The sequence below is a fragment of the Bacillus methanolicus PB1 genome, from assembly GCF_000262755.1.
GTDB classification, from domain to species: domain Bacteria; phylum Bacillota; class Bacilli; order Bacillales; family Cytobacillaceae; genus Bacillus_Z; species Bacillus_Z methanolicus.
Genome location: NZ_AFEU01000002.1, coordinates 634,387 through 692,057 on the forward strand (window position 1 = coordinate 634,387; position 57,671 = coordinate 692,057).

The 57,671-nt window shown below is 39.2% G+C and carries 51 protein-coding genes, 1 pseudogene and 2 riboswitches (2 of these 54 only partly in view); of the genes and pseudogenes, 40 read left to right on the forward strand and 12 right to left on the reverse strand.

The features are described from left to right. Positions 1–419, forward strand: the 3' portion of a protein-coding gene (locus PB1_RS08190; protein WP_155816398.1) for a chitobiase/beta-hexosaminidase C-terminal domain-containing protein. Its footprint begins 3,151 nt before the window's first position; only the last 419 of its 3,570 coding nucleotides appear in the window; its start codon lies off the left edge, out of view; it ends in the stop codon at positions 417–419. Between the two features lie 120 nt (positions 420–539). Here PB1_RS08190 and PB1_RS08195 read toward each other — a convergent pair whose 3' ends face one another. Then, positions 540–1,757, reverse strand: a complete 1,218-nt coding sequence (locus PB1_RS08195; protein ID WP_003351838.1) for a hypothetical protein — start codon at positions 1,755–1,757, stop codon at positions 540–542. A gap of 31 nt (positions 1,758–1,788) precedes the next feature. Further along, complete coding sequence (locus tag PB1_RS08200; RefSeq protein WP_003351839.1) at positions 1,789–2,862, reverse strand: hypothetical protein; 1,074 nt, start codon at positions 2,860–2,862, stop codon at positions 1,789–1,791. A 274-nt stretch (positions 2,863–3,136) separates the two neighbouring features. Continuing rightward, positions 3,137–3,228: riboswitch (cyclic di-GMP riboswitch) on the forward strand. A gap of 161 nt (positions 3,229–3,389) precedes the next feature. On the opposite strand from PB1_RS08200, the gene PB1_RS08205 reads away from it, so the two are divergent. From PB1_RS08205 to PB1_RS16955, 3 genes and pseudogenes are all read left to right on the forward strand, one after another. Then, positions 3,390–3,617 carry a hypothetical protein gene (locus PB1_RS08205; protein WP_003351840.1) on the forward strand — a complete coding sequence of 76 codons (228 nt, stop codon included), beginning with the start codon at positions 3,390–3,392 and terminating at the stop codon, positions 3,615–3,617. A 232-nt stretch (positions 3,618–3,849) separates the two neighbouring features. Next, on the forward strand, positions 3,850–4,383 hold the full coding sequence (locus PB1_RS08210) for a helix-turn-helix domain-containing protein (RefSeq protein ID WP_162139922.1): 534 nt from the start codon (positions 3,850–3,852) through the stop codon (positions 4,381–4,383). 1,252 nt (positions 4,384–5,635) lie between these two features. Continuing rightward, positions 5,636–5,899: pseudogene (locus PB1_RS16955) on the forward strand (alpha-amylase); the annotation flags it as partial. A 127-nt stretch (positions 5,900–6,026) separates the two neighbouring features. On the opposite strand, the gene PB1_RS08220 reads toward PB1_RS16955, so the two are convergent. Further along, positions 6,027–6,833 (reverse strand): hypothetical protein, encoded by an 807-nt coding sequence (locus PB1_RS08220; protein ID WP_003351844.1) that lies wholly within the window; start codon positions 6,831–6,833, stop codon positions 6,027–6,029. Between the two features lie 312 nt (positions 6,834–7,145). Here PB1_RS08220 and galE point away from each other — a divergent pair, with 312 nt between their 5' ends. From galE to PB1_RS17450, 4 genes are all read left to right on the forward strand, one after another. Continuing rightward, positions 7,146–8,117 carry a UDP-glucose 4-epimerase GalE gene (galE, locus tag PB1_RS08225; protein WP_003351846.1) on the forward strand — a complete coding sequence of 324 codons (972 nt, stop codon included), beginning with the start codon at positions 7,146–7,148 and terminating at the stop codon, positions 8,115–8,117. 670 nt (positions 8,118–8,787) lie between these two features. Then, positions 8,788–9,690: an Ig-like domain-containing protein gene (locus PB1_RS16565; protein ID WP_003351847.1), complete on the forward strand. Its 903-nt coding sequence runs from the start codon at positions 8,788–8,790 to the stop codon at positions 9,688–9,690. Positions 9,691–10,111: 421 nt separating this feature from the next. Beyond that, positions 10,112–10,624, forward strand: a complete 513-nt coding sequence (locus PB1_RS08235; protein ID WP_003351848.1) for a hypothetical protein — start codon at positions 10,112–10,114, stop codon at positions 10,622–10,624. A gap of 96 nt (positions 10,625–10,720) precedes the next feature. After that, a complete protein-coding gene (locus PB1_RS17450) occupies positions 10,721–10,882 on the forward strand; it encodes a hypothetical protein (RefSeq protein WP_003351849.1) in 162 nt (53 codons plus the stop codon). A 150-nt stretch (positions 10,883–11,032) separates the two neighbouring features. Here the strand turns inward: PB1_RS17450 and PB1_RS08240 are convergent, their stop codons facing one another. Beyond that, positions 11,033–11,377 (reverse strand): hypothetical protein, encoded by a 345-nt coding sequence (locus PB1_RS08240; RefSeq protein WP_003351850.1) that lies wholly within the window; start codon positions 11,375–11,377, stop codon positions 11,033–11,035. Positions 11,378–11,849: 472 nt separating this feature from the next. Between PB1_RS08240 and PB1_RS08245 the strand changes: the two genes are divergently transcribed. From PB1_RS08245 to PB1_RS08320, 16 genes are all read left to right on the forward strand, one after another. After that, a complete protein-coding gene (locus PB1_RS08245; RefSeq protein ID WP_003351852.1) occupies positions 11,850–16,568 on the forward strand; it encodes a phosphodiester glycosidase family protein in 4,719 nt (1,572 codons plus the stop codon). Positions 16,569–17,023: 455 nt separating this feature from the next. After that, complete coding sequence (gene urtA, locus PB1_RS08250; RefSeq protein ID WP_003351855.1) at positions 17,024–18,280, forward strand: urea ABC transporter substrate-binding protein; 1,257 nt, start codon at positions 17,024–17,026, stop codon at positions 18,278–18,280. A gap of 67 nt (positions 18,281–18,347) precedes the next feature. Continuing rightward, the gene (gene urtB / locus PB1_RS08255; protein ID WP_003351856.1) at positions 18,348–19,247 is read left to right on the forward strand and encodes an urea ABC transporter permease subunit UrtB; all 900 of its coding nucleotides are present in this window, start codon (positions 18,348–18,350) and stop codon (positions 19,245–19,247) included. A gap of 13 nt (positions 19,248–19,260) precedes the next feature. Then, positions 19,261–20,316 (forward strand): urea ABC transporter permease subunit UrtC, encoded by a 1,056-nt coding sequence (gene urtC / locus PB1_RS08260; protein ID WP_003351857.1) that lies wholly within the window; start codon positions 19,261–19,263, stop codon positions 20,314–20,316. Continuing rightward, complete coding sequence (gene urtD, locus PB1_RS08265) at positions 20,291–21,040, forward strand: urea ABC transporter ATP-binding protein UrtD (protein ID WP_003351858.1); 750 nt, start codon at positions 20,291–20,293, stop codon at positions 21,038–21,040. Before urtC ends, urtD begins: the two co-directional genes overlap by 26 nt. Beyond that, the gene (gene urtE, locus PB1_RS08270; protein WP_003351859.1) at positions 21,034–21,735 is read left to right on the forward strand and encodes an urea ABC transporter ATP-binding subunit UrtE; all 702 of its coding nucleotides are present in this window, start codon (positions 21,034–21,036) and stop codon (positions 21,733–21,735) included. The genes urtD and urtE overlap by 7 nt, the downstream gene beginning before the upstream one ends. Before the next feature lie 25 nt (positions 21,736–21,760). Then, positions 21,761–22,063, forward strand: coding sequence for an urease subunit gamma (locus tag PB1_RS08275; protein ID WP_003351860.1), 303 nt, complete (start codon positions 21,761–21,763; stop codon positions 22,061–22,063). A 271-nt stretch (positions 22,064–22,334) separates the two neighbouring features. Next, on the forward strand, positions 22,335–22,661 hold the full coding sequence (locus PB1_RS08280) for an urease subunit beta (RefSeq protein WP_003351861.1): 327 nt from the start codon (positions 22,335–22,337) through the stop codon (positions 22,659–22,661). Positions 22,662–22,665: 4 nt separating this feature from the next. Continuing rightward, positions 22,666–24,375, forward strand: a complete 1,710-nt coding sequence (ureC, locus tag PB1_RS08285) for an urease subunit alpha (protein ID WP_003351863.1) — start codon at positions 22,666–22,668, stop codon at positions 24,373–24,375. A 12-nt stretch (positions 24,376–24,387) separates the two neighbouring features. Beyond that, positions 24,388–24,837 carry an urease accessory protein UreE gene (gene ureE, locus PB1_RS08290; protein ID WP_003351864.1) on the forward strand — a complete coding sequence of 150 codons (450 nt, stop codon included), beginning with the start codon at positions 24,388–24,390 and terminating at the stop codon, positions 24,835–24,837. Then, positions 24,830–25,501, forward strand: a complete 672-nt coding sequence (locus PB1_RS08295; protein WP_003351865.1) for an urease accessory protein UreF — start codon at positions 24,830–24,832, stop codon at positions 25,499–25,501. The genes ureE and PB1_RS08295 overlap by 8 nt, the downstream gene beginning before the upstream one ends. Before the next feature lie 26 nt (positions 25,502–25,527). Further along, positions 25,528–26,142, forward strand: coding sequence for an urease accessory protein UreG (gene ureG / locus PB1_RS08300; RefSeq protein WP_003351866.1), 615 nt, complete (start codon positions 25,528–25,530; stop codon positions 26,140–26,142). After that, positions 26,139–26,954 carry an urease accessory protein UreD gene (locus PB1_RS08305; RefSeq protein ID WP_003351867.1) on the forward strand — a complete coding sequence of 272 codons (816 nt, stop codon included), beginning with the start codon at positions 26,139–26,141 and terminating at the stop codon, positions 26,952–26,954. Before ureG ends, PB1_RS08305 begins: the two co-directional genes overlap by 4 nt. 21 nt (positions 26,955–26,975) lie before the next feature. Then, the gene (locus PB1_RS08310; RefSeq protein ID WP_003351868.1) at positions 26,976–27,632 is read left to right on the forward strand and encodes a hypothetical protein; all 657 of its coding nucleotides are present in this window, start codon (positions 26,976–26,978) and stop codon (positions 27,630–27,632) included. A 63-nt stretch (positions 27,633–27,695) separates the two neighbouring features. Then, positions 27,696–29,069 carry a sugar phosphate nucleotidyltransferase gene (locus PB1_RS08315; RefSeq protein ID WP_003351869.1) on the forward strand — a complete coding sequence of 458 codons (1,374 nt, stop codon included), beginning with the start codon at positions 27,696–27,698 and terminating at the stop codon, positions 29,067–29,069. A gap of 157 nt (positions 29,070–29,226) precedes the next feature. Beyond that, positions 29,227–30,279, forward strand: a complete 1,053-nt coding sequence (locus PB1_RS08320) for a Fic family protein (RefSeq protein WP_003351870.1) — start codon at positions 29,227–29,229, stop codon at positions 30,277–30,279. A gap of 103 nt (positions 30,280–30,382) precedes the next feature. On the opposite strand, the gene PB1_RS08325 is transcribed toward PB1_RS08320, so the two are convergent. Both PB1_RS08325 and PB1_RS08330 read right to left on the reverse strand, forming a co-directional pair. Beyond that, positions 30,383–31,252: a hypothetical protein gene (locus PB1_RS08325; protein WP_003351871.1), complete on the reverse strand. Its 870-nt coding sequence runs from the start codon at positions 31,250–31,252 to the stop codon at positions 30,383–30,385. 39 nt (positions 31,253–31,291) lie between these two features. Beyond that, a riboswitch (cyclic di-GMP riboswitch) is annotated at positions 31,292–31,374 on the reverse strand. A gap of 674 nt (positions 31,375–32,048) precedes the next feature. Continuing rightward, on the reverse strand, positions 32,049–33,401 hold the full coding sequence (locus PB1_RS08330) for a 5'-deoxyadenosine deaminase (RefSeq protein ID WP_003351872.1): 1,353 nt from the start codon (positions 33,399–33,401) through the stop codon (positions 32,049–32,051). A gap of 264 nt (positions 33,402–33,665) precedes the next feature. Between PB1_RS08330 and PB1_RS08335 the strand changes: the two genes are divergently transcribed. The 10 genes from PB1_RS08335 to PB1_RS08380 all read left to right on the forward strand — a co-directional run bounded on the left by PB1_RS08335 (position 33,666) and on the right by PB1_RS08380 (position 45,160). After that, positions 33,666–34,496: a creatininase family protein gene (locus PB1_RS08335; RefSeq protein WP_003351874.1), complete on the forward strand. Its 831-nt coding sequence runs from the start codon at positions 33,666–33,668 to the stop codon at positions 34,494–34,496. Positions 34,497–34,504: 8 nt separating this feature from the next. Next, on the forward strand, positions 34,505–35,320 hold the full coding sequence (locus PB1_RS08340) for an ABC transporter ATP-binding protein (RefSeq protein WP_174269855.1): 816 nt from the start codon (positions 34,505–34,507) through the stop codon (positions 35,318–35,320). A gap of 143 nt (positions 35,321–35,463) precedes the next feature. Next, positions 35,464–36,810 carry an FAD-binding oxidoreductase gene (locus PB1_RS08345; protein ID WP_003351876.1) on the forward strand — a complete coding sequence of 449 codons (1,347 nt, stop codon included), beginning with the start codon at positions 35,464–35,466 and terminating at the stop codon, positions 36,808–36,810. Between the two features lie 18 nt (positions 36,811–36,828). Next, complete coding sequence (locus PB1_RS08350; protein ID WP_003351877.1) at positions 36,829–37,665, forward strand: ABC transporter permease; 837 nt, start codon at positions 36,829–36,831, stop codon at positions 37,663–37,665. A gap of 26 nt (positions 37,666–37,691) precedes the next feature. Continuing rightward, positions 37,692–38,720, forward strand: coding sequence for an ABC transporter substrate-binding protein (locus PB1_RS08355; protein WP_003351878.1), 1,029 nt, complete (start codon positions 37,692–37,694; stop codon positions 38,718–38,720). A 71-nt stretch (positions 38,721–38,791) separates the two neighbouring features. After that, positions 38,792–40,165: an amidohydrolase family protein gene (locus tag PB1_RS08360; RefSeq protein ID WP_003351879.1), complete on the forward strand. Its 1,374-nt coding sequence runs from the start codon at positions 38,792–38,794 to the stop codon at positions 40,163–40,165. After that, positions 40,158–41,408: a cytosine deaminase gene (codA, locus tag PB1_RS08365; RefSeq protein ID WP_003351880.1), complete on the forward strand. Its 1,251-nt coding sequence runs from the start codon at positions 40,158–40,160 to the stop codon at positions 41,406–41,408. The genes PB1_RS08360 and codA overlap by 8 nt, the downstream gene beginning before the upstream one ends. A 103-nt stretch (positions 41,409–41,511) precedes the next feature. Further along, positions 41,512–42,384, forward strand: coding sequence for an FAD binding domain-containing protein (locus PB1_RS08370; RefSeq protein WP_003351881.1), 873 nt, complete (start codon positions 41,512–41,514; stop codon positions 42,382–42,384). Beyond that, positions 42,384–44,678 (forward strand): xanthine dehydrogenase subunit D, encoded by a 2,295-nt coding sequence (pucD, locus tag PB1_RS08375; protein WP_003351882.1) that lies wholly within the window; start codon positions 42,384–42,386, stop codon positions 44,676–44,678. Before PB1_RS08370 ends, pucD begins: the two co-directional genes overlap by 1 nt. After that, on the forward strand, positions 44,657–45,160 hold the full coding sequence (locus tag PB1_RS08380) for a (2Fe-2S)-binding protein (protein ID WP_003351884.1): 504 nt from the start codon (positions 44,657–44,659) through the stop codon (positions 45,158–45,160). The genes pucD and PB1_RS08380 overlap by 22 nt, the downstream gene beginning before the upstream one ends. A 130-nt stretch (positions 45,161–45,290) precedes the next feature. Here the strand turns inward: PB1_RS08380 and uraH are convergent, their stop codons facing one another. From uraH to PB1_RS08395, 3 genes are all read right to left on the reverse strand, one after another. Continuing rightward, a complete protein-coding gene (gene uraH, locus PB1_RS08385; RefSeq protein WP_003351886.1) occupies positions 45,291–45,653 on the reverse strand; it encodes a hydroxyisourate hydrolase in 363 nt (120 codons plus the stop codon). A gap of 22 nt (positions 45,654–45,675) precedes the next feature. Beyond that, positions 45,676–47,163: a factor-independent urate hydroxylase gene (pucL, locus tag PB1_RS08390; RefSeq protein ID WP_034645029.1), complete on the reverse strand. Its 1,488-nt coding sequence runs from the start codon at positions 47,161–47,163 to the stop codon at positions 45,676–45,678. A gap of 268 nt (positions 47,164–47,431) precedes the next feature. Beyond that, entirely contained in the window at positions 47,432–49,048 is a 1,617-nt protein-coding gene (locus PB1_RS08395; protein ID WP_003351888.1) for a PucR family transcriptional regulator, read from the reverse strand. Positions 49,049–49,227: 179 nt separating this feature from the next. Here PB1_RS08395 and allC point away from each other — a divergent pair, with 179 nt between their 5' ends. The 6 genes from allC to allB all read left to right on the forward strand — a co-directional run bounded on the left by allC (position 49,228) and on the right by allB (position 56,082). Then, positions 49,228–50,469, forward strand: coding sequence for an allantoate deiminase (gene allC, locus PB1_RS08400; RefSeq protein WP_003351889.1), 1,242 nt, complete (start codon positions 49,228–49,230; stop codon positions 50,467–50,469). A gap of 20 nt (positions 50,470–50,489) precedes the next feature. Then, entirely contained in the window at positions 50,490–51,743 is a 1,254-nt protein-coding gene (locus PB1_RS08405; RefSeq protein WP_003351890.1) for a pyridoxal-phosphate-dependent aminotransferase family protein, read from the forward strand. 277 nt (positions 51,744–52,020) lie between these two features. Beyond that, on the forward strand, positions 52,021–52,743 hold the full coding sequence (locus PB1_RS08410; protein WP_003351891.1) for an ABC transporter ATP-binding protein: 723 nt from the start codon (positions 52,021–52,023) through the stop codon (positions 52,741–52,743). 9 nt (positions 52,744–52,752) lie between these two features. Beyond that, complete coding sequence (locus PB1_RS08415) at positions 52,753–53,607, forward strand: ABC transporter permease (protein ID WP_003351892.1); 855 nt, start codon at positions 52,753–52,755, stop codon at positions 53,605–53,607. A 16-nt stretch (positions 53,608–53,623) separates the two neighbouring features. After that, on the forward strand, positions 53,624–54,682 hold the full coding sequence (locus PB1_RS08420; RefSeq protein ID WP_003351893.1) for an ABC transporter substrate-binding protein: 1,059 nt from the start codon (positions 53,624–53,626) through the stop codon (positions 54,680–54,682). Positions 54,683–54,717: 35 nt separating this feature from the next. Then, positions 54,718–56,082 (forward strand): allantoinase AllB, encoded by a 1,365-nt coding sequence (gene allB, locus PB1_RS08425; RefSeq protein ID WP_003351894.1) that lies wholly within the window; start codon positions 54,718–54,720, stop codon positions 56,080–56,082. A gap of 60 nt (positions 56,083–56,142) precedes the next feature. Here the strand turns inward: allB and PB1_RS08430 are convergent, their stop codons facing one another. The 3 genes in view from PB1_RS08430 to PB1_RS08440 are tightly spaced (at most 26 nt apart) and all read right to left on the reverse strand, a layout consistent with a single transcriptional unit that may run on beyond the window. Further along, positions 56,143–56,682: a chromate efflux transporter ChrA gene (locus PB1_RS08430; RefSeq protein ID WP_003351895.1), complete on the reverse strand. Its 540-nt coding sequence runs from the start codon at positions 56,680–56,682 to the stop codon at positions 56,143–56,145. Further along, positions 56,679–57,257, reverse strand: a complete 579-nt coding sequence (locus PB1_RS08435; protein ID WP_003351896.1) for a chromate efflux transporter ChrB — start codon at positions 57,255–57,257, stop codon at positions 56,679–56,681. Before PB1_RS08435 ends, PB1_RS08430 begins: the two co-directional genes overlap by 4 nt. 26 nt (positions 57,258–57,283) lie before the next feature. Further along, positions 57,284–57,671 carry the 3' portion of a chromate efflux transcriptional regulator ChrS gene (locus PB1_RS08440; RefSeq protein ID WP_003351898.1) on the reverse strand. 89 nt of this gene lie beyond the right edge of the window, so only the last 388 of its 477 coding nucleotides appear in the window; its start codon lies off the right edge, out of view; the stop codon is at positions 57,284–57,286.

Consider the following 57,671-nt stretch of genomic DNA (forward strand, 5'->3'; position numbering starts at 1 on the left):
AGACACAGTTAGGAACTGCACAGCCGAAATATGATAAGATTTATAACCTTGTTGGATTCTCAACGAAAAAACTAACCGTTCAAACTGCCAACTCTCTGATCAACATGGACAGCACTTCAGTAATTAGGGAGGGAATCTGGTTAAAGAACTCAGCCACTGTAAAAGGTGAAGGGCTAAAAAATACGAAAATTATCATCAGCCCAACTTCAAAAGATGCTGTCATTGACTTAAGCGGGGTTGAAGTAAAAGAAGTGTTAATCGACAACGCCAATGTAAAAGAAATTAGAGGCGCAGAAAACGTTCAATTATGGACGGTAACGAACGGAGTCGATACTTCTAATATTATATTCAAGGATTCAAAGGGAGAAGTGATTACTTCTCCTTTTTTATATATGAAACAAAAAGAGGCTGTCTCATAAGGGTCTGACCCCATGCACATTTATCAATAAATAGCACATTTATCCAACATTATGTTCTATATATTGTGTTATGGGGTCTGACCCTTGGGCTTTAAGACAGCCTCTTATCGGAAATCCAGTTTATTCTTCTGTGCCAACTGCTACTTTAACTGTTGCTTCTTCAGTACCCTTTTCTTGAAGAGTAGAAAGTACTGCAGAGTTTGGAGCTGCATGCAATTTCGCGTTTTCACTAGCACGCTCGCTTGCCATAGCTTTTGCTTTGTTTGCAGCAGAAGGGTTTACTTTAACCTTAGTTTCTTCTTGCTCTTCAGAATCTTCATCTGCATCTTGGTCATCTTCAGTTTTAGCTTTTACATCTTTATCAAGATCAGTAAGTTCTGTAGAATCCTCATCAGCATCTTGGCCGTCCTCAGATTTCACTTTCACATCTTTATCAAGGCCAGCAGCTTCTTCAGAATTAGCATCGCTAGTTGCAGTTAAATTTATTTTTTCGTCAGCATTTACTTCTTCTTCAACTGTTGCACGAACAGCAGAATTTGGAGCTGCATGCAATTTCGCGTTTTCACTAGCACGCTCGCTTGCCATAGCCTTTGCTTTGTTTGCAGCAGAAGGGTTTACTTTAACCTTAGTCTCTTCTTGCTCTTCAGAATCTTCATCATCATCTTGGTCATCTTCGGTTTTAGCTTTTACAACTTTATCAAGATCAGTAAGTTCTGTAGAATCCTCATCAGCATCTTGGCCATCTTCAGTTTTCACTTTCACATCTTTATCAAGGCCAGCAGCTTCTTCAGAATTAGCATCGCCAGTTGCAGTTAAATTTGTTTTTTCGTCAGCTTTTACTTCTTCTTCAACTGTTGCACGAACAGCAGAATTTGGAGCTGCATGCAATTTCGCGTTTTCACTAGCACGCTCGCTTGCCATAGAGTTTGCTTTATTTACAGTAGAAGGATTTACTTTTTCTTCTTTTGCAGCAATCTCTGTTTGCTTTTCAACTTTTGAATCAGCTTTTACAGTTTCTTTAGCTCCAGTTTTACCCTTTTCCGCTGCTTTTGCCTGTACCGCAGATTTAGCAGCAGCATGAGTTTTCGCCGTTTCGCTTGCATTTACGCTGCCTTGTGCCTTTGCTTTATTGACCACGGAAACATTCGCTTTTACACGAGAAGCTTTAAAGTCGGAAGTTTGCTCAACTTTCACTGTATTAACTTTTGTTGCGTTAACTGCATGATGACCTTGACTAGCTGCTTCACTAATATGACCTCCGGCGAATACACCAATTGAAAGTACCCCTGCCAACACAAAAGATTTTACGACTGTATTTCCTTTAACGTTAAATTTCATTTTAAAATTCGCTCCTTTTTTCTTTTAATCGTTATCCGTGACTTTTACTTTGGTATACGTTAAGAAAAAAAGGAGCATCCTTCGGCGGTGGCGAAGGGGGAGCATTAACCCATTGATTGCGATACACATGTGCTCGATCAACATATGGCTGAATGAGTTTCAAATTCCAATACTTTTCCAATTCGAGCCATTTTTCACCGAAGCTAACTGTGCTTTGGCTATGGCCGGTCCGGTCTTTTGTTGACCCTCCTGGAATTTTAGTGTTTTGCGGGGAGTTAACAACCTGAATGTCTCTTAGATATCTTTCCTGACGAGAAGGTGTTTTCTCTTTACCTTTTGATTTTGATTCGTCAGTGAATGAAGTCTTTTGGAAACCACCTTCATTTTTCAATATAGACTGGTGTAATTTTTCATTATCTAACTTTTGAAACATTTTCGTATATTGATGTTTGGTTTTCTCCCCAGAATCAATGTTAAGTAAGGACTTTGCAGAAGGTTTTTCAACTTCATTCGTTATAGAATGAATGCCTTTTTTATCGGATTGAGGCTTCTTCTGCTTTGTTTGTCCTTTGTCTACCCCCTGTTTAACTTCCACTTTTTCAGGAATGGTATTATTAACGGCCTTTTCAGTCCTTTTTACAGTAGACTGTAAAGTTTTTCGAGCTTTTACGCTTGCCTGATTTGGCACTTGTACTGCCTTACGGGCTTTTACGCTTGCCTGATTTGGCACTTGTACTGCCTTACGGGCTTTTACGCTTGCCTGATTTGGCACTTGTATTGCCTTACGGGCCTTTTCGCTCGCCTGATCTGGCACTCGTATTATCTTTTGAGGTGATTTTTCAGGCTTCACTTGTTGAGAATGATTGGTCGAAGCCTGATTTTGCACAGCTTCATTCTCGGTTTTTAGCTTAGAATTTGCCTGAACGCGTCCATTTACTTTAGATGATTCTAGACTTTGCGAATTTTTAACCACCTCAACAGCTTTACTGCTTTGAGAATCTGGCTTTTGAGCCAGCTCGGCCTTATCAGCAAACGCGCCTGTTGGAAAAAACAAGGCCGTTCCTGCAATTATTAAACCTTTTACAAATAAATCCCGGAAGTGCATGATTTCACCTCCTTTCAAAGAAATTGTTCTTTAATCGGTTCTTAGATAATATTCATCAGCTTTCGGCATTTTTTGTCCGTTAAAAATTTTCTAAAAAGGAATCATTCTTTTCTCCTACACAATCTTACTTTTATTAATCAAACGTTTGATTAAATACAAATTTAAACAAAAAACACAATCTTATAGGTCCAAATATGTAAAAAAGTAAATTTTTTGTTAAAAAAGGTAGAATATTGTTGAAATGATAATCATATAGTTTTAGTATTAAAGTAACAAATGTTAAGGGCAAACTTATCGAAAGATAGGGACGCAAAGCCACGAGTCTAAGGCACTTAGCTTAGGTGCTATGACAGTCGGGTTGCCAAAAAGATCGGATTATTTATCAATAAGTTAAAGGATTCTTCCTTTAACATTTTGTCCGCCAATCTTTTTGGGCGGACTTTTTTCATATTCACCTAAGAAAGGAATGTAGAAAAAGAAACAATAAGGAAAGTATAAAGATCAGAAACGGAAAGGATGAGATCCTGATGACTGTTCTATTTGGTTCGGTAGAGTTTTTTGAAAGAGAAATGCTGGAATACGCAAAAAAAGAACATTTTACGAAAAATTCTATAATGACAAAATACTTAAGTTTGAAACATGAATTGCTATATGATTTTATTTGTGATGAAAAGTTAAGAATACAATGTTTGAAAAACCTTTCCATAGCATTTCAGAAGCTTCTAGATCAAGATTATGAATACCAAATTGTGTGATTTTTGCACATAGCAGGTCCTTCCTTATTTTTCCTTTCTGCAATCAACAAGTAATAATTGAAGTTTCTCCGACATCGATTTCCCATTATCTCGTATAAGTTTGCTTTAAAACAGTTCTTCATCAGAATAACAATGAAGTTGCAAGAGCAATGAGGAAATTTAATGCATAGAAAGGAAGATTTACAAATTTACTATGCTTTCAAAAAATGAACTGAGTTACATAGAAGACAATTTGGGCAGACATTCTTTAAAATCGATAGCAAAAAAACTGGGACGGCAGCCAAAGTCTCTCGAAATTGCCTTAATTAGAAAAAGGGGAACATCCAACACAAAAATCAGTACGGGGATGGTTACAGCGGGAGAATTGGCGAAAACATTGCAAATTGACCGAAACACGGTTGTCGGCTGGATCAATCGGCACGGATTGCCTTTTATCCAAAGAGTGACAAGATATAAAAAGAAATTTACGTTTATTGATATCGAAGAGTTTTGGAAGTGGGCCTATGAGAATAAAGATAGAATCGATTTTTCAAAATTGCCCGCCAACTCTCTGCCTCCTGAGCCGGAATGGGTAAAGGAAGAGCGAAAACGAAAAAAGAATGTACGAAATTACAGAAGCTGGACAATCCAGGAAGAAAAACAATTAATAGAATTAGCTGCAAACGGAAAAACTTTTCAAGAAATAGCTAGTATCTTAAATAGATCAACGCTTTCAATAGAGAAAAAATATCGCAGGTTAAAAGCGTATAAAAGGGATTTAAGATGACTGAACTTTACCTATTTACAAGCGAACTATTCGTAGACTTTAACTTATAATTGAAAAAGTTAAAATGGCATGCGCTCTTAGGCGTTTGCCATTTATTTTTGATGAAGACTGATCCCCTTCATGAACCACTGGCTGTGATTACAGTATAAAATATGATCGTGTAACATGTCGTTTCTTGCGCGTTTTGATCATAAAAAATAAATCTAGCAAAATGATTATAGAGTTTGCCGGTTCCTTCGTGTCAAAATGACGGATTGCACTGCAATTTTATATAAATTTAATGCAATTTTTCAAAAAAAGAGCAGTTTTTAACTTGTAGACAAGGGATTTACTCGATCTGTTTCATGATCAATGGGAGGTTATGAGCCTTTAATTTGATAAATGAGCCTTCATTTTCAATTATGAGCCCTCGTTTGGAAAAATGAGCCGTTATTTCATTTTATGAGCCCCCGTTTTGATAAATGAGCCGCTATTCATTTTATAAGCCTTCATTCTGATATATGAGCCTTCGATCCCATTTATGAGCTTTCACTCCAAATTTGAATAGAGAAATAAGCCTCATAACTTTGTGAGAAGAAGTCATCCTATATTCCTAATTTTCAATTTTCTGTATTTTTAGAATAAAAAAGCAGGAGTATCATTCCAATCCCAAGAATATCAAATAATGAGGAGGGGAAGAGAGATTAAAAAATCTAAGCTTTTTTATTTTGTATTGTTGTTAGCCGCTGTAAGTTTCTTCACTGTAAAGCCGTTCACTGAGAAAGCTTCTGCGAGTGGACATGACAGTTACCTGCCTGACACAACAAAATTATTAAAGTATGCCCATTCTGAAGGATCTAGTACTCAAGAGTTTAGCCATGCCAAAGACGGGAAGTACATATGGAAAGGTATATACTCGTATGGCGGTGATCAGTATTTCACAAAGTATTACAAAGAGGACAAATCAGGTCTAATAATTGGAAACCTTGATCATGAAAAATTCTTTTTCATGAATCTAGCATATCCAGTCAAGGTTGGGACAACTTGGTCGTATACGGATTATGAGGGGAAGAAAATCACTTGTAAAATTTCTTCCGTAACAAAAACGATAAAAATAAGAGCTGGGGCATTCAAAAATGTCGTGGAAGTGAAGGAAAGTAATGGTACGTATCGTTACTTTGCAAAAAATGTTGGTTTGATCAAGGTTTATCGGCCTAATGCGATATTTGATGCTGATTATCTAGAATTAGTTTCTATTAAGACTAAAATAACTGTATTGTGGGGAAATTCGGAATTAAAGAAAGGTCAAATAGGAAGAATCACCGTTCAGAAGCCTATTAATTTATGGAAGCGAGACAAAGATCATCGGTTACAGTTTGTAAGAATCTTAAAGCCTTTCGAGCAATATCGCGTCTATACATATGACCAACAAAACGGCGGTCAATACGGATTGGGCGCGGGTTACTCCGTCACAAAAATGCCGACCCACATAAAATATAAAACACCATCAAAACAACTGCTAGACAAATTAAAATAGGTATTAAGTAGGGGCCAGGCCCCTACTTAATACCTATGACTTCAGGCATTCCCGCTGCATAAGGGGTCACTTCATATTCGAAAAGCTTGATGACAATACAATTCGAAGTGAAATAGATAACTTCTTATTAGTACAATTTGTATAATTCATATACTATTCTCCCTTTACTATCTAAAGCACGAATAAGCCCAATACCTTCAGCATAATAATCGACATAACCAAAAGAACTTTTAATCTCAATAACATTTGTAAATGTTCCTGCAGGTGTTTTTACAGTTTTTGATAAAGACGTAACTGTTAACTCTTCTACAGGATCACCTTCGTATACGAAATACTCCCACTTTTTGTTAAGGGTTAAAGGAAGAGGGATTTCTAATATGATTTCTGAGTTTTGAACTCCAAAAGCCATACCCGTTTTATCTTCACGATAAGCATAATAATCTTTTTCTCCGTTATCTCTCGAAACTGTCCAAAGGTCCCATTTATCAGAATCTGTTCCTGTATAATGCCAGGTTTCTTTAACATTTTCATAAAAATTGTTATACACATAGGTTTTTTTGGGGTTTAGCTTTAATCCTTTCGTAATAACTCTCAGTTTTGATAACATTTGCTTTGATGGAGTTTGATACTTGACTGCAGAAGATTTCTTTATGTATCTGTTCCCGCCTACACCGTATAAATTATTTTTAAAAGTATATACACCAATTTCCTGTCCTTTTTTTGCTTTTGCTGCAACTGTTAAATTTCCATTTTTCCCTTTTGAATAGATGTTCGTATCCTGTAAAATGATCAGCTTGCCAATCATTCCTTTTTTTAAATACATCTTTCCCCATTTCACTTGGTTAATAGTAGAAGCATTCACAGTAGTATGAATGGGGGCAGATACAACTAACAATGCCAGTAGTAATGCTATTAATCTAGCTGCCTTCTTCATTTTGATCATCCTCCTTTTTATGTGAAAATAATTGCCTGAAAATTTTATCATATATTTCACCTTTAATCGAACAAAAATTTTTCGACAAAATGTTAGTTACCTAGAAATCGTAAGAGACATTGTCCAAACATTTGACCACTCCCTCAAGCTTGGAAAGAATAATCCGATATAGAGAAGACATATATTTTTGGTACGAATTTAGTAGAATGAGAAGGAGACCGGGGATCGGTCAGATAATTAGTATATTGTTTACCAATCTTAATTAGTGCATCTGTTTTGTTTTCATAAAGGCCTTTGTTAGGAGGATTTTCTATGATTTTAGTCGTTGGCGGCGCCGGTTATATCGGCAGCCATTTAGTAAAAGAGTTAGTTGAAAAAGAGCAAGTTATCGTACTTGATAACTTATCGACTGGCCATCGATATTTAGTCGATGAGCGTGCGGTATTTATTCAAGGAGATTTAGGGAACCGGGCCGATCTTGATGCGATTTTTGAAAAATACCCGATTAAAGCCGTCATGCATTTTGCGGCGAACAGCTTAGTCGGCGAATCGGTGGTTAATCCACTCAAATATTATCAAAATAATGTTGCGGCCACGTTAACGTTACTGGAGACAATGTTGAAATTTAACGTAAAAAATTTCATCTTCTCATCAACAGCAGCGACATATGGGATTCCGAATGCTGAATTAATTACTGAAGATTACCCAACAAATCCAATCAATCCATACGGCCGTTCAAAGTTAATAGTTGAGCAAATATTGGCGGACTTTGCTGCGGCGTATGGTCTTAACTATGTCGTGCTTCGTTATTTCAACGCAGCTGGAGCGCACAAGTCGGCGGAGATTGGCGAAGACCATCACCCGGAAACGCATTTAATTCCGATTGTTTTACAGCACTTGTTAGGCCACCGCGAGAAAATTTCTGTCTTTGGTGTGGATTATGATACACCGGACGGGACATGTATTCGTGACTACATCCATGTCACCGACCTTGCGCGTGCACATATTCTCGCGTTGGAATCTATCCTTAACGGCAAAAAGAAAACCTCGGTCTACAACCTCGGCAACGGCTTGGGCTATTCCGTCAAAGAAGTCATTGATACGTGCGAAAAAATAACCGGCCGTAAAGCTGTTATCGAATACACCGACCGCCGTCCGGGCGACCCGGCCCGCCTTGTCGCCTCATCGCAAAAAATTTACGAAGAACTTGGCTGGAAAGCGGAATATTCACTTGAAAAAATTATCTCAAGTGCATGGAAATGGCATAGACGGAACGTGAAATAAATATAAAGCCTCCTGCTGTACTAGTTTTAGCAGGATGCTGAATTATTTTAAGTGATTATATGAAAAAACAAATGGCTTTCGTGGGCTCTGGCCTTCTATGGTATGGGCTCATTTAATTACATTAGAATCCTCTGTATTTATCGGGGATCATACCTAAAAAGTTTTCAATCATATCTTTGATGTTCAGCCATCAGAAGCAACAGTCGATTACCAACACGGTTTTTCGTTCTCATGGAATATTGTTGCCCGTAAATCTCACCATCTTTTTAGCTTTTGGTATCCTTTTCTTGTCTGGAAAGCGCTGGGAGCGTGGAGGTTTGCAACTGTTTGAATTTGCAGGAACTTATTAGTATTAAGTCAAAAATTTCAAGAGTTCTCAAATTGGTATTTTGATAGAAAAATTTAATTAACAAAATACTCTGATTATTAATTTCCAACGATACCTATATTAGATCGCTTTTTTGGGGTGAAATTGGCAGTTATTAAGTGGAAGTAATATTTGTGGAATTTTGTAAAACAAACAATGATTTTCTTCTAATTACAAGTATTGTAAAATAGTAATTATTGATCTATTAGGAAAAAGGTGATAAGCCAAAAGGTAATTAAGTTTTTGAATTTAGTATGGTACATAAACAACCAATCTTATAATGTTCTATTAGGGGGAAATTTTATGAGAAGCGGTAAAAAGAAATTTTCTTTTTTCTTTTGGATTGCTCTTATTTTCACGATCTCATTTGTAAAAACGAATACGGCATCCGCCAGTTCGCCGATTGACCTGCCCTTCGGTACATCAGTTTCTGGATACATTACTGATACTGATGGTCAACAAGTCTACAAGATAAATTTAAAGCAAGCTGGGAGAGTTACAGTTAAACTCGACTCTTATATAACTGGGGTGTATATAGAACTGGAAGATTCAGAGGGAAATGAAGTATTTAGGCAATATGTTTTTGAAGGTAATCCGGAAAATCCGGCAAAATGGTCAGGCTGGGAGGATCTTCAAGCAGGGACATATTATATTAAAGTTTATAAAAGCTCTTCTACGGGAAAATACACACTCAGCGTCCAATCCCCTGATTTGTTGCCTGCACCACCAACTGTAAATTTAGTAAGTAATAAGAGCAAGTCGGTGACAGGAAAAACGGTGCCAAATGGAGCGGTTTCTGTAAAAATCAACTCGAATGTATATACCGGCAAAAGCGACAGCAAAGGAGTCTTCAGTGTTAGTATTCCGGTGCAAAAAGCTGGTACGAAGCTGTATGTAACAGTGAAAGATAAATCTGGTTTTACGAGCAAAGCGAGAGTTGTGGTGGTAGCGGACAGAATTCCACCTGCTGCACCAAGTGTTAACACTATTACCAGCAAATCCAAAACGATCACCGGAAAAGCGGAAGCAAACTCCACGGTCATAGCATATTCGGGGAGCCAAAAAATCGGAAGCGCCAATGCGGATAAGTATGGAAAATATACGATTAAAATAACACCTAAAAAAACAGGGACATCTATTAAAGTGATTGCTGTTGACGGATCCGGAAATAAGAGTGCTGGAAAAGTTTTAAAAGTAAAAAAGTAAATAAATCGTAATTCGGTTGGGGATCTGATTCTGACTTCTATATATTGAAAAACTAAAGGAACTGGTCCTCATTCAGTAAAGATGATGGAATCATGGTCTAAGCGGCTTTGGTTCCTTTTTTCTTCATCTTTTTGGTTTCTATTAAAAAAATGGAAAAATATGATTTTAAGAATCTTTACTTCTCCCAAACAGTTAACAAGACTTAAAGAATGATGTGGAGTCTCTCTGCCACTTCCAAAAACTTAAGGTATGAGTATGATTCGACTAAGAGTAAATGGTTTGAATAAAAGAGAATTTTATAAGAATGAAATAAACCTGCTGGAATGGCAGGTTTATTTAAAGATATTTCGGTAAATTATTAATCAAACGTTTGATTAAATACTTAGGAATGAGAGTACTGGACTCTAGAGGAACTATTAACTTGATTAGCTCTCCAATCGAACTGCCGGGGACAAAGATAACTACAAAAGACCTGTTCGGCGATCTAGATACCGGCACCCCGGGAATTAGTTTAGGAAACTTGCGTGCTGCATTTTCCACAGAGCCTATTATAATTACTGGTGTTCTAGTAGGTTCAGGAGGTGGTCAAAGTTCTGTGATTACCATTACTATTAATCTGGGAGCAAGTGCAGAAGCAATAACAACGTTCACTAATAAATATGGAACGATTACAAAAAAGGGTAATGATAAAATAGAAGTAGTTATTAATGAAGACAAATTAGGTACTACTATAGGACAAATTGAGGAAACAACAAATGTTGATTTTACTCAAATACTAATCTCTTTTGCTTCGTCTGCTTCTCCTGAAGATGCTCTACTACTTAATAAATTGATTAATAATCAATTAGGAAAAGATCTTGAGGAAGTAAAATTAGGAGAATTGGCAGGAAGAACTTTCCAAGCAAACGGCTTTACAGTAGAATTTAAGAAATAAGCAGCTAAGATGTAGAGAAGAAAACTCATTTTAAAAGGGGCAGCACATGCTGTCTCTTTTTTTGTAAAGTAGAAAAATCACTTTGGATTCTTTGCGGTGTCTTTCAGCGATTTTCTCGTAAAAAAAACCGACCATTTAATGGGAAGAGACCCGGATGCTCGCCGCGGCGAAAACCTTGAAGGGCAATATGTCGTGTTATCAGGCAACCAGACGGGTGCGCTTATGGCTTTTTATCACAAAAGTAAGCGAAAGGGTTGAAGAATAACCGGGAAAAAGATAAATAAATATCTTAAATTTTGTTTGAAGATAAAATGGAGTGAATCATACAAAAAGGAAAGGGGTTGAGTGCAATGCTATTTGGATATTATTGAACTTTGCCTTTCAAATATTTTCATGGTGTTAAGCACCTTATTCAAGCCCCATAGTTTTTTGAATTCTGCGGATATCCACTCTGTTTTTCCAGCTCTCTTCTTTTAAGATTTCAATACTAACTTCGATATCTTTGATCTGATTTCTTTTCTCGCCAAAATCTTTGGCATTTTGAAGTTTTAATTCACTTATTTCAGCCTTTGGAGCCTCTTGTCCAGACCTTAAAGCTTTTAAAATACGCCCGTGTTCTTTCAAAGTTTCTCCATGTTCTTCTAAAATCGCACTGTGTTCATTCAAAATCGCACTATGCTCGTCTAACTTCTTAGACTGATCATCAAGTTTTTCATTAATTTGCTGAAGAATTTGTAAAATCTGCTTTTCCAATTAGTTTCTCTCCTTTCACCGTTTCTTTTATTTTATCATTTTAAAGATTTTATATCTATTTCCATTTTCACTTATTTCTTTCCTAGCATCTTCTGTTTGCAAAAATGAGCTGTCGTTTACAAAAATGATCCTTCATTCTGATAAATGAGCCGTCGATCAAATTTATGAGTTTTCATTCTAATATATAAAAAAAGATCGGGATCGCAGTTTTTTCATTATGCTGCAGAGAAATCCTAGAATCCATAAGCAGGTTAGTCGGTTAACCACTTCCCTAAAACTCTGGCAATTCGATTAAAACAGAAAACCCTTTCAAACCTCCTCTCAATTAATATCTTTGAAATCTCAACTTTACCAGTCCCATAAAAACCTAAAATATACAATTTTCAAACTATTTTTACATCTATCTTCAATATTCTTAACACTATATTGATATTTTTTATAAGTGAAAGAGCAGGGAGAAGGAGTGGAGAAAATGTTGAAATTCATGAGGTATGCCTGCAAAAAGTTTATGGCTGGACTGCTTGCATTCCTGCTGGTTTTTTTGAATGTCGGAAATAATTTCGTGATATCAGAAGCCAGAGCACAATCAGACATTTCTTTGACAAATGGAGATATTCAAAAGCAGTCTACGGTTAATATTGCACCGGGTGTGCAGCAGACGAAGTTGCTGGTCAGCACGAAAAAAGGACCTTTAAAGATTTATAACATGAATATTGATCCTGCAAATCAATATGTAGAATTTGAAGCAGGTCTGCCAAATGGCAAACTTGCCGGTTTTCAAACGGTAAGAAAGCAAGCTGAGTTGATCAGTCGGCCTGGTTATGAAGTAGTGGGGGGCATTAACGCCGACTTTTTTAACACATCAAACGGAATTCCTATTGAAGCTGTTGTTCACGATGGAAAAGTCATTCGAAGCAATAGCAACCGGAGTATCGTTGGGATTTTAAAAAGCGGCGAAGTGAAGATCGGGCAGCTTCGTATGCAGATCCAAATGGAAGTGACTCCACTAGCTAAGCCCGAAGTTTCAAGAAATACTGCACAGCAAACTTTTGCCATTAACGGCATTAACAGAGAGCGAGATGTAAACGGCATTATATTATTTACGCCTGATTATGACACATCTACATATACAAATAATCTTGGTACGGAAGTGATTTTAGAGGGAATCAGTGGTTTTCTGAAACCTCAGGGGGAAATTACAGCAAAGGTAAAAGAAGTTTTGACAGATCGAGGGAATAATAAGCTTGAAGAAGGGCAGATGGTACTATCAGGGGCCGGCAGCGGAAAAGAAGTTTTAGATCAACTGGCGCCCGGAGATCAAATTACCTTTCGGACAACGGTTAATGCTCCGTGGGATCAGCTTGAAGAAGCCGTAGGAGGATACCATCTTCTTGTTCAAAATGGACAGCCGGCCGTTTTTTCAGACCCTTACCCTCATCCGCGGACAGGAGTGGGAATTAAAGCGGACGGGTCGGTCTTTTTTACGGTAATTGACGGCAGACAGCCGGGTGTAAGTGAAGGCGTAACATTGACAGAGCTTGGCCAAATTATGAAAGATATGGGCGCAGTTGAAGCGATTAACCTGGATGGAGGAGGTTCGTCCACATTTGTGGCCCGCCAGCCGGGAGATTCGAATTTGAGTGTCGTAAATGTTCCATCAGATGGAAGCGAGCGCAATGTTTCCAATTCACTGCTGGTCGTGAGTACTGCCCCGAAAGGTGACTTAACTCATTTGACAGTTCTTCCTGAAGAAACGTCTATTTTTGCCGGTAGTCATACGACCTTCCAGGTAAAAGGCCAGGACCAATATTTTAACCCTTCGGAAATTATAGGTAATATCACCTGGTCAGTCGATAATGGACTTGGACAATTTGATGAAGCTGGCGTCTTTACAGCAGGAAATGCAGCTGCCTCCGGTAAAGTAACGGCTTCGGTAAACAACATTCAAGCTAGCACAAATGTGAAAGTAGTCGATAAACTGGACAGCCTTTCGATTTATCCGACCCAGCTTGCACTTGGTCAGGGAGAAACAGCCAAAATTCGAGCAGCGGTTTATGTGGACGGACAGCCAGTTATAGTTGATGAAGATGCTTTTTCGTATAGTGTTGAAGGGAACATTGGTACGATCGACGAAAAAGGAAATTTTCAGGCTGCTGCAGGCATTGCTTCCGGTAAAATAAAGGTTTCTATTGGGGGACTTGTTGGGGAAATAAAAGTCGACGTCGGCAAACCGCCGCTTATCCTTGAGGATTTCGAGGATGGAATTACCGGCTGGAATAAATCCGGTGCTCGCTTTAATAGCGTGAATATTAGTGAGGCATCCGAACCGGAGCCCGTCCGTTTTGGTGAAAAATCTTTGCGGATTGATTATGATTTCACAGGCCAAAAAGGAACTTCCGGGGCTTATGCATGGCCGGTCGAAGATATCGTATTGGAAGGTTATCCAGATAAAATCGGTATGTGGTTTTACGGAGCGAACGACGGCCACTGGATTCGCGCCCAAATGAAGGATGGAAATGGCGCGGCCTTTCCGATTGATTTTACGGATCAAACAACGGGTGTTGATTGGGAAGGCTGGAAATACATTGAGGCAGATATTCCAAAAGGAAAGCCAACACCATTAAAGTTAGATCTTGCTGTTCGGATTATGGAAACAAGTGATGCGAATAAGAATGCCGCCACTGTTTATGTAGACAATATTCGGGCTGTGTACGGAAAAACCAATGATGATTTAATCAATCCGACGCTAACGGATGCTTTTCCTGCAGATGGCAGCACGACACCCGCCTCCCAGCCGACAATCAGCGTAATGGCAAAAGATAACGATGGCGGTACAGGAATTGATCCATCTAAAACAAGGATGAAACTTGACGGTGAAGTCGTAACACATACGTATGATAAATCAACCGGAAAAATAAGCTATCAGCCTGATTCTTTCCTTTCAGGTGGATTCCATACCGTTTCAGTTCTCGTAAAAGATGGTTTTGAAAACCCGGCAGAAATGACATGGAGTTTCTTTATTTCAGCCGGTTCGCAGTTTTTACTTGAAGGGCCTAAGCAAGTTTATGCAGGAGAAGACTTTGATTTTCATCTTAAAATAAAGGGCTTAAAAGAGCTAAGCAAAGCACGGGCAATACTAAAGTTTGATCCAAACGTTATTCAGGTCATCGACCAGGATTCTAAAACAGAAGGTGTTCAAGTCAAGATCGGAACAAATTTGAAACCTGAAAATATCGAGACTTTAACCGTTAACAACGAAAAAGGGGAAATTACTTTAAATGCAGAAAAATTGGAAGAAAACACAGGTCTTCAAGCAACGGATACACTTATTACGGTTCCATTTAATATAAGGAAAACCGCTGTTGAGGACGTAAAGATCGAACTTCAGGGAGGGGAATTTACGTATATTCGCGGCGATGTAAAAAAATCCTTTCACCAGCCCTATGAAGCAAATATTCAATATAAATATTCTTTGGATATAAGTGGAGTTTCCGTTGGCTCCATTAGCAAAGTTAAAGTAATGGATGAATCCGGAAAATCGGTCAAGGATGCGGAAATTTATCTTCTTGCTCCTGAAACGTTAACGAAATATGCAAAAGTGACTGGCGATTCGCTGAAAGTCTATAAGAGTGCTGATCAAACATCAGCCGTTCTTACTGAACTTGCAAAAGATCAGAAGGTGTTTGTTGCTTCTGAATCAGCTGAATATACGGAAATTTATTTATCAAATGGACAAAAAGGGTATGTTGTGAAAGACCAACTCGAAATATCAGATCTCCCAAAACCGCTTGGAGCTACAAATAAAAAAGGGGAGTTATCAACTGATTTACTAACTTTGGCGGAACTGCCGTTTGTTCTTCAAGCAGAGAAAGATGGGCAAGTAAGCAGGGTAAAAGAATTCACGGTCGTACCGCAAATAGGCGGGAAAGCGCCGGAGCATATTAAATTGTCTTGGAAACTGAACTCAAAAACGACGCAAAGCATTACTTGGAGAACCAATCCCGGCGTTTCAGGAACGGTCGTTCAGTATGCACCGACAGAACAGTTTACCGATTTTAATGCCAAAAATGTTAAGGAAGCAAAAGGAGCGAGCAGGCTGTTAACAGACAAAGCAGGAGAGATGAGAATTCACGAAATCACACTTGATCATCTAAAGCCGGATACTTCTTATACGTATCGGGTCGGTGATGGAACGGAAGAGGGATGGTCAAAGGCTTACACGTTTAAAACGGAACCGAAAAAACCAGAATCATTCACATTCTTTTTTACAACGGACTCCCAAGCAAGCGACCTGAATGGAAACAAAATTTACGGCAAACTTTTAACAAAAGCCTTAGAATTATATCCGAATGCCCGCTTTGTTCTTCACGGCGGAGACATCGTTGATGACGCAGCAAAAATGGACCAATGGGAAAATTTCTTTGATTCTATAGAAGTAGTGACTCCTAAGATACCTCTACAACCTGTGCTTGGAAATCACGATGTCTACGGGGAAGGTGAAAATATCTTTAAATCGTTCTTCCAAAATCCGGAGAACGGACCTGCCGGAGAAGAAGAATGGGTTTATTCCTTTGATTATGGCAATGTTCATTTTGCGATGCTGAACTCAGAAGGCGGATCTGACTCCATGAAAGCTCAGGCAGAATGGCTGCGAAAGGATATGAAAAAATCGAAGAAACCGTGGAAAATCGTAATGTTCCACCGGGCACCTTATCACAGCAATCCGCTCCGCGGCGTGGATGCCACACGATCTATTTTCGCACCGGTTATTGAAGAGCTGGATATTGACTTAGCTTTAGTTGGACATGACCATGCTTATGCGAGAACATTTGCGATGAAAGGCGGACAGGCAGCAGAACCTGGTAAAGGCACCGTTTATGTCATCGGCGGTTCATCGGGTCCGAAATTTTATCCTGAGGAAAAATATGATTATTTTGAATTCTTGTATGGAGAAGATAAGCAAGTATTCACGGCTGTTCATGTAGAAAATGACAAATTGGTTGTCGAATCAAGGACGATTGACGGTGAGGTTATCGATGCTTTTGAACTTCTAAAAAAGGATCGCAAGGCACCTGCACCTGGAGAAAATAAGGACGAAAACGAAGAAAATCCAGGTAAGGATACAAAAAATGCGGTTGGAAATGGAGAAAATGAAAAAAATCGGGGTGAGGAAACAAAGGAAAATTTATAGAAAAAGGCTATGTTTTAACGTCGGAGCGAAGGGCCAGATGAGGCTGTCCCAAAAGTAGAACTTTTGGGCGGCTTTTTTTATATAAAATTATTAAACTATATAAATTAATGTAAGGTTATGAGCCTTCATTTCGAAAAATGAGCCGTCGTTTGCATTTATAAGCTTCTAGAGGAGGGGCCAGGCCCTTTACATTTTATTAATGTTATATTTTCTAACACAAAAATTCAAAAAATAATATAATTTTAGATTTCAGTCTTGTCTAATCGGGAAAATAATGTATAATGTTAATAAATATTACATATATACGTTATGTAATATTACATAAGAGAAAGGAGGAAAGAAAAAAAGCTTCTCACGGCCATGAGAAGCTTTCGCAAAGCCAGGCATCATATGTCCGATGGAATGCCTGAATCTGATTATATCAAAATAATTAGAATCTTGTAAGGAGTGTTTACATGAGGAGACTGGAATGGAAAACTTTTAAACTATTATTCTTGCTTTTATGCGGGCTTGTGCTTGCATTAAGCGGATGTGCAGCATCGTCTGCAGTCGATGACGCGAAGGAAAAGAAAAAAGAAACAAGTACATCGGAAACGGGCGACACAATTAAAGTCGGGATTCTTCATTCATTGAGCGGCACGATGGCCATTAGCGAGGTATCGTTGCGTGATGCAGAATTAATGGCAATTGAAGAGATTAATGAATCTGGCGGTCTGTTGGGGAAAAAAATTGAACCGGTGATTGAGGATGGTGCGTCAGATTGGCCGACATTTGCAGAAAAGGCGAAAAAACTCTTGCAGAAAGACAAAGTGGCAACGATTTTTGGAGGATGGACATCGGCAAGCCGAAAAGCCATGCTTCCTGTCGTAGAGCAAAATAATGGTCTGCTTTGGTACCCTGTACAGTACGAAGGAATGGAGCAATCACCAAATATTTTTTATACAGGTGCTACAACCAACCAGCAAATCGTCCCGGCGGTAAGTTGGCTTCTGGAAAACAAAGGAAAGAAATTTTTCTTGCTTGGCTCGGATTATGTGTTTCCGCGCACAGCAAATAAAATTATTAAAGCTCAATTAAAGGCAGAAGGCGGACAGTTGGCAGGCGAAGAGTACACACCGCTTGGCCATACGGATTACAGCACGATTATCAGCAAAATTAAAGAAGTGAAGCCGGATGTTGTGTTTAATACATTAAACGGAGACAGCAATGTCGCTTTCTTTAAGCAATTAAAAGATGCGGGGATTACGGCAAAAGATTTAACGGTTATGTCTGTCAGCATTGCAGAAGAAGAAATTCGCGGTATTGGCGGCGATGTATTGGCCGGCCATCTTGCCGTGTGGAATTATTTCCAGACTACGGATACACCGGAAAATAAAGTGTTTGTCGAAAAATATAAAAAGAAATACGGGAATGATCGAGTCACTGACGACCCGATTGAAGCAGCATATTTTGCCGTACATTTATGGGCGGAAGCAGTGAAGAAAGCAGGTTCGTTTGATGTCGATGAGGTGAAAAAAGCGGCGGATGGCATTGAGTATAAAGCGCCTGGCGGAACGGTGAAAATTGATGGAGAAACGCAGCATACATGGAAGATTGTGAGAATAGGAGAAATCCAGCCGGATGGACAGTTTAAGGAGCTATGGAATTCCGGAAAGGCGGTCAAGCCGGATCCTTACTTAAAAAGCTATCCATGGGCGAAAGATTTAAATTAAATGAAAAACATCAGTTGTGGAAAGGAGTTCAGGCTCCTTTCCATTTCCGGGAAAGGAGGAGGCTTTCTTGTCCGTAGTTATTACACAAATATTTAACGGATTGAGCTTAGGTTCGATTTTGCTTTTTGTTGCAATAGGGCTGGCGATTACCTTTGGGCTGATGGGTGTCATCAACATGGCGCATGGTGAGTTGATCATGGCGGGAGCGTACATGACGTACGTCGTTCAACAAATATTTGCCAAGTATGCGCCGCAATCCATGGAATATTATTTCTTCGCCGCCATTCCTGTTGCCTTTTTTGTTTCGGCACTCCTTGGCTGGGGATTGGAAAAAACATTAATCCGGCACTTATACCATCGGCCGTTGGATAGTTTATTGGCGACATGGGGAGTCAGCTTGATTTTGCAGCAAATCGCACGGTCGATTTTTGGTGCGCCAAATGTAGCGGTGCTTCCTCCAGGATGGTTGGATGGAGGAATTCACGTGGCGGGAATGGTCTTTCCTTACAAACGGCTGTTTATTTTCGCATTTGTCATCCTGTCCATTTTTGTTCTTTATATTTATTTAAACAAAACGCCGGCCGGCCGGAGAATGAGAGCGGTCACGTTAAACCGGGATATGGCTTCTTGCCTTGGGATTTCCACTCGAAAAGTCGATGCATATGCTTTTGCCATCGGTTCCGGCTTTGCCGGTTTGGCGGGCTGTGCGTTGACGCTGCTCGGTCCGATTGGTCCAACGATTGGAACGTATTATATTGTCGATGCGTTCATGGTTGTCATTTTAGGAGGGATAGGAAAACTGATCGGTACGGTGTTGGGAGCGTTTGGAATCGGAATAGTTAGTACGTTGATGGAGTATTCGACAAGTGCGACGATGGCAAAAGTAATTATTTTTGCACTTATTATCGCCTTTTTGCAATGGAAGCCTTCGGGGCTTGTCAGTGTAAGAACAAGATCACTTGATTAAGGGGGTGTCAAAGTTGATAAAAAAAGGCTGGCTTTATTGGCTGTTTTTTCTTGCTTTGTTTGCAGCACCGTTTTATTTAACCGAATTTCGCTTATCGCTGCTTGGAAAATTTCTCTGCTTTGCCATGATTGCGATAGGGATTTCTTTGATTTGGGGCTATACAGGGATTTTAAGTTTAGGCCATGGTGTGTACTTTGGTTTAGGTGCTTACTGTATGGCCATGTATTTAAAATTAGAGTCTTCGCATGGGCGGCTGCCTGATTTCATGGAGTGGAGCGGTGCAGCGCAGCTTCCATGGTTTTGGAAACCGTTTGAACATCCTCTTTTCGCTATTTCTTCAGCCATTATCATCCCGGTGCTGCTGGCAGCATTTCTGAGTTATTTTACGTTTAAAAATCGGATTAAAGGCGTCTATTTTTCTTTAATATCACAAGCTGTTGTTGTTGTGTTTGTTACATTGTTCATCGGAAAGCAGGAATGGACGGGAGGAACGAATGGATTAACGAATTTTTCCACTGTTTTCGGTTTTTCTTTATCTTCTCCTCTGACACAAATTATTCTTTACATGTTAACCGTTGTATTGCTTTTATTCATTTTCCTTTTCTCCCGTTGGTTGACGATGAGCCGGTTCGGCCGCGTGCTTGTCGCCATTCGGGATAGTGAAAACAGGGTCCGCTTTTTAGGTTTTAATCCAACAACGTACAAGGTGTTTGTCTATAGTCTTTCCGCGGCTTTTGCTGCGCTGGCGGGCGTCATGTTTGTTTTGCAAGTGGGACTTATTTCTCCGGCTATGATGGGAATTATTCCATCGATTGAAATGGTGTTATGGGTTGCCGTCGGAGGAAGGAGTTCGTTAATTGGGGCTGTTATAGGAGCTGTTGCCGTGAACAGTGCGAAAAGCTTTTTCAGCGAAAATTATCCTGATATATGGCTGCTGTTTTTAGGAGGATTATTTATCGGTATGGTCATGTTTTTGCCGAACGGACTTGCAGGTGTATATCAGTCTATTAGGCAAAGAAAAGAACAAAGGGAGAGAAGAACATATGAAGCCGGTTCTCATGTGTCGTGAAGTGTCGGTGGATTTTGACGGATTTCACGCATTGCAAGGGGCAAATCTTGAAGTTTATCCAAACGAAGTGCGATTTTTAATCGGACCAAACGGAGCGGGAAAAACGACGCTGCTTGATGTGATCTGTGGAAAAACAAGAGCGTCCGGCGGTAAAGTGTTATTTAACACACACGATATTACGAAAATGCCGGAGCACAAAATTGTGCGGCTTGGCATTTCGCGGAAATTTCAAAGCCCGTCGATTTTTCATCAGTTGACGGTGTGGGAGAATATGGAGCTCGCTTTAAAACAAGATCGTGGATTGTTTGCTGTTCTGTGGGGCAAGTTGTCGCGGGAAGAGCGGGATGCGATCACCTCACTGCTGCAGCGCATCCAATTATTCGATTATGCCGATCAAAAGGCCGGTTCTCTTTCACACGGCCAAAAACAGTGGCTGGAAATTGGAATGCAGCTTATTCAATTTCCTCAGCTGCTTCTGCTTGATGAACCGATTGCCGGAATGAGCGAAGCGGAGCGTGAACGGACAGGGGAATTGATCCATGAAATTGCGCGCACCTGTGCTGTCGTCATTGTGGAGCATGATATGGATTTTGTGCGGCGTTTTTCTAAACAAGTTACGGTCATGCATGAAGGGAAAGTATTATGTGAAGGGACAATGGAGGACATTCAGCAAAATGAAAAAGTTGTAGAAGTTTATTTAGGAAGGGAGGAGAAAGCGTGTTAAGCGTTCAAAACGTTGCAGCCGGATATGGACAAAGCGTCGTTTTAGAAAATGTAAGCATCCAAGTTTCAAAAGGTGCTGTTACAGCGGTGCTTGGGCGAAATGGCGTCGGAAAAACGACGCTTATTAAGAGCATCATCGGGTTAATTAAACCGATTGCCGGCACAATCGAGTGGGAGAATGAGGATATTACCTCATTGCCCCCTGAAGAGAAAGTAAGAAAAGGCATTGGCTATGTTCCCCAAGGAAGGGAAATCTTTTCTTCGTTGACAGTGGAAGAAAATTTATTGCTTGGGTTTGAGGCGCTTCCTAGGAAAGTCAACCAATCACAGATTTTAGAAGAAATATACGAGTTATTTCCTATATTAAAAGAAATGCTGCATCGAAAAGGGGGAGATTTAAGCGGCGGGCAGCAGCAGCAGCTTGCCATTGCCCGTGCGCTTATTGGCCAGCCTAAGTTGCTTTTGCTTGATGAACCGATGGAAGGAATTCAACCATCGATCGTACAGCTTATTCGTGATGTCATTGTAAAAATTGCAAAAGAAAAAAGGGTCGGCATTGTGCTTGTAGAGCATAGTTTGGATTTGGCTTTTTCATGCGCTGACTACTTTTATATTTTCGATCGCGGCGCCGTTGTCGAACATGGGCATGTCAGTGAAACGAATATAAATGACATTCAACAGTTTTTGATTGTTTAAAAAGGATAAGAAGGGAGGAGAGAAATTGAAATTAACCGCCCGCGAACAAGAGAAGCTGCTTATTGCAGTAGCTGCGGATGTCGCACGCCGCCGAAAAGAGAGGGGATTAAAGCTGAATTATCCTGAAGCAGTTGCTTTAATAACATTTGAAGTTTTGGAAGGGGCGCGCGATGGACGTACGGTGGCAGAGCTGATGCAATATGGGACAACGATTTTAACCCGTGAAGATGTGATGGAAGGAGTGCCGGAAATGATTGAAGACATCCAAGTGGAAGCGACATTTCCTGATGGCACGAAGCTCGTTACGGTTCATCAGCCGATTCGTTAAAGGTTGAGTCAAATGTTCAATAAAAACGCAGTATTAGGAGGGATATGTGCCAGCGAAAATAGGGGAAAAGCCGCAATCGCTTTAGACAAACACGTCAATGGTAGTGTCAAACGTTCTATAAAAACTCAGTATCGGAGGCATGTGCCCTAACGAAAGTAGAGAAAATGCCGCCGCAATCGCTCTTGACAAACACGTCAATGGTTTGTATTTCGAACCAACAAGGGTGAAGGGAACAAAAAGAAGGCAAAACGTCAATAGATGGAGGAGAATGATGATACCAGGGGAATATTTGTTAAAACAAGAAGCAATTGTTTGCAATCAACATAAACCGGTAACGAAAATCATTGTGAAAAATCGTGGGGACCGCCCCATCCAGGTTGGATCTCATTTTCATTTTTTTGAAGTGAATTCGTTTCTTGAATTTCCCCGCCAAGCTGCGTACGGGAAGCATTTAAATATTCCGGCAGGAACAGCGGTGCGTTTTGAACCCGGGGATGCAAAGCAAGTGGAGCTTGTTCCTTTTTCGGGGGAACGTTGTGTTTACGGATTGAATAATTTTGTCAATGGCCCGCTTGATGATAACAAGAAAGGGGAGTGATTTTGTGAGTTTTCAAATGCCGCGAAAACAATATGCGGATATGTTTGGACCGACAACAGGAGATTGTGTCCGTTTAGCGGATACTGATTTATGGATTGAGATTGAACAGGACTTTACGGTCTATGGCGATGAAGTGAAATTCGGCGGAGGAAAAGTCATTCGCGACGGAATGGGGCAGCACCCGCTTGCCACGCGTTCTGAATCAGTGGATTTAGTGCTGACGAATGCCATTATTTTGGACTATACCGGAATCTATAAAGCAGATATCGGTATTAAAGACGGCAAGATTGCTGCCATCGGGAAAGCGGGCAATCCGCTGTTGATGGATGGAGTCAATATGATCATCGGAGCGGCGACAGAAGTTATCGCAGCTGAAGGAAAAATTGTCACCGCAGGAGGAATAGATGCCCATATTCATTTTATTTGTCCGCAGCAAATCGAAACGGCATTGTCATCGGGGATTACAACGATGATCGGAGGAGGAACCGGGCCTGCAACGGGAACGAATGCGACGACGTGTACTCCCGGGGAATGGAACATCCACCGTATGCTGGAATCTGTTGAAGCATTTCCGGTGAATTTTGGTTTTTTAGGGAAAGGGAATGCATCGGCGAAAGAGCCGTTAGCAGAGCAAATCCGCGCAGGAGCCATTGGCTTGAAGCTTCATGAAGACTGGGGGACAACAGCGGCGGCCATTGATGCGAGTTTGCAAGCCGCGGACGAATATGATGTGCAAGTGGCGATTCATACCGATACATTGAATGAAGGAGGATTTGTCGAAGATACGCTGCGGGCGATCAACGGGCGCGTCATTCACACATATCATACGGAAGGAGCGGGCGGGGGACATGCGCCGGATATTATTAAAGCAGCAAGTTTTCCAAATATATTGCCTTCATCCACAAATCCGACGCGGCCTTATACGAAAAATACGTTGGATGAGCATTTAGACATGTTGATGGTTTGTCATCATTTAGACCCGTCTGTTCCCGAAGATCTTGCATTTGCTGATTCCCGCATCCGAAAAGAAACGATTGCGGCGGAAGATATTCTCCAAGATTTAGGCGTTTTCAGCATGATCAGTTCCGATTCGCAAGCGATGGGACGCGTCGGGGAAGTGATTTTGCGAACATGGCAGACAGCGGATAAGATGAAAAAGCAATTTGGAAGACTGCCGGATGAGACAGGCAGCGGCGATAATTTCCGCGTAAAGCGTTACATTGCCAAATATACGATTAATCCGGCCCTTACCCATGGAATTGCGAAGCACGTCGGATCGGTCGAAGTGGGCAAATTGGCCGATTTAGTCGTTTGGCATCCTGCATTTTTCGGCGTAAAACCGGAACTTGTTTTAAAAGGGGGAATGATTGCCTATAGCGTTATGGGAGATCCGAATGCGAGCATTCCGACTCCGCAGCCGGTCATGTATCGGCCGATGTTTGCAAGTTATGGGAAAGCCTTATATAACACTTCGATTACATTTGTATCGAAAGCAGCTTTTGAGCTCGGAATCCCGCAGAAATTGAATTTGCAAAAAATCATTCAACCGGCAGAGAACATTCGAAGCTTGACGAAAAATGATATGGTGTATAACAATGCGATGCCAACAATTGATGTCGACCCGCAAACGTACGAGGTAAAAGTCGACGGTGCCGTTATTACGTGTGAACCGGCCGAAGTTGTTCCAATGGCGCAGCGATATTTCTTATTTTGAGGTGAGAAAAAAATGATTGTCGAACAAATAGTCGGAAATATTGGAATGTTGGACCAATTGCCTCCGCATATGGAACGGGTGCATTTAAGTAGCGATGATTTAGTCAAACGAATTCAACGCGTTGTCACGGATCATGGCAGAGAATTAGGAATTCGTTTAAAAGAATCAAAGGAATTAACCGATGGCGATATCTTGTTTATGGATCAAAAAAATGTGATTGTTGTGAGTGTGCTGCCTGATGATTTGCTTGTCATTCGTCCTGCATCAATGAAACAGATGGGAGAAATTGCGCATCAGCTCGGAAATCGTCATTTGCCTGCTCAATTCGAAGGGGAGGAAATGCTCGTTCAATATGACTACTTGGTCGAAGAGCAGCTAAAACAATTGCATATTCCGTATCAGCGGGAAAAACGAAAAGTAAAACAAGCATTTCGACATATCGGTCATCGCCATGATGGATAAGCTGCTGCCTTTATTGCAGCTGTGCGATTCGAACTTTCCTTCCGGAGCATTTTCCCATTCCTTTGGATTTGAAACGTATATTTCCAATGAAAAGATCAATAGCTATGAAACGTTTCGAGATGCGCTCTGTGCTTATATACAAACGCAGCTGACGTATACCGATGGATTGGCGTGCCGGTTAACGTACGATTTTTTAGAGGAAAAATCGAAAGAGGATGTATGGCGGTTAAATGACATGCTGGCGGCGCTTTGCCCGGCGAGAGAAACGAGAGAAGGAACGCGGATGATCGGGGAACGAATGTGGAAAATCTGCCGCGAAATCTATCCTTTGGATAGATGGAATGATGAGAAAAAGAAACGCAGGTATATGCATCCTGCTGTTGTTTTCGCCATCATTTGCTATCATTTGGAAATTCCGAAAGATACGGCGGTTTTATCGCATTTATATACTTCTGTCCAAGCTCTTGTTCAAAATGCGGTCCGCGGCATTCCGCTCGGCCAGACCGATGGGCAGCGGCTGCTCGTTTTCGTACAGCCGCATTTGAAAAAAGCGGTGCAGAAGATCCATACGTTGACGGAAGAGGAATTAGGAGCGGCAGCACCGGGATTGGAAATCGCGCAAATGCAGCATGAACGGCTTTCTGTTCGCTTATTTATGTCTTAATTTTTTGAAAAGGAGATGAAATGGAAATGGAACCGGTAAGAATAGGAATCGGCGGACCGGTCGGCGCCGGAAAGACGATACTTGTAGAAAAACTTACCCGGGCGCTGCACCGCAAATTCAGCTTGGCAGTCGTAACAAATGATATTTATACAAAAGAAGATGCGCAGTTTCTTGTGAAACATAGTGTGCTGCCGGAAGACCGGATTATTGGCGTGGAGACCGGAGGATGTCCGCATACTGCCATTCGCGAGGATGCTTCGATGAATTTTGCGGCGATTGACGAGTTAAAAGAACGTTACCCGGATGTAGAAATTATTTTTATCGAAAGCGGCGGCGATAATTTGGCCGCCACATTCAGTCCGGAGCTCGTTGATTTTTCGATTTATGTGATTGATGTAGCGCAGGGGGAAAAAATTCCGCGCAAAGGCGGGCAGGGAATGATTAAATCCGACTTGCTGGTGATTAATAAAATCGACCTCGCCCCTTATGTAGGGGCAAGTTTGGAAGTGATGGAGCGGGATGCAAAATCGGCGCGCGGAACAAAACCGGTTATTTTCACCAATTTAAAAGAAGAAATCGGATTAGCGGAAGTAGTGGAGTGGATGAACAAACAAGTGATGCTGGCAGGGTTGGCAGAATGAGCTGGTCAGGGCTGCTGCGGTGTACGGCAATGGAGAAAAACGGCCGTACGGTTATTTCCGATAGCTATTATGAGGGAGCTTTTAAGTTGACCAGGCCGATCTACCTTTATCCTTCTCACCCGGCGATTTACTTGATTCATGTAGGAGGAGGGTATGTAGACGGAGACCGGTACAAGTCGGAAATCACGCTGCAAGGAGGAGCACATCTGATTGCCACCACGCAATCGGCAACAAAAATATATAAGACAGTCAAGGAGCCGGTGCAGCAATATACAGTGTTTTCCCTTGATGATCAAAGCGTGCTCGAATTTTTTCCCGACCCGGTCATTGCTTATGAAAGGGCTCAATTTTATCAAGAAACGACCGTTTATATGAAAGAAAGCTCTACATTCATTTATGGGGATATTATGACGCCGGGGTGGTCAGAAAGCGGCGATCTGTTTCGCTACGATTGGATTCGTTCGAAATTAAAGCTTTATTATGAAGGCAATTTAATGTTGTTTGATCATCTCTATTTAGAACCGGGCACAGGGATGGAAGGAATTATGCGAATGGAAGGATATACTCATGTTGGTTCTCTTTTTGTGATCAGTCCTTTTATTACAAAAGATTTTCTTCAAAAATTTGAAAGGATGACAGCGCGTGTTCCTGATTCTGTTCACCTTGGATGGTCAACCCCTATTATTCCCGGATTGATTGTTCGTGTTTTAGCTCACGAAACGTATGTAATTGAAACGATTTTTCAAATGATTCATCAGTTTGTGCGCGAAGAATGCTTTCGCGAAGAACCTGTTTTTTTGCGAAAGTACTAAGAGTAAGGAGATGAAGTGCTGATGAGCACCGTATTGCCGATATTGCTTTTTGGATTTGTCTTGGGAATCAAACATGCAACGGAACCGGATCATGTCATCGCTGTATCGACGATTGCGAGCCGGACGAGCAAACTTTCCCTTTCATCCCTCGCAGGGATCTTTTGGGGGATTGGCCACACCTTAACACTATCTGTCATTGGAATGATTATGATTGGGATGGAGCAGCAAATACCGGAAAAAACGGCAATGTGGCTGGAACTGGCCGTTGGAGTCATGATCGTAGTCTTGGGAATTGCAAGCTTTCGTTCCGCTTTTATGAATCCTGTTAGAAAAGAAACGACGATCAACCATCTGCATGTAAAATCAACCTTAATTGGAATTATTCATGGACTGGCCGGAAGCGCCGGAATGATTCTGTTAACGTTAACAACCGTTGATAATCAATTGCAGGCGCTCCTATTTATACTGATATTTGGTACGGGTACGATCGCCGGCATGATGTTATTTACTACGTTCCTGGGCCTGCCGTTTATCTGGATGAAAGATAAGCAGATAGTTTATCAGTTCATTTTAAAAGCAGTTTCGATGATTAGTATATTCTATGGCTTGTATTATATGTATCAGATAGGTGTTGGAGAAGGGTTGTTCATTTCATATGTGAACCATCCCCGCCTTTGAAAGAAAGGCGGGGATGGTTTTAAAAATCTTTTATTGCAGAAAGTAAAAAGGGAGTTATTTGTCATGAAACTTGTATTACTTTCCGGCGGCTCAGGCAAACGTCTTTGGCCGTTATCAAACGATGCCCGCTCAAAACAGTTTTTAAAAGTTTTAAAGAATCAAAATAGTGAACTTCAGTCGATGGTCCAGCGTGTCTGGGGGCAGTTAGTAAATGCCGGCCTTGCTGACTCGGCTGTTATTGCGACAAGTAAATCCCAAGTCGACATGATTCAAAGCCAATTAGGAAAAGATGTGCCGATTATTATTGAACCGATGCGACACGATACGTTTCCGGCTATTGCGTTTGCGTCGGTATATTTATATAGTGTGCAGGGAATGAACTTAAACGAAGTTGTTGCCGTATTGCCTGTTGATCCGTTTGCAGAGAACCGTTTTTTTGATCGAGTGAAAGATTTAGAGGAAACCGTGCTTGAGAGTGGTGCGGATTTGGCATTAATTGGTGTGGAGCCAACGTATCCATCAGAGAAGTACGGTTATATTGTTCCTGCTTTTAAAACTGGTGATAACAGTTATTTAAAAGTTAGACATTTTACAGAGAAGCCAACCGAAGAGAAAGCAGCAGAATTAATTGAACAAGGCGCACTTTGGAACTGCGGCGTGTCTGCGTTTAAGCTTGATTATATAATTTCCTTGCTGCAAGAAAAAGGACTTCCAATTCAATATGATGAGTTATTAAAGCAGTATGATAAGCTGCCAAAAATCAGCTTTGACTATGAGGTCGCAGAAAAGACAGAACATATTGTTGTATTGCCATATGCCGGTTATTGGAAAGACCTTGGAACATGGAATACGTTGACGGAGGAAATGGCAGCAAACCAAATCGGCAAAGGTGTTATTGCTGCTTCGGAAAATACTCATTTAATTAATGAGTTGGATATTCCGGTTGCCGTATTAGGAGTGTCGAACGCCATTATTGCAGTCAGTCCGGACGGTATTTTAGTTTCCGATAAAGCAGCAAGTCCGAAAATTAAAGAGCTTGTCAATGATTTTAATCGGCGTCCAATGTACGAAGAACGCCGCTGGGGCTGGTACCGGGTATTAGATTATACAAAGTTGGAAGATGGACGAGAAGCAATAACAAAACGAATCGGCATTAAAGCGGGCAAAAACTTAAGCTACCAAATGCATCATCATCGGATCGAAGTGTGGACCATCATTAAAGGTGAAGGAGAATTAGCTTTTAATGGTGAAATTCGCCGTGTGAAGCCGGGCGATGTTCTTGAAATTCCTGTCGGTGCTAAGCATGGAATTAAAGCAATTACTGATTTAGAATTCATTGAAGTGCAAACAGGAACACAATTAATTGAGGAAGATATTGTTCGCATTTATATGACTTGGGAAGAAGTAGAAGAACATTGTTATTATGAGAGGATTTAATGTAAAATCTTGCAAATGGTACTGTTTACGTCATCAGGTTAATTTCACTATAAATATCATATTTGTAAAAATGAATATATTTATGTCAAATTGACTATATTTATGATAAGATAAATATAGTCATTTTCTTTTATTTGAACATTATTGGGGTGAAAAAATGAGAAGATTTCACTATGAGGAACTAAAGAATTTACGATTACCAATGACAACCGTACAGTTGATTAGCAAAATAAACGAATATAAAGGGAAACAGGATTTGTACAAAAAGCAGTCTCCCCAAATATTAAATACGTTGCGTGAAGTAGCAGTCATTCAGTCTACAAAGGCTTCTAACTCGATTGAAGGTATAATTATTACAGATAAGCGTTTAAAAGCAATTATGCAAAATCATAATACTGAACCGCTGGACCGCTCAGAGGGCGAAATAGCCGGGTATCGTGATGTACTGAATACGATCCACTCTTCGTATGATGTCATTCCTATTAACAGTAATGTATTACTGCAACTTCATCGAGATTTGTATAAATTCGTCTCAGCGGAAGGTGGGCGTTGGAAACAAAACGATAACTATATTAAAGAAAAACTCCCAACTGGTGAGACTTATGTTCGATTTGTACCGACTCCTGCATTCCAAACTCCTGAAGCAATGAATAACCTCATTGAAGAGTATAGAGAACGAGTAAACCAACAAGATGTAGAACCGTTAATTTTGATTGCTGTTTTCATCTTAGATTTTCTTTGTATTCATCCCTTTGATGATGGCAACGGACGTATGGCGCGCTTACTCACTTTATTGCTGCTCTACAAATTCGGATATGAAGTAGGTCGCTATATCAGTTTAGAAAAGGTTATAGAAGAGAGCAAAGAAACCTACTATGAAACGCTAAAGCGATCTTCCATCGGTTGGCATGAAGGACAGAATGATATATTCTCTTGGACAAACTACCTTTTAGGAACGATTGTGGCTGCTTATAAACAGTTGGAAGAAAGGGTAGGAGTCGTTGAATCTCGTGCTGGAGATAAAAGTGCGAGAGTGGAAGAGTTTATTGATAAGAAGATAGGATATTTCACCAAAGAAGATATTCGTAATGCCTGTCCCGATGTGAGCGAATCCACAATTAATCGAGTGTTAAATAAATTAAAAGAAGAACAGAAGATTGCTTCAACAGGAAAAGGCAGAAACGCCAAATGGAAAAAACTCGAAGGATAAAGAGATATAGAAGAATCATTTCAGGGGGAGGCTGTTTTAGCGGGCCAAGGGGGAATTCATGATTGCAACAGCATAAAAAAAGAGCACCCAACATCGGTGCTCATTACAACAAGTTGATTAGCGCTTTTTTATTTTGCTGCATTTGCTCATTTAACGTTTTTACTTTTTCTTTTAATTTCTGAATTTCTTGATTTTTCGTGCCGACTTTCTTTTCTAACGCACGAATTTCATTTGTCACGGCTTTTATTTGATTAGAAAGCGAATGCAGCTTGCCGATTAACTCATCGATTTGTTCTTGTTTTGCTTCTTCGCTGTCGTCTTGATCTTCTGCATTTCCTTCTTCGTTACCGTCTTGATCATTTGCATTTCCTTTTTCGTTATCATCTTGATCCACTGCATTTGCTTCTTTGCTGTTGTCTTGATCTTCTGCAGGCTGCTCTTCAGAAGTCGTTGTTTGAGTGTCTGAAGTATCTTGAGTGTCCGAAACGGATGTGGAAGATGTGGAATCCGCTGCCGCAGCGCCTGTTTGTTCGGTTGCAGCCGGATCGCTCGTTTGTTTTTGATCTGTCGGCGAAGGTGTCGTATTCGTTTCCGCCGGCGTTACCGTTTCGTTCGTCGGCTGGCTGAGCGATTGAATGTCGGCCGTCACTTTATTCATTCGTTCTTCGATTTTGCTCACTTGTTTATTTAATTGAGCCAATTTTTTCGCAAGCATCTGTTTCTCTTTTTTCGCTTGTTCCTGTTTTTTCTTTAACTCTTGTTTTTTCTTTTGTTGCTTTTTCTTTGACTCTTGTTTTTTCTTTAACTCTTGTTTCTTCTTTTCTTGTTTTTTCTTCTCTTCTTTCTTTACAACTTTCTCACTTTTTTCCACTTGCTTTTCTCGCGTTTCCTGCTTCTCATCATGCTTGGCTGCGAATGCAGGCGATGCGACGAGCATTGATGCAAGTAAAATCGGCAATCCTTTTTTTAACATTACCAACTTCCTCCTTTTGTGTGTGAAATTATTTTTGGTAATGACAGCTGGCTGGCATAGGTTTCCCCTTAGCCCCTCTAGCTTTGTGACGCCAAGTTTCCTTGGCTGTACCTTTATAAATTATCTTACCTTAATTTTCTTTTCATGGAAGTAAGTCTAAATTACTATTTTTCTGCTAAATTATACAAGAATGAGAGACCCGATCATGCGAGTTTTTCGTCTTTTATATAAATTTCCCGACATTTTGGCATTGAAAATCAGATTTAGAAACACTTTGAAGGATTGTTAGTAAAATTATAGCTGATATGTTGCCGGAAAAATGATATATGAGCCTTTAATTTCATATATGAGCCCTTATTTTGATTTATGAGCCGCTAATTTCATATATGAGCCTTTATTTTGATATATGAGCCTTTATTTTGATATATGAGCCTTTATTTCGAAAAATGAGCCTTTAATTTTAAATATGAGCCCTTAATCTGAAATATGAGCCTTCAATCTGAAAATGAGCCGACGTTAGCAAAAGTGAGCCTTTATTTTGATTTATGAGCCTTTAATTTTAAATATGAGCCCTTAATCTGAAATATGAGCCTTCGTTTTCAAATATGAGCCTTAATTTCAAAAAATGAAGCGACGTTTGCGTTTATTAGCCTTTATTACGAAAAATGAGCCGTCAAACTCAAAACACATTTTAAAGCTTTCATTCCAATATAAGAACAAAATCGGGTCTGACTACCTCCGAAAAGTATTGTTATATTGGAGGAGTCAGCCCCGTTACATATGAGTCAGCCCGTTTTTAAAAAGCTACCTCATTATAAATAAAGCCTGCCCTTTTTAGAAGTCTTTTAATAGAACGGTTTGCTTCATATAAAACAATGTCTTTGTCGATGGTTTTTACCACCTTGTTTTCCATGACAATTTGTCCGTTAATAATGGTTGTTTCCACGTCATCTCTCGAAGCGGAGTAAACGATGCGAGAAATGGGGTCATAATCATAGGAAGGATATGTATGAAAATTGTTCAAATTTAAGATGACCAAATCCGCTTTTTTGCCGACCTCGATACTACCAATTTCGTTCTCTAATCCAACTGCTTTGGCGCCTCCAATTGTTGCCATTTCGAAAACGCTTCTTGCATTCATTGCCGTTGGCCCATGTATAGGTTTTTGAATAAGCGCCGCTAATCTCATTTCGTTAAACATATTTAAATTATTATTACATGGCGCCCCATCTGCACCCAGACTTAATGAAACGCCCATACGGAGCAAGTCCGGAATGCCGGCAATTCCCGATGCCAATTTTAAATTCGACCCGGGGCAATGGCTGATATGGACACCTTTTTCTTTGATTATTTTCTTTTCTCTCTCATCGAGCCAAATGCAGTGGGCTAATATTAGCCGCTCGTTTGCCAGTCCGAGATAGTCAAGATACTCAATATTTCTCATGCCTGTTTCTCTTTGTATAATTTCAATTTCTTTTTGATTTTCTGATGCGTGGGTATGAACTTTCACATCATATGTTTCAGATAGGCTTCGAATCTCTTTCAATAGTTCTTCTGTACATGAAATTACAAATCGGGGGGAGAAGGCATATTGAATTCTTCCATTATCAAACATGTTCCATTTTTCTAGTAAATCGACACTTTCTTGTATAGAATCAGACGTCTTTTCTTGTAATCCAATTGGAACATCATCGCCTTTATCCATCATCACTTTTCCTGACAAAGCTCTTATCCCGCTTTTGGCAATTGCTTGAAAAGCAAATTCTGTATGATGGACCGTTTCCATGTCCACAATTGTCGTGGTGCCGCTCTGGATAAGTTCTCCGATGCCAAGCAATGCTGAATAATATATCGAATCTTCATCGTGTGCTGCTTCTAATGGCCAAATCCGTTTTTTCAACCAGTCCAGTAACTCCAAATCATCCCCTTTCCCGCGAAAAAGAGTTTGGCATAAGTGAATGTGAGTTTGTATAAATCCCGGAATGACAGTACGATTTTCTGCATTGATGATTTTATCAGCACAATCTGGATTTAATTCCGGACCGATAGTGTGAATTGTGTCATTTTTTATAAAAATGTCGCCCATTATTATTTCATCAGCTGGATTCATTGTAATAATTTGTGCATTTCTAATAAGCAAATTTCCCATTGTATTTCCTCCATCTATTCGCCAAGAAACGTGCTAAGTACATTTTGTGGTAATGAACCTGTTTTCAGGTGTTTTTGATAATTATGCAAATAGATCTAAAAAATTTTCAATTAGTATGTAAAGTTTTATTACATTAAATTATTAATTTTTAGATATTTATTAATTTTTTTGATAAAAAATTTAACAATATATGTGACATAAAAATGTTGAAAATATAAAATTACGTAAAACAGGTGGATTATACGAAAATAGAGGTGGTGAAAGATGGATCTGTGCTATCATGGTGAGGTTTTTGAACGAAATTTCTTGGGGAGGCTTACAAGTAAACAAGTTGAAGAATTGCCCAAACAAAAGGCACTAGTGATTCTCCCTATTGGCGCAGTAGAACAACACGGACCTCATTTGCCTATATATACTGATTCATTAATAGCGGAGGGAGTATTAAAAGCTGTATGCAATTATTTGAATGAGGATGACAACATATGGATTCTTCCGGCAATCCCATATGGAAAAAGTACAGAACATCTCGGATATGCAGGAACAATATCCCTTTCAGGGAGTACGCTGCAATTAATTGTTAAAGATATTGCAACTAGTCTGCAAAAAAGTGGGTTTAGAAAACTAGTATTATTTAATACTCACGGAGGAAACCACGACTTATTAAATATGATTGCTCGTGATATTCGAATTGAAACAGGTTTGATTACTTTCCGCTTGAATAGTTATGACTTTGATGTTGCCGAAGATATCATCACGAAACAAGAAGCTGCATATGGAATTCATGGGGGTGAAGTAGAAACATCTTTAGTTCTTTCTTTTAAATCTGAATGGGTGAAAAAGGAACTTTGTCCGAGCGAGATTATGCAATTTCCAATGAAAATTAAGCATCTTCAACTAAAAGGCAACAATTATTTCGCTTGGAAAATGGAAGATATTTCAAATACAGGAATTTTGGGAAATGCAAGAAAAGCAACGAAAGAAAAAGGTGAGAAAATAATCGGGCGTTTAAGCGAAATATTGGCGCAAGTATTGCGGGAAATGGCTGAATTCGAAATAGATGAATTAACATGTGTTTCTTCAGATTCATCATTGTAAAAGAAAGGATGATTACATTGGAACTTCTGGAACTCCAACAAATAGAGGAAATTAACGCCCTGGAAGAACAGAATACCGTTGTGAAAATGGATCATGTAAGTAAAACATATCAAAACGGGAACATTGCTGTAAGCAATATTAATTTGACGATCAGGGAAGGAGAATTTTTATCATTTGTCGGCCCTTCAGGATGCGGAAAATCGACAATTTTTAAAATGATAAGCGGACTTGTCGAACCTTCAAAGGGGAGCATTGAAATTTTCGGAGCACCGCCAAAAAAGTTTAGGGAAAATAGTACTGATATCGCATTTGTTTTCCAAGATTCAACACTTCTTCCATGGAGAAAAGTGATCGATAATGTGATGCTTCCTTTAGAGATTCGGGGGATGCCAAAAAAAGTATGTGTAGAAAAGGCGTATCAAGTTTTAGAATTGGTAGGTTTAAAGAATTATATAAACGTATTGCCGCGCCATTTATCAGGCGGCATGAAAATGCGTGTATCTATCGCAAGGGCATTGATTTCGAAACCGAAACTATTGCTAATGGATGAACCGTTTGGAGCACTCGATGAAATAACAAGACAAAACTTGCAGTACGAACTATTGAATATATGGAAAAAACACCGAATGACTGTTCTGTTTATCACTCATAATGTATTTGAAGCAGTATACTTGTCTACTAAAATAGCTGTCATGACGCCGAGTCCGGGGAAAATTGCTTCATTGGTTGATGTTCCTTTCTCTTATTCCCGGGAAGATGAATTTCGAAACACCCATGAATTTAGTGATCTTGTGGCAAAAGTATCTAATCGTTTGAAACATTAAAGAAAGGGTAGTGTCAAAAGTTCTATGAAAACTCAGTGTTGGAAGGATGTGTTCTAGCGAAAATAGAGAAAATGCCGCCGCAATCGCTCTTAACAAACACGTCAATGGTTTGATTTCGAATCAACAAGCGGGGAGGAAGGGACATGACTTGGAAAACAGAATTGAAACAGATGTTAGGTTCAGAAAATGTTCTCTTAGACGATACGGCAAGAGAAAAATTTTCAAAAGATTATTATTGGTACTCTCCAATTCTCGAACGGAAATTAAAAGATAAAATAGCGGATTGCATTGCTCTTCCTTCTGCAGAGGAAGAACTAATATCATTGATTTCATTTGCTGTAAAAAAGAAAGTCCCGATTACAGTAAGAGGAGCCGGAACGGGAAATTATGGCCAAGCTGTTCCCATTGAAGGCGGAATTGTGATCGACATGACTAAATTTGATAAGGTGCTTCAAATAGAAAGTAATACGGTGGCCGTTCAGGCTGGTATAAGAATTGGGAATCTTGAACGTTTTCTTCTTCAATACAGGAAAGAATTGCGCATCATGCCCAGCACCTATATGAAATCGACGGTTGGTGGTTTTGTGGCGGGAGGGTCCGGAGGAATCGGTTCTATTACATGGGGAAATTTATGGGATGGTAATGTGCTTGGCGCAGCGGTATATACCATTGAGGAACATCCCAGGAAACTGAATATTTCAGGGGATAACCTTCAACATTATATTCATAATTACGGTACGCTGGGAGTTATGACCGAACTTCAATTACCCATTGAGCCGAAAACAGATTGGATGCAAGTGATGGTTTTTCATGAATCTTTAGATGAAGCTCTTCGTTTCTCACATATATTTGCTGAAAAGAATTCAATGAAAAAGAGGCTGCTATCTGTTTGCGAAGAGTCGCTAACTAAACATTTTATTCCTCTTAAACCGTATATTTTGCCTAATAAGACATTAACAATGATTGAAGTGGATGAAAAGATAAAAGACGATTTTATGAAAATCGTTAAGGAATACAAAGGAATTGTTGGACACATCATTCCTGCCGAACAATACAGAAAAGGAATTCGCCTTTCTGATTTTACCTGGAACCATGCCACTCTTTGGGCCCATAAATACGAAAAAAATATTTCCTATTTACAAGTTGAGTTTGATATTGATCATTTGCTGGATCAGGTTCATTTGCTAAAAGGCCAATTCGGCGATGAAGTTCAGCTGCATTTTGAATTTATAAAAAGATCCGGAAAGATTATTCCGGCGGCATTGCCAGTTGTTCGTTATACATCATATGAACGGTTGTATAAAATTATTCAGTTCATTCTTGACATAGGTGCGAAAGTACATGACCCCCATACGTATTTGCTTGGATTCGGCGGATGGAGCTTAAGAATGGACAAAATTATTAAACTAAAGCGGGAAAATGATCCTTATCATTTACTTAATCCAGGAAAAATTACAGAAATATATTCTTATCCTCAACTCCAATCATAGAAATGAGGTGAAATGAAAATGGAAGCTCCAAAAACTATCGGAAATTTTCGGAATAATAAAATAATAGTTCCGTCCATTAAATATAAACAATGGTTGCCCCCAACTATGGTATTTATTTTCTTTATGCTATTTTGGCAGTTTGGAATCCAACTATTACAAATACCGGCTTACTTAATTCCTAAGCCTACTGATATTTACCAATCTGTTTTAGAAAATCAGGAACAATTTTTCACCGCGGTTCAACGAACCGTAGCGGAATCGGTGATCGGTTTTATTTTGAGCGTGATTGGAGGAGTATTAGGAGCGATTATTATGGCAAATTCCAAATGGCTTGAACGAAGTTTGTATCCATATGCAATTATTCTGCAAACAATACCGGTTGTAGCCATCGCACCTATTATTGTTATATGGTTTGGTTCGGGAATGAATGCAATTGTCATTATTGCATTTATTATCGGTTTTTTTCCAATGTTGTCAAATACTCTTATCGGATTGCGTTCCGTTGATCGAAACATGGAAAACTTGTTTGTCCTTTATAATGCGATGAAGTGGCAAACGATGTGGAAGCTTCGATTACCGGCAGCTCTGCCGTATATGATGGCTGGATTGAAAATTTCTTGTACGTTGGCGGTCATTGGAGCCATTGTCGGTGAATATATTGCCGGAATTGGGGGAGGGGATGGCGGGTTAGGGTATTCCATAACAGTTGCTTCTTCCCGCTTGCAAACATCATACTTATTTGCTTGCGGTTTAGCCGCCTCGCTTTTAGGTATTTTCTTTTATTTGCTTATCAGCTTGATTTCAAAAGCAGTTCTTGGTTCTTGGCACGAATCTGAAATGAAAATGGAAAAATAAATAACTGGAAAATAGGGGGAAAAAAGATGAGAAGACAAAGAAATAGTTTTAAAACGTTATTAATTTTATTGATATTTCCACTTCTTCTTTTAGCTGGATGTGGAAATCGATCTGCATCTACCGAATCAACAAATACATCTGAAAAAACTAACGATGACTCAAAAGATTTAGTGAAAGTGAAACAAGTGACCAACTGGTTTGCGGAACCAGAACATGGAGGAAACTATGCGGCTTTAATGAAAAATTTCTATAAAGATGCAGGTATTGATATGACAATAGAACCCGGGGGGCCGCAAATATCGTCGACTCAAATGGTTGCATCGGGAGAAGCGGATTTTGGGATTGTTCAAGCCGACGATATATTACTGGCACGGGATCAGGGAATTCCGGTTGTTGCAATCGGCGCCATTTTCCAGGTTAATCCGCAGGCAATTTTGTATCATGCAGATCAAAATATTAAAGATTTTTCCGACTTAAATGGCCGGACTGTTTACACTGCTCCGGGGGTAGGATATTGGGAATATATAAAGAAGGCATATAAACTCGATAAAGTAAAAGAAATGACATATAACGGCCAGCTGACCCAGTTTATCCGGGACAAAAAAGCAGCTACCCAATGTTACATAACAGCAGAGCCCTTTTCTTTAAAGCAGCAAGGTGTTGAAACAAAGTATTTGCTGATTCATGATTCAGGTTATCAGCCATATGCCAATGTTATTTTCACTACGGAAAAAATGATTAAAGAAAATCCTGATCTTGTAAAACGTTTTATGGAAGCAACGATCAGGGGTTGGGAGTACTATAAGGACTATTCCGATGAAATTAATCCATTTTTGCAAAAATATAACCCTGATTTAACGATTGAAGCGATGAAGTTTGGAGCTGAACAGCAAAAAGATTTCATATATGGCCATGATGCTGCGGAAAAAGGAATTGGCTATATGTCAAAAGAAAGATGGCTTACATTGCAAAAACAACTTATTGATTTAGGGCTCATTAAAAAGAAAGAAGATATTAATAAAGCTTACACAATAGAATTTCTGCCGAATAAATAAGAAAAAGATCGGGACTGACTGGAGAAAAAACATATGGGTCGGTCCCCGTTTAAAGAAAGAAGGGAGATTACATGGATACCGTCCATCTTATTAATGTTTTTTTGCCTTTATATGATTCTAATCAACTATTTGAAATAATAATTAAAAATGGAAGCTACGAACTGATACGAAAACAATCTTCTTATTTAGAAATGAAAAATGTAATAAAACTGGATGGATTATCGTTATCTCCACCGCCGACTTCTCTCAAAACAATTGATTGCCAAGGCAGCGTCTTACTCCCAAGTTTCATAGACGCCCATATGCATTTAGATAAAGCCTGCTCTCTCAATAAAGTTGCTAACCACAGCGGGACGCTCGAGGAAGCGATTCTAAATTACAGGCAACAATCCCCTTTTTTTTCAGTAGAAGAAATAGAATATCGCGCTATTAAAACTGCACTTAATGCGCTTTCACACGGAACTGCTGCAATTCGCACTCATGTCAATTTTGAAGTGGCATTAGGGGAAGACGTAGTGTTCCGTGCATTAGAAGCTGTTTTAAGAGCGAGAGAAAAATTAAAGCCATATATAGATATTCAAATTTTTCCTATGTTTTCATGGCCTGATGATTCTTCCAAAAGAAAATTGGAGTGGATCGAGGAAGCGATTAACATGGGGGTTGATGGAATTGGAGGAGCTCCACATCTGGCTGTTGATCCTGAAAAAGAAATCGATTTTTTGTTTGATTTAGCAGAAAAACATGATAAACCAATTGATTTGCACGCAGATGAAAGCGATGATCCAAACGTATGTACACTTGATTATATTATTCAAAAAACGGTAGAACACCAATTTCAAAATCGAGTTGTAGTTGGGCATCTTTGTTCATTGGCGCCAATGGAACATGAAAAAGCTCTTCTTTTAATTGACAGAATGGCTGAAGCAGAAATTGGAGCGGTAACTTTGCCTGGTGCCAATATGTATTTGCAAGGGCGATTCGACAGTGGAATTGTTCGCAGAGGTGTTACTAGGATTAACGAAATATTACAAAGAGGAGTAACTTTAGCAGCTGCTTCTGATAATGTGAATGATCCGTTTCATCCATTTGGAAAGGCAGATTTGCTTCAAATTGGTTTATTAACTGCATATGCCGCACATTTAGGTAGCAATGCCGGGCAAAAACAGGTTATTAAAATGATCACAGAGGAGCCTGCCAAATTATTGCATATAAACAATCATGGGGTCCAACAAGGTTCAAAGGCCAGTTTCGTTATTTTAAGAGCGGGATCAATAGAAGAAATATTTACAAATTTACCATCTGAGAGATATGTATTCCATAAAGGGAGATGGATTTATCATTCCAAAATAGTCGAAGACTGGGGCGATAGTGTTCTGGCGTTTTATTGGAATTCCATTCAAAAACAACATGAATTATTTGAAAAAAGGAATGTCCGCTATGTATGACCTCGTTTTAAAAAATGTCAGGCTCCCTAAAATAGAAGAGCAATATTATATAGGTATTGAAAACGAATTCATAGCTGAAATTAGCCGTACTCCTATTAAGGGAAAAGAAGAGATTGACGGCTGCGGTGATTTAGTAATGCCGCCGTTTGTAGAAACTCATATTCATTTGGATACAGTATATACTGCAGGGGAGCCGAGATGGAATCAAAGCGGTTCTCTTTTTGAAGGAATTTCTATATGGAATGAACGAAAGCAAATGTTGACGGAAGATGATGTATATAACCGGGCTATTAAAGCGCTCTGCCAGCTCTTAAAACATGGTGTTTTATATGTAAGGGCCATTGTTGATATTTCAGATGAACGTTTGACTGCCTTAAAAGCGCTGCTTAAGGTGAAAGAAGACTTTAGCACGATCTTGAATCTTCAAATTATTGCCTTTCCTCAAAACGGATTAATATCTTTTCCTGAAAATAAGAAAAGAATGATAGAGGCTATTAAGCTTGGAGTTGATGGTATAAGTGCTGTTCCCCACCTGGAAAGAACAAGGGAGGAAGGTATTGAATCAATTAAATTTTGTTTTTCTTTAGCTGAAAAATATAACACCTTTATTCATATTTTTTGTGATGAAATTGATGACTCCCAATCAAGGTTTGTTGAAACAGTTGCTTCTTATGCGATTACATCGGGATTAAAGGAAAAAGTGACTGCTTGCCATACTTGTGCCATGGTCTATTATCCGGATAGTTATGCATCAAAACTACTGGATTTAATTTCAATTTCTAAGATTAATATTGTCTCTTGCCCATTAATTAATACGGTCATGCAGGGGAGATACGATTCATATCCAAAAGGGCGGGGAGTAACAAGAATAAAAGAGATGATTCAAAAACATATAAATGTTTGCATTGCCCATGACGATATTATGACTCCCTTTTATCCATTAGGCAGTGGAAATATCCTTCAAGCTGCACATATGGCTGTCCACGCCGGTCATCTGACAGGAAGCGATGAACTGGAAGAAATTATAAATATGATTTCCATAAATGGTGCAAGGACCCTTCAAATTGCCGATTCTTATGGAATTAAAAAAGGAAATGAAGCAAATTTAATTACTTTTTCCGTTCAAAATACGATTGACTTAATTCGGTATCAGCCACATTGCCGATATGTGATCAGTAAAGGAAAAGTGATGGCACATACTCCACCATCGAAAACAATCTTTTATAGGACTATACAAAATTAAAGGAAACATCAGGCTTTTCCATCCTCAATGAAGATCGAAAGGCTTTCTTAATATTGACACAAAGGAAGGTTACGGAATTGGCGAGAGAAGGAGGGATATAAAAATGGGCATGAGGATGCTGGATGCACAAGTTTGGACTCCTGCGGACATGAAAGAGGCATGGACATTGCGAGAAAAATTTCATTTGCAATCATGTTTTATTGCCGGAGGAACACTGCTGCAAACTCAATGGGAAAAGGGAGTGCCTTACCCTCCTCAATTGATAAGTCTTGAAAAAGTAGAAGGACTTGAGGGGATTAACTACAAAACAGAAGGAACAAAACATTTTCTGCAAATTGGTGCAATGACCAAATTGGCCGCTTGCCGCAATCATCCTGTCATTAAAGAAAAGTGGTCTTTATTATCAACAGCCATTCAACAAATTGCTGCGCCGGCTGTTCGCAACTTAGGAACAATTGGCGGAAACGTAGCCAATAGGTTTGGTGATGCCATTCCCGCTCTTCTAACGATGGATGCGGAAGTGTCATACTTTGATGGAAATACAATAATAACCGAAAAACTCGATCATTGGTTGAACACAAGTCAAAATAACGAAGTTCTCCTTACTGGGGTCATCCTGCCGGAATACCGCCGCTCTTCATTTGCTGCCCAATTTTATAAAAAGGTTGGCCGGAGAGAGTCTTTTTCAGGATCCGTTGTAACGGTTTCAGGAGTGATAGGCAAAAATGATGCAGGGGTGATCGATTTTGTTCGACTAGCCGCAGGCGGAGGAGATAATCGTCCCCATCGTTTAAAAGAAACGGAACAATTGCTGATAGATCAAACGATAAATCCTGATTTGTTAAGGAATGCATATGAAACGATCATTAATGAATTTTATCCCATTTCTGATGTTTTTTACTCTGATGACTATCGCCGATGGATAGCGGCCAACATTATCATTTCTGAATTAAGCGGATGGGAAAGGAAGGGATAATGGTGAATTTTAGCTATTCCAGTAATTTACAGGGATCTTTCGAACGGCCAGACGGAGTTGATAAGGTAACTGCTAATTTGAAATTTTTGACAGATCTTTCTTTTCCTAATATGTTGTATGGGAAAATTTTGCGGAGCGTGTATCCTCATGCAAAAATTATTTCCATCTCTGCAAAAAATGCGGAAGAGCTGCCGGGAGTGCGAGCTGTTATTACTAGTAAAGATGTGCCGGGATTAAATCGATTTGGGCTAATTTTTCCCGATCAGCCGGTTTTGTGCGAAGATCGGGTTCGATATGTAGGAGATGCTGTAGCTGCTGTGGCAGCGGAAACTGAAGAAATAGCAGAAAAAGCGCTTCAGCTAATCGAAGTGGAATATGAGCCTTTGCCTGTTATTGATGATCCGGAAAAGGCTCTTCTTCCTTCAGCACCTCAATTACATCCTGACGGAAATATTCTTCATCAAGCTTCCTATCAAAAAGGAAATGTAGAAGAAGCTTTTCAAACATGTGATTTTATTGTGGAAGAAACGTATGAGTTGCCTCGTCAAATGCACGCGTATATGGAAACGGAAGGAGGGGTGATTGTTCCGGAAAAGGATGGAAGGATTACAGTGTATGCCGGAACGCAGCATGGGTATAAAGATCGCTTCCAATTAGCACGAATTTTAGATATTCCTGAAAGTAAAATCAGGGTAGTTTCCAGTCCAATGGGTGGATCTTTTGGCGGCAAAGATGAGTTGAATATTCAGCCGTACGGTGCATTATTGGCAATAAAAACCGGATGTCCGGTGAAAATTCACCAAAGCAGACGCGAATCTGTTAGATCCGGACTAAAAAGGCACCCGATGAAGATTACGATGAAGACAGGCGCCAGCCGCAGTGGCAAAATTCTTGCTCATCAAGTACGAATTATTGCTGATACCGGCGCTTATGCTACGTTAGGTCCGGCTGTATTGGATTTTGCTGTTGAGCATGCGGCAGGACCTTATATCATACGAAATGTGCATGTTGAAGGGGTATCTGTCTATACAAATAATGGCGTCGCCGGAGAGTTCCGGGGATTTGGGGGCAATCAAGTGACATTTGCTTTGGAAGGGCAAATGGATCGTTTGGCGGCCAAGCTTGGGATCTGTCCAATGGAGTTGAGAAAAAGAAATCTGCGCAAAGCCGATGATCCAGGTCCAGTAGGCCAAGAGATTGCGCCTACTGATGGAGCAGCACAAGTTTTAAAAGCGATTAGCCAATCTCTTCTTTTAAACAATAAAGAAAAAAGGGAAGAAAGCACCAGTCAATGGAAAAAAACAGGTATTGGCGTTGCCATTGCGATGCACGGAGGAGGCCTTGGATTTGGGCGTTTAGATCCGGCAGGGGGGCGTATATCGTTAAACGAAGAAGGAAAAATTGAAATTTCTTTCGGTTTCGAAGAATTTGGCCAAGGGCTGTTATCTGTCATTGAACAGCTGGCAATTAAAGAAATTGGCTGCTCATCAAATGATATAAAAATTACGATTGGTGATACTGATTGTGTCCCCAGCTCAGGTTCTTCTACAGCTTCGCGGGGAACAAGCATGGTGTGGCATGCGCTTCAACGTATGAAAGGTCCTTTTAAAAAACGGTTATTAGAAAAAGCTTCTCAATGTACCGGGGTGCCAGTCGATCAATTGTATTTAGGTCCCAGTGGAATTTGGTCCTGCGAATCGAAAACTGAGCCTCTCATCACTTATCAGCAAATAGCCTATGAAACAAAGGATGATCCCATCCAAATTGAGACGGAGTTTCATTTTCCAACGACTCCTCATTCCATACCTGGGGGGCACTATTTATATTCTTTTGCTGCTTGTGCTGCGAGAGTCGAAGTAGATGTATTAACAGGAATAGTAAGGGTGAAAAATTTGGAACAGTCGGTTGCTGCAGGTCCCGTGATTTATCCGACAGGCTACTTGGGGCAAATTGAAGGCGGCTCAGTTATGGCATTAGGGTATACGTTGTTAGAAGAAGCGTTAATGGAAAAGGGAAAGTACGTAACAGAAAATTTCGACTCCTATCTTATTCCTACCATAAATGATATTCCTCTTTCTATGAATATAACAGCTATAGAAGATTTGTACGAGGGGGATGAGTATGGTCCAAGAGGTGTAGGAGAAATCGGAACGGTTGCCGTTGCTCCGGCGATTGTTAAGGCCATCTATGATGCAATTGGTTTGTGGGTTACTAAGCTGCCTGTGTCTCGTGAGGAAATTGTAAAAGCAGTGAATCAAAGGGAGATGAAAGAGTGGCTGACAACAAAATTGTAGAAAAAATAAAATCTCCGTTGGAGGAAAAAATAAAAATCTCTCTTGTTGTTAATGGTCAAGAAAAGGAACTGCTTGTAAATGCAACGATGCGTCTTGCTGATATATTAAGAGAAGAATTGCAATTAACGGGCACAAAAGTTTCTTGTGAAATTGGCCGATGCGGTGCCTGTTCAGTCATAATGGATGGAAAACTGGTCAATTCTTGTTTAGTGCGGGCTTATCAAGCAAATCAGAAGGAGATATTAACGATTGAAGGTCTGGGAATGAATGGACTTCATCCGATTCAAAAGGCTTTTTTGGAAGAAGGAGGATTTCAATGCGGATATTGTACACCGGGAATGATTATTGCTGTAAAAGCACTTTTCGACCAATATGCAAACCCGACTAAAGAGCAAATTCTAGAAGGATTATCAGGGAATCTATGTAGATGTACCGGTTATGGCGGCATCATCAGAGCAATTCAGAAACTAACTGAGTCATAAGGAGCAGGGGTTTTCCCGCAAGTTTGCGGGGGAGCTTTTTTGTTGGTTCCAGAATGAAACAAAAGGGGAGGCTGTCTCAAAAACCTAAGGGCCAGACCCTTATGAGACAGCCTCCCCATACATGATATTTTCAGCTTCCTCGATATACTTGGTATCCCCATGGAGATATAAGCAAAGGAATATGATAATTGGAATTAGGTTGAGAAATTCCAAAGCGAACCACAACTTTATCTAAAAATAAAGGTTCATCCAGTTTCAGACCTTTTCTCAGAAAATAATCACCGATGTAAAAAAGAAGTTCATATGTCCCTGGAACTATTTCGTGTTGATCTAATAGTGGCCGGTGAACACGGCCATTTTGATTCGTGATAGTCGTTTGCAGCAGCCGTTTTTTCGTTTCTAATTCATCCTCTAAGTAAAACATCTCTATTTTTACATTTTCAGCCGGTGTTCCATGTGTTAAATCTAAAATATGTGTCGTTAACCCGCTCATCTAAATCTGAAATGCTCCTTTGTTATTGAATTTCAGCAGAAATCATTGGGACTTTTTTGTGCTGCACATCTTCCTGTGTAACAGTAAAGCATTGGAATCCGTATGGCGGCCGAGGTTCAGTATAGACTTTTCCTTTTGAACCGGGGATTTCTTCTACGATTTTATCCCATGTATGGTTTTGAGATTCAAAGTTTACTTCTTGCAGTTGAGGAAATCTTTCTAATATTCTGCAGCCTATTAAATAAATTAAGTTTTGGATGGAAGGTGTTTCTGTTTGATGAAATACGGAAGTGGCAATGTCGCGAATTTGTTCGGCAGCGACATAATTGATCGGATTATCACCGAAGGAATCTTCGATGTTTTTGTATCTCCATTTGATATTTAAGTAGACAAATAATGGACGGTTTTCATCTTCTGGAAGGGTTGTATATTCGTCGCGAATAAAGCCGACAAAAGAATTGCCGCTAACTTTAATTAATTTAAGGCCAGATATTCCGCTGTATTGATCGATAATGTCTATTCTGTCATTTTCTCTTCGAACCATATTTAAAGTTGCAAATGAATATTCATTTCGGGATCTTTTAAAAACCAGGTCACTATCTGTTATATTTCCATTATTTAATGCTAAAGTTGTTTCAAATGGAATTTCCTCTCCAATCAATGAAATAGTTTCAATATGAGAATATTTCTTTAAAAATGAAGATGCTGTATATTTCAAAAATCCTTCAATCGTTGTTCCAGTATAACTAGCTAAATGTCTTTGAATATAATTTTTCATCGAGTCCGTTGCAACGACTAAGCTATTATCTCCTTCCGTAAAAGAGGTTAACAACTTTGCTCCTCCCACTGCTATTTTTACATTTACTCCAAAAATAATATTGTTTCGGCCGGAAAAAGAAGATTCAGGAATCGTTCTTACCCCTGTAAGTGGTTTTAAATATGTGCGGTAGGCAAAAACGTCTCCTTTTCCATAATTTATAACTCTTTCTTTGTAGTTGGTCATGGAAATCATCTCTCCTTCATCGATTATATCTTGTAAACGAAACATAGCAATTTTTTTAATTTCTTCCAATGCTTGTTCAAATTCTGTTGTATAATTATTTTTCAGCCTTTCTTTTATAGATATAAAAATATCTTGTTTTGTTTTTCCACGAACTGCCATTACAAATGGAAACCCAAATTTGTTCATATATTCTTGGTTGAGCAACATAAGACGATTATATTCGGCTTCCGTTAGTTCATTTAACCCGGCATTTTTCTGTTCTTTTTGAGAGAAATCAGCTATTTTAGCTTTCGTTCCCAGGTTTGGGTGAATTTTTATTAATGATAGTTTTACTTTTTCTGAAGCATTTTCTACTATTTCGGCCATTTTGTTGTATAAAGATTGAAAAGAGACAAATGGCCGATGCGGCTCGGTTTGTGCGGCTACCCACGGCGAGTGCTCAAAAACCCCTTCAAGCTTTTCGATAAATTCTGAAGCTTTCATTTTATTTAGGTGCTCCAATTTCATAGTCGAATCCCTTTCACTACGATTCTACTGTTGGCTTTAAAGCATTGCTAACGGTTGATTTTTCTTTCAACGAAAGGTTAAAAAACAGTTAGACTCCCTGCTAAAATTCCATCTCCGGATCTAAAAAACAACATAAATTGTTAATTTATATATTATATTAGGAGAGAAATTGCAGGAGTTCATTATTTGTGTTATAAAATGTGACAAACTATTGTGTTTTTGTGTTTTGGAAACTTTCGAAAAGTTTGTTGGGCCTACCTGCTTGCTGCTACAAATGAAGCAATTCTTTGATGCGAAAGGCTAAGCGAAGGCGGAAGGTGGTATCAGGATCTTTTAGACTTTTTCCAATTAGTTCTTCGCATTTTTCTAACCGATAAATAACGGTATTTCTATGAACAAATAGTTTCTTGGCTGTTTCTGAAATCTGACAGTGGCTTTCTAAAAATACAAATAATGTATGCAATAGGATTTGTTTTTCGTTTACCGATTGACCTGACAATTTTTGCAATGTTTGATTGTAAAAATCTTCTAGATCTTGTATGGGAATCATCTTTAAAAGCTCGGCAATATCTTTTCTTCGATAGAATTGAATAAATTGGCGCTTTCCTGACAATCGACCGGTCTGCAGCGCTTCTAAAGCTTCTTTAAATCCTTTTTGGACATCTATAAATTGTTGGCATAGGTTGCTAATTCCAAAAGAAACTGTCAGATTATATCTGTTTTTGATTTTAAGCTGCAGTTCTTGCAGGAAAGGAAGAATGATGGAATTGAGATCTGCCCAGGATTCTATTAAAGGAAATAACAAAATGCAAATATTTCCTTTTGTAAAATGATGAATGGATTTAGAAAAGATATAACTTTCTTCTTCGATAAACTCAAAAATAATATCAATTTCTTTGTGGAATTCTGTGAAACTTAACGAAGGATTGTTTTCATCAAGCTTTCCAATTGCACAAATATAAGATTGGTCGTTGATAATCAGAAATTCTTTTGCTTTAATAGCGATTTCTTCTTCGGATTGGAATGCTCCTTCAATAAAATTAATAAAAAATTCATTGCGCACTTTTTTTGTGTATTGTTTTAACGCATTTTCTTTCATTAATTCAAAGGAAATAACATTGGCTGCTTGTTCGATGGCCAAAATAATTGACGGGTTAGAAAAAGGAATAAAACCTATTACAGCTAAGCAGCCGCTGTTTTTCTCGTGGGTGTAAATTGGAAAAACGGAAACAACTTCTTGGTTAGATATAATTGAAAAACAAGAATGAGAAGTGTTCGGTAAAAAAAGGCGGAATCCATTTGTGTATAGTTTCGAGAGTTTGCCAGAAATTTTTGAGAACGGATGAGAAGAAGCGATGATTCGAAAATGCTTATCCAGCAAAATAATCGGATATTTGATCATGGAAGATAAGTTTTCAAGCAAAGATGTTAATCCTTTGCCGCTCATAATATGGTTAGTAAACTTTTGATGGGTTTTAATAGCAAAGAGCAATTCATTTGTTCGTTTATCGAGGATGTAACTTAAAGATTGATTGACGACTTCTCCTAAAGAAATATCTATTGGAAGTTCTATGATGGGGAATCCGATTTCATTAGCATAAGCAAGAGCGTTTTCTGGGATTTCTTCTAAAAACCGTTTTGTTTTAATGGCAAGACCTGCACATTGTTGTTCGTTCATGTTTTTTATTAACTCAAGTAAATCGTGCGGGTTGTCTTTAAGGTGATATGCTGTAGTAACAAGTAATTCGTTTGGCTTCAAATAATGGATGATATCAGGGGCATCCATCATATTTACACTAAATACTTCTCTTTCATTTCCTTTATGACCTGCAATAAGTCTTGCTTTGCCAAAAGCAGGTATGTGTAATATATCTGAAATTTTCATACTCCCAATTCCACTCCTTTTTAATTTGTTCGATTGGTTAAACTGCACAAAAATTTATAAAATTTATAACGATTTTACCAATGAATATGGAGAAGAATCAAGGTAAAATCAAATTAAATAACATATCATGTTAAATTTAGTTACACATCATATTATTTGAAGCAGAAAGAGGGAAAAGCATGGCGAACAATTTACATTCCTCTTTTCAGTTGGGGGAAAAAGTAGAAAGGATGATTGAATGGCTTTCTTCTTTTGGCAAAACAGAAAATGGCGGGGTTACTCGATTATTATACAGTGAACCTTGGCTTTTAGCTCAAGAAGCCTTAAGGAAAAAAATGGATCAATGCGGACTATGTACATATTTTGATGATGTTGGCAATTTATTTGGCAGGGCGGAAGGAACGGAATCCTCATCGCCAATTATTTTAACCGGTTCGCATATTGATACGGTTATAGATGGTGGAAAATATGATGGTTCCTATGGAATCATTTCAAGCTTGCTTGCGGTGGAATATCTTCTAAATCATTATGGATTTCCTAAAAAAACCATTGAGGTTGTTTCTTTATGCGAAGAAGAAGGAAGCCGATTTCCTATTACGTATTGGGGATCGGGAGCTATTACGGGCAAGTATACTTTTGAACAGATTCAAGAAATGACAGATTCACAAGGCATCTCTTTTGTAAAAGCGATGGAAGATTGCGGTTTTGGAATGGGGAAGTTTCCGTCTCCTCTAAAAAAGGATATTCAATGTTTTGTTGAATTGCATATTGAACAAGGAAGGATATTGGAACGAAAAGGAAAAACACTGGGGATTGTGAGCCATATTTCGGGACAGCGGCGATACAATGTAACGGTTGTTGGTGAAAGCAACCATGCAGGGACTACACCGATGATTTATCGAAAGGATGCTGTTAGCATTGCATCGGAGCTGATCACATTGATTACAAACAAAGCAAGGGCAAGAGATTTAATGGCTACTGTTGGAAAAGTTATTGCCAAGCCGAATGTTCCAAACGTTATTGCCGGGGAAGTGATGTTTACATTAGACGTACGCCATCACAATGAGGAATTTTTAGACGATTTTTGTTCAGAAATTTTACAATATTTAAAAATTATTTCAAAGCAAAATGAAGTAGGCATATCAGTAGAAGAATGGATGAGAGTAAAACCTGTAACGATGGATTTCTATTTAACAAAACTGTCGGCGGAAATTGCTGAAAATCAGAACTTATCTTATGAATTTTTAGTTAGCGGAGCCGGACATGATTCACAAGTTTTTGGAACGTATTGTCCGACTGCTCTCTTTTTTGTTCCTAGCTGCAAAGGGATTAGCCATTCCCCAAAGGAATTTACGGACAAACTTTATTTAGAAAACGGCCTTAAGTTTTTAATTGAATATTTATATAGATTGGCATATTAATAGAAAGGATTGAGATCATCATGAAATTTTCTCCGCTTGAAACGCCTTTGAGAACAATAATGACCCCCGGACCGGTAGAAGTGGATCCGAGAGTTTTGCGGGCCATGTGCACCCCAATATTAGGACAATTTGATCCTGCTTTTACAACTATTATGAACGAAGTAATGGAAATGTTGCGTCAGTTGTTTCGAACATCTAATCGGTGGGCCTATCCCGTTGATGGGACATCAAGAGCGGGCATTGAAGCATTATTGTGCAGCATAATTGAACAGGGAGATAAAGTTCTCATACCCATTTATGGCCGGTTTGGTTATTTGTTGACGGAGATTTGTGAAAGATACGGCGCTCAAGTCTATACGATTGAATGCGAATGGGGAAATGTATTTGCCCCTGAAGAGGTCATTGATGAAATGAAAAGGGTGCAGCCAAAGATCGTTGCCATTGTACATGGAGAAACATCGACTGGATGTATGCAGCCTCTCGAAGAAATCGGCAGAGCCTGCCGTGAAATGGATATTCTTCTCGTTGTAGATGCTGTAGCCACTATTGGAGGAACGGAAGTAAACGCAGATGAATGGCATTTTGATGGAGTTATTGGCGGGACGCAAAAATGCATATCCGTTCCATCCGGTATGGCCCTGATTACATATAACGATCGAATTGAAAAAGTAGTGCTGTCCCGTAAAAAAGTAGAAAGAGGGATTCAAACGGATTCGGATAGGAGTATTCTTGCTGCCGGAAAAACAATCATCAGCAATTATTTTGATTTAAGTCAACTTCAAGATTATTGGGGACCAAGAAGGTTAAACCATCATACAGAAGCAACTTCGATGGTTTATGCGTTGAGAGAAGGGTTGCGTATTATTTTAGAAGAGGGGCTGACAGAAAGATTTGATCGGCACCGTCTTCATGAACGGGCCCTTATAGCAGGAATTGAAGCGATGGGCTTATCTTTGTTTGGAGAGAAGAAATGGAAATTGCCTACTGTTACGTGCGTGAATATACCCGATGGAGTGGATGGGGAATCGGTGCGGCATATGCTTTTACATGAGTTTGGAATTGAAATTGCCAGCTCTTTTGGTCCGTTGCACGGTAAAATATGGCGGATTGGAACGATGGGGTATAGCTGTCGAAAAGAAAATATTCTCAAGGTGCTAACATCTCTTGAAGCGGTTCTTGTGTATCATGGTGTTCATGTTAACAAAGGAGAAGGAGTGCAGGAAGCGTTAAAAGTATATATTGAACAAAGCAAAGCAATCGGCGCGGGTCGGTAAGGAATTTCTGAAAAGAAGGTCGAGTCAAGAGTACGAATGGATCGTGCTTATGAGTCGGCCTTTTGTGTTTTGTAGAATTGCGCAAGATGCTATTTTCGATTTGTGGAGAAAAAATGAGTGACGCTTTTGATTGTTATAAACAATGATATTTTAGTTAACTTAACCAAATAAATATCAGAATTTTATATATTTTAGCGATAGAATATAAAAATCGTGAGTTTTATAATAAAAATATAACATTTCATGTTACAAAATATAACAAGATAGAGGTGATAATATGACATTAATAGCTGAAGGTGTAAAAAAGAGTTACAATAATCGCCTTGTTTTAAAGGACATAAATCTTCTGGTTGAGCCTCATGAGTTTGTCTGCATATTAGGAAATAGTGGTGGTGGAAAATCTACCTTATTAAATTTACTTGCTGGATTTATTAAACCGGATGAAGGAGATATTAAGGTAAACGGAACAAAAATAACAAGACCATCAAAAGAAAGAGGAGTTGTTTTCCAAGATCATGCATTATTTCCTTGGTATACAGTTATTGAAAATATTGCTTTTGGACCAATCGTCCAGGGAGTTCCTAAACAAGAGGCATTAAAAAAAGCGATAAACTATCTAGAATTAATAAGTTTAGTAGAATATGCTCACCATTATCCGACGCAACTCTCAGGGGGGATGAAACAAAGGGTTGGTATTGCACGAGCTTTAGCTGGTGAACCAGAAATATTGTTAATGGATGAACCGTTTGGAGCTTTAGATTTGTTCACACGGGAAAATATGCGTTCAGAGCTTACTCGGATTTGGAAAGAATTAAAACCTACAATAATTTTCATCACACATGATATAGCGGAGGCAATTTATCTGGCAGATAGAATTATTGTTATAAAAAATGGAGTAGTTGCTGCGGAAATCCCAATTAACTTACCACGTCCAAGAAACTATCATGACCCTGAGTTTGGAAAATTGATGGAGGAAATAGGGGAAAATTTTATGAATTAGGAGGCGTCTATGGAAAATACGATTGTTAAACAAGAGGAGCCGCGTGTTGCCCCTTCACTTACAAAAAAAGCGAAAGGTTGGAATTTTCAAAAACAGCTGCAAGTTTTACCGATTATTATGTTTTTTATTATTTGGGAAGGAACGACAAGATTAAATATGCACATTTCAATTGTGAATCCGGTTTTTTTTCCGCCTCCATCGCTTATTTTGATAAAGGGATGGGAGTTGTGTAAATCTGGTCTTGTCATTCAAAGCGTTTTGTCTAGTACAATCAGGATTTTCATTGGTTTTTTACTCGGAGCATTATTTGCTATAGTAATAGCTTTGTTAATGGGAAGGGTAAAAAAAATAGAATTTTGGTTCACTCCTATTTTTAATATGATAGGACCAATCCCAGCTCTTGCGTTATTACCTTTATTTATTATTTGGTTTGGAATTGGGGAAATACCAAAAATAGTTCTAATTGCATGGACGACTTTTTTTCCTGTAATGACTAATACGTTAGATGGCATTAAAAGCGTAAATTCTTCTTTTATTCGTTCTGCACTAAGCCTAGGAGCAAACGAACGTCAAATATATACGAAAATTATAATACCGTCAACGCTCCCATTTATTATAGCAGGATGTCAAATTAGTTTAGGTTTAGCATTTTCAGCATTAGTAGTGTCAGAAATGATGGGTGCAAAAAATGGCTTAGGATACATTATTGTTGATGCCCGAAATTACATGAAAATGCTCGATATGTACGTTGCTATCGTATTAATAGGACTAGAATATAGCTTTTTTGCATTCATTTTCAAACTGATAGAGAAGAAACTTCTTGATTGGAGAACTGGTGGTTTTCATCATGCTATAGAGAAATAAAAGGAGAAGGAGAATGATGATGAAGAAAATTTTTACTTTATGTTTGATGATTTTTTTAGTTTTGTCCATGGTTGCATGTAGCTCAAATGAATCTGCAAGTGGAGCGAGTGAAGAGGAAAGCAGTCAGAAAACAAGTGATGAGCCGGAAGTAAAGAAAGTTACGTTAGTAGGTGTAAGAGACGCACAAATTTCATCACAACAAATTATTGCTGAAAAACTTGGCTATTTTAAAGAAGAAGGATTAACTGTTACCAACCAGCTTATCGAAAGTGGCCCGGATATTGGTCCGATGGTTGCTGGAGGAAGTGCGCCAATTAGTTTTCAAACAAATTTTATGGATATTATTTTAGCATCGTCAGGAGTAAAGGTGAAAATTGTTGCCCCTCTTGCGCAAATAGCAGGAACACAGGCGGTAGTAGCCGGAAAGGATTCAAATATTAATTCTCCAAAAGATTTAGAAGGGAAAACCATTGGAATTCCTAGCGGAGCTGATGTAATGATTGCCATTCAAAATATGGCGAAATATTACAATGTCGATATGAAAAAAATAAAATTTGTCAATTTAGCTCCTAGTGATGCTTTAACTGCTCTCGAAAAAGGGGATATTGATGTAATGGCCGCATGGGAACCGTTCATAACAAAAGCTATACACAACGGAGGGAAGCTTTTATTCAGCGGCACTAAAGATAACTTTGAAGGTAAAAATAAAGAAGTTGATTGGATGAGTGTGCACACTACGCTGCAGGCTACAGATGATTTTTTAAAGGAAAATCCAAATACAGTGAAAGCTATTATTAGAGCTTTAATCAAAGCTACAGATTACATTAATGAACATAGGGAAGAATCTATAAAAATATTAGCTCCAGAGCTGCATTTAAAAGAAAATGAGTTGAAGGAGATTATGAATCGTAATGTATATAGTATGTCTGTCGACCATTCATTCTTAAATAAAAGTAATGGAAAAGAGGTAGGGGAATATTTAGTAAAGGTAGGTAATATCCAAACTGTTCCTGATAAAAAAGACTATATTGATTTTTCATTATTAAAAGAAGTAGAACCTAATCTAATAAAGTGAGTTTCATTGTTTCTAAAAATGGAGATGAGAGGTAAGTGGAATATGATGTAATTATAAAAAATGGAAATGTTGTGTTTGATAAAGGAGTAAAACGGACTAGTATTGCGATAAAAGATGGAGTTATATGGGAAATTAGCGATTATATTGATGGTAAGGGAAATGTTGTTTGGAATGCTGAAGATCTGTATGTGTTTCCGGGGGTGATTGATATACATGTTCATTTCAGTGAACCTGGACGGGAAGACTGGGAAGGTTTTGCAACTGGGTCTTATATGCTTGCTGCAGGAGGTTGTACGACATATTTCGATATGCCCCTTAACGGCATTCCTTCAACTGTTAATGTCCAAGCGCTTATTGAAAAAGCAAAAATCGGCGAAGCAAAGTCTTTCGTAGATTTTGGTTTGTGGGGTGGCCTTGTTCCTGGAAATGAAAAAGATTTAACACCTCTAGCGGAAAACGGAGTTGTAGGATTTAAAGGGTTTATGTCTCCGAGCGGAAATAAAGAATTTGAGGCGGTGGATGATTACACATTGCTTCAAGGCATGAAGATTATTGCTGAATTAAACAAAATATTAGCTCTTCACGCGGAAGACGGTCCAATGGTGCAGTTTTTGCAGCGGGAGAAAGAACAATTTGGGTTAAATAGCGCAGATGACTATTTACAATCAAGACCTGTTGCTGCAGAATGGCTGGCGGTTCGAAAGGCAATCACATATGCTGAACTAACAGGCTGCTCCTTGCATTTTGTACATATAAGCAGTGCAGAAGCGGTCGAAGAAATACAACAGGCAAAAAAAAGAGGATTGGATGTAACGCTTGAAACTTGTCCACATTATCTGCTCTTTAATCATGAGGATGTTCGCCAAATGGGGGCGATTGCCAAATGTGCTCCGCCTTTGCGCGAGCCTTCTCATCAAAAGAAACTTATAGATTTGTTTTTGGCTGATCAAATAGATTTTGTATCATCTGATCATTCTCCTTCGCCTTGGGAACTGAAAGATTTATCGAATAATTTTTTTAAAGTTTGGGGAGGAATCAGCGGAGGACAATTCACTTTAATGGCAATGATTGAGCTGTCATTAATATACAATATTCCTTTTTCAAAAATAATAAAATGGACATCAGAAAGACCGGCGAAACGATTTGGTTTCCATCCGCAAAAAGGGAGTATTGCAAAAGGAGCTGATGCCGATTTAGTCATTATAAGCCTGAAAGAATCCCGCACTATTAGAGAGGAAAGTTTGTATTCAAAGAACAAACATAGTATTTATATCAATCATACGTTTCCGTGTAAAATATTAGGGACGTTCAGCAGAGGAAAACTTATTTATAAAAACGGCGAAAAAATGGCGTCATCTCCCACCGGCCATTGGATTACCGGAAAAACTCAAAAAAAGTGACAAAACAAAAGGGTAGCCTGTGAGCTGCCCTTATTTGTTTTATATCATGTACTCATTCCATTACAAATGGGGAAGAATAAGCCCTCCATAGGCAAAAGAAGCGGTAATTAGGAATGCCGGGTGAATCTTCCATTTTTCTAAAGCAAGGAACGAAATAAACGCAATAACAAGGGATTGTACAATACCGATAGAAAGGGTTGACTCTTTCATCATTTGCCAAGTTAATATAAACATCATGGCGGCTATTACAGGTTGAATGAATAGCGTCATTCCTTTTACAACCAATGATTGGCGATGCCGCTGAATGATTTTTAAAAGGAAAATAAGAGCGAAAGCGGATGGAAATACGGTAGCGAACAAGGCGATGGAAAAACCCAGCCATCCGTACACATCATACCCTACATATGCAGCGATTTTAGTAGCGATCGGCCCCGGCAGAGCGTTCCCTAATGCAAGCATATTGGAAAATTCTTTATTAGTTAACCAATGGTGATGATTAACAATTTCTTCGTACATAAGAGGGATGGAAGCGGGCCCTCCGCCATAGCCAAGAACATTTGCCAAAAAGAAACCCAAAAATAAACTTATCCAAATATTCATGCCGATATCCCCTTATATTTAGAATGCCGTTTGTTTTTTAGTTTAAAATGAGCAGCTCCATAAGCCAGAAATAAAACAATGACAATGGCGGGATGAATAGAAATGATCTTAAGCATTAAAAATGAAACAACAAAAAGTAGACAACCGACGAATTTTCCTAATCCTTTAACTGTTTTAGAAGCAAACTCATAGGTCATTTGTCCAAGCAAGACAGCAATAACAGGCATAACAGCCGAGATCATCCCCTTGACGGCAGTTGAATAATTTAGAAAATTTACTATTGTCAGCAAGAAGACCATTGCTAAACAAGTAGGTAAAATATGTGCTGTTACACTTATAAAGGCCCCTATAATTCCTTTCTGTTTATATCCCAAAAAAGCCGCCATTTTTGTAGCAATGGGACCGGGTAATGTATTGGCAATCGCTAATATTTCCCCAAATTCTTCGTCTTTTAGCCAATGATAGCGGAAAACTGCTTCATAACGGATTAACGGTATAACGGAGGGGCCTCCGCCAAACCCGAAAATCCCCGTCCGCAGCATGGCGAGTACGAGATCTTTATAACAAGATTTCACTCTTTTTCCTCCTCATTATTTGTGGATTATAATTTCATGCCCATTCGGCTTTTATAGCGCTTAATTAAGATTTGACAGTCCACACTTACAACTCCGCGCATCGGATATAGCTTTTTTGTCAAAAAATTTTCCATTTCGTGGTTGTTTTTGAAAATTCCATGCATATGCAGTTTGCTCGGTCCTGTCATATGATACAAGCTTGTGACACAATTTTCTTTTGCAAGCTGTTCCGCAACCTCTTCTAAATATTGCGGCTCTACTTCCACATTAAAAAAAGCAGATACGTGAATGCCAATTTTGGTTGGATTAATGACAGTAGTGAACTTTTCGATAACCCCTTTCTCGATTAAATTGTTAATACGAGCTTGAACAGCTACACGCGATAAACCGATTTCTTTTCCTAAATCTGTATAT

What these genes read in the sequence shown, in the direction of transcription:
- ureE (WP_003351864.1), top strand. Translation starts at nt 24,388, where the DNA reads ATGATTGTCGAACAAATAGTCGGAAATATTGGAATGTTGGACCAATTG.
- PB1_RS08220 (WP_003351844.1), bottom strand. Translation starts at nt 6,833, where the DNA reads ATGAAGAAGGCAGCTAGATTAATAGCATTACTACTGGCATTGTTAGTT.
- pucD (WP_003351882.1), top strand. Translation starts at nt 42,384, where the DNA reads ATGGTGAATTTTAGCTATTCCAGTAATTTACAGGGATCTTTCGAACGG.
- PB1_RS08370 (WP_003351881.1), top strand. Translation starts at nt 41,512, where the DNA reads ATGGGCATGAGGATGCTGGATGCACAAGTTTGGACTCCTGCGGACATG.
- pucL (WP_034645029.1), bottom strand. Translation starts at nt 47,163, where the DNA reads ATGAAATTGGAGCACCTAAATAAAATGAAAGCTTCAGAATTTATCGAA.
- PB1_RS08325 (WP_003351871.1), bottom strand. Translation starts at nt 31,252, where the DNA reads ATGTTAAAAAAAGGATTGCCGATTTTACTTGCATCAATGCTCGTCGCA.
- PB1_RS08405 (WP_003351890.1), top strand. Translation starts at nt 50,490, where the DNA reads ATGAAATTTTCTCCGCTTGAAACGCCTTTGAGAACAATAATGACCCCC.
- urtD (WP_003351858.1), top strand. Translation starts at nt 20,291, where the DNA reads ATGAAGCCGGTTCTCATGTGTCGTGAAGTGTCGGTGGATTTTGACGGA.
- PB1_RS08195 (WP_003351838.1), bottom strand. Translation starts at nt 1,757, where the DNA reads ATGAAATTTAACGTTAAAGGAAATACAGTCGTAAAATCTTTTGTGTTG.
- PB1_RS08305 (WP_003351867.1), top strand. Translation starts at nt 26,139, where the DNA reads ATGAGCTGGTCAGGGCTGCTGCGGTGTACGGCAATGGAGAAAAACGGC.
- galE (WP_003351846.1), top strand. Translation starts at nt 7,146, where the DNA reads ATGATTTTAGTCGTTGGCGGCGCCGGTTATATCGGCAGCCATTTAGTA.
- PB1_RS08310 (WP_003351868.1), top strand. Translation starts at nt 26,976, where the DNA reads ATGAGCACCGTATTGCCGATATTGCTTTTTGGATTTGTCTTGGGAATC.
- allC (WP_003351889.1), top strand. Translation starts at nt 49,228, where the DNA reads ATGGCGAACAATTTACATTCCTCTTTTCAGTTGGGGGAAAAAGTAGAA.
- PB1_RS08345 (WP_003351876.1), top strand. Translation starts at nt 35,464, where the DNA reads ATGACTTGGAAAACAGAATTGAAACAGATGTTAGGTTCAGAAAATGTT.
- PB1_RS08340 (WP_174269855.1), top strand. Translation starts at nt 34,505, where the DNA reads ATGATTACATTGGAACTTCTGGAACTCCAACAAATAGAGGAAATTAAC.
- PB1_RS08355 (WP_003351878.1), top strand. Translation starts at nt 37,692, where the DNA reads ATGAGAAGACAAAGAAATAGTTTTAAAACGTTATTAATTTTATTGATA.
- codA (WP_003351880.1), top strand. Translation starts at nt 40,158, where the DNA reads ATGTATGACCTCGTTTTAAAAAATGTCAGGCTCCCTAAAATAGAAGAG.
- PB1_RS16565 (WP_003351847.1), top strand. Translation starts at nt 8,788, where the DNA reads ATGAGAAGCGGTAAAAAGAAATTTTCTTTTTTCTTTTGGATTGCTCTT.
- PB1_RS08330 (WP_003351872.1), bottom strand. Translation starts at nt 33,401, where the DNA reads ATGGGAAATTTGCTTATTAGAAATGCACAAATTATTACAATGAATCCA.
- PB1_RS08205 (WP_003351840.1), top strand. Translation starts at nt 3,390, where the DNA reads ATGACTGTTCTATTTGGTTCGGTAGAGTTTTTTGAAAGAGAAATGCTG.
- PB1_RS08200 (WP_003351839.1), bottom strand. Translation starts at nt 2,862, where the DNA reads ATGCACTTCCGGGATTTATTTGTAAAAGGTTTAATAATTGCAGGAACG.
- PB1_RS08430 (WP_003351895.1), bottom strand. Translation starts at nt 56,682, where the DNA reads ATGAATATTTGGATAAGTTTATTTTTGGGTTTCTTTTTGGCAAATGTT.
- PB1_RS08420 (WP_003351893.1), top strand. Translation starts at nt 53,624, where the DNA reads ATGATGAAGAAAATTTTTACTTTATGTTTGATGATTTTTTTAGTTTTG.
- PB1_RS08280 (WP_003351861.1), top strand. Translation starts at nt 22,335, where the DNA reads ATGATACCAGGGGAATATTTGTTAAAACAAGAAGCAATTGTTTGCAAT.
- PB1_RS08295 (WP_003351865.1), top strand. Translation starts at nt 24,830, where the DNA reads ATGGATAAGCTGCTGCCTTTATTGCAGCTGTGCGATTCGAACTTTCCT.
- PB1_RS08350 (WP_003351877.1), top strand. Translation starts at nt 36,829, where the DNA reads ATGGAAGCTCCAAAAACTATCGGAAATTTTCGGAATAATAAAATAATA.
- PB1_RS08245 (WP_003351852.1), top strand. Translation starts at nt 11,850, where the DNA reads ATGTTGAAATTCATGAGGTATGCCTGCAAAAAGTTTATGGCTGGACTG.
- PB1_RS08335 (WP_003351874.1), top strand. Translation starts at nt 33,666, where the DNA reads ATGGATCTGTGCTATCATGGTGAGGTTTTTGAACGAAATTTCTTGGGG.
- PB1_RS08410 (WP_003351891.1), top strand. Translation starts at nt 52,021, where the DNA reads ATGACATTAATAGCTGAAGGTGTAAAAAAGAGTTACAATAATCGCCTT.
- PB1_RS08315 (WP_003351869.1), top strand. Translation starts at nt 27,696, where the DNA reads ATGAAACTTGTATTACTTTCCGGCGGCTCAGGCAAACGTCTTTGGCCG.
- uraH (WP_003351886.1), bottom strand. Translation starts at nt 45,653, where the DNA reads ATGAGCGGGTTAACGACACATATTTTAGATTTAACACATGGAACACCG.
- urtA (WP_003351855.1), top strand. Translation starts at nt 17,024, where the DNA reads ATGAGGAGACTGGAATGGAAAACTTTTAAACTATTATTCTTGCTTTTA.
- PB1_RS08415 (WP_003351892.1), top strand. Translation starts at nt 52,753, where the DNA reads ATGGAAAATACGATTGTTAAACAAGAGGAGCCGCGTGTTGCCCCTTCA.
- PB1_RS08395 (WP_003351888.1), bottom strand. Translation starts at nt 49,048, where the DNA reads ATGAAAATTTCAGATATATTACACATACCTGCTTTTGGCAAAGCAAGA.
- PB1_RS08320 (WP_003351870.1), top strand. Translation starts at nt 29,227, where the DNA reads ATGAGAAGATTTCACTATGAGGAACTAAAGAATTTACGATTACCAATG.
- PB1_RS08360 (WP_003351879.1), top strand. Translation starts at nt 38,792, where the DNA reads ATGGATACCGTCCATCTTATTAATGTTTTTTTGCCTTTATATGATTCT.
- ureG (WP_003351866.1), top strand. Translation starts at nt 25,528, where the DNA reads ATGGAACCGGTAAGAATAGGAATCGGCGGACCGGTCGGCGCCGGAAAG.